The sequence below is a fragment of the Actinacidiphila sp. bgisy144 genome (assembly GCF_057708105.1).
In genome coordinates this window covers 171,410-229,080 of the sequence record NZ_JBYIRM010000008.1, presented here as the reverse complement: position 1 = coordinate 229,080, position 57,671 = coordinate 171,410, and the positions used below count along the sequence as shown (strand labels likewise).

The 57,671-nt window shown below is 72.9% G+C and carries 46 protein-coding genes (2 of these 46 running past the window's edge); 26 read left to right on the top strand and 20 right to left on the bottom strand.

What is annotated here, in order from left to right; genetic code table 11:
- On the top strand, positions 1-458 hold the end of the coding sequence (locus AC3EVP_RS12645) for a nucleotide sugar dehydrogenase (protein WP_435129294.1). The gene continues 793 nt to the left of window position 1, outside the view; the window shows 458 of its 1,251 coding nt (coding positions 794-1,251); its start codon lies off the left edge, out of view; the stop codon is at positions 456-458.
- 106 nt (positions 459-564) lie between these two features.
- Here AC3EVP_RS12645 and AC3EVP_RS12640 read toward each other — a convergent pair whose 3' ends face one another.
- Together AC3EVP_RS12640 and AC3EVP_RS12635 are read right to left on the bottom strand one after the other, a co-directional pair.
- Positions 565-1,740: a DegT/DnrJ/EryC1/StrS family aminotransferase gene (locus tag AC3EVP_RS12640; RefSeq protein ID WP_435129291.1), complete on the bottom strand. Its 1,176-nt coding sequence runs from the start codon at positions 1,738-1,740 to the stop codon at positions 565-567.
- Positions 1,737-3,017, bottom strand: a complete 1,281-nt coding sequence (locus AC3EVP_RS12635; RefSeq protein ID WP_435129288.1) for a DegT/DnrJ/EryC1/StrS family aminotransferase — start codon at positions 3,015-3,017, stop codon at positions 1,737-1,739. Before AC3EVP_RS12635 ends, AC3EVP_RS12640 begins: the two co-directional genes overlap by 4 nt.
- Before the next feature lie 326 nt (positions 3,018-3,343).
- On the opposite strand from AC3EVP_RS12635, the gene AC3EVP_RS12630 reads away from it, so the two are divergent.
- From AC3EVP_RS12630 to AC3EVP_RS12605, 6 genes are read left to right on the top strand one after another with little or no spacing between them, the layout of a single operon-like run.
- Positions 3,344-4,516 carry a Gfo/Idh/MocA family oxidoreductase gene (locus AC3EVP_RS12630; protein WP_435129285.1) on the top strand — a complete coding sequence of 391 codons (1,173 nt, stop codon included), beginning with the start codon at positions 3,344-3,346 and terminating at the stop codon, positions 4,514-4,516.
- Positions 4,506-5,522: a sugar phosphate isomerase/epimerase family protein gene (locus tag AC3EVP_RS12625; RefSeq protein WP_435129282.1), complete on the top strand. Its 1,017-nt coding sequence runs from the start codon at positions 4,506-4,508 to the stop codon at positions 5,520-5,522. Before AC3EVP_RS12630 ends, AC3EVP_RS12625 begins: the two co-directional genes overlap by 11 nt.
- The gene (locus AC3EVP_RS12620; RefSeq protein ID WP_435129279.1) at positions 5,519-8,179 is read left to right on the top strand and encodes an Ldh family oxidoreductase; all 2,661 of its coding nucleotides are present in this window, start codon (positions 5,519-5,521) and stop codon (positions 8,177-8,179) included. The genes AC3EVP_RS12625 and AC3EVP_RS12620 overlap by 4 nt, the downstream gene beginning before the upstream one ends.
- Positions 8,179-9,186: a Gfo/Idh/MocA family protein gene (locus AC3EVP_RS12615; protein ID WP_435129276.1), complete on the top strand. Its 1,008-nt coding sequence runs from the start codon at positions 8,179-8,181 to the stop codon at positions 9,184-9,186. Before AC3EVP_RS12620 ends, AC3EVP_RS12615 begins: the two co-directional genes overlap by 1 nt.
- Complete coding sequence (locus AC3EVP_RS12610) at positions 9,180-9,644, top strand: DUF6917 domain-containing protein (protein WP_435129273.1); 465 nt, start codon at positions 9,180-9,182, stop codon at positions 9,642-9,644. The genes AC3EVP_RS12615 and AC3EVP_RS12610 overlap by 7 nt, the downstream gene beginning before the upstream one ends.
- 25 nt (positions 9,645-9,669) lie before the next feature.
- Positions 9,670-10,101: a carboxymuconolactone decarboxylase family protein gene (locus tag AC3EVP_RS12605; protein ID WP_335974465.1), complete on the top strand. Its 432-nt coding sequence runs from the start codon at positions 9,670-9,672 to the stop codon at positions 10,099-10,101.
- A 28-nt stretch (positions 10,102-10,129) separates the two neighbouring features.
- Here AC3EVP_RS12605 and AC3EVP_RS12600 read toward each other — a convergent pair whose 3' ends face one another.
- A complete protein-coding gene (locus tag AC3EVP_RS12600; RefSeq protein ID WP_435129270.1) occupies positions 10,130-11,677 on the bottom strand; it encodes an FG-GAP and VCBS repeat-containing protein in 1,548 nt (515 codons plus the stop codon).
- A gap of 204 nt (positions 11,678-11,881) precedes the next feature.
- On the opposite strand from AC3EVP_RS12600, the gene AC3EVP_RS12595 reads away from it, so the two are divergent.
- Positions 11,882-13,276 carry a helix-turn-helix domain-containing protein gene (locus AC3EVP_RS12595; protein WP_435129267.1) on the top strand — a complete coding sequence of 465 codons (1,395 nt, stop codon included), beginning with the start codon at positions 11,882-11,884 and terminating at the stop codon, positions 13,274-13,276.
- A gap of 326 nt (positions 13,277-13,602) precedes the next feature.
- Positions 13,603-14,661 carry a glycoside hydrolase family 19 protein gene (locus tag AC3EVP_RS12590; RefSeq protein WP_435129436.1) on the top strand — a complete coding sequence of 353 codons (1,059 nt, stop codon included), beginning with the start codon at positions 13,603-13,605 and terminating at the stop codon, positions 14,659-14,661.
- A 108-nt stretch (positions 14,662-14,769) separates the two neighbouring features.
- Here AC3EVP_RS12590 and AC3EVP_RS12585 read toward each other — a convergent pair whose 3' ends face one another.
- The 3 genes from AC3EVP_RS12585 to AC3EVP_RS12575 form a co-directional block, all read right to left on the bottom strand.
- Positions 14,770-15,411: a hypothetical protein gene (locus AC3EVP_RS12585; protein WP_435129264.1), complete on the bottom strand. Its 642-nt coding sequence runs from the start codon at positions 15,409-15,411 to the stop codon at positions 14,770-14,772.
- 538 nt (positions 15,412-15,949) lie between these two features.
- Complete coding sequence (locus AC3EVP_RS12580) at positions 15,950-16,708, bottom strand: ABC transporter permease (protein WP_435129433.1); 759 nt, start codon at positions 16,706-16,708, stop codon at positions 15,950-15,952.
- 659 nt (positions 16,709-17,367) lie between these two features.
- Positions 17,368-18,225 (bottom strand): ABC transporter ATP-binding protein, encoded by an 858-nt coding sequence (locus tag AC3EVP_RS12575; protein WP_435129261.1) that lies wholly within the window; start codon positions 18,223-18,225, stop codon positions 17,368-17,370.
- 236 nt (positions 18,226-18,461) lie between these two features.
- On the opposite strand from AC3EVP_RS12575, the gene AC3EVP_RS12570 reads away from it, so the two are divergent.
- From AC3EVP_RS12570 to AC3EVP_RS12555, 4 genes are all read left to right on the top strand, one after another.
- Entirely contained in the window at positions 18,462-18,920 is a 459-nt protein-coding gene (locus AC3EVP_RS12570; RefSeq protein ID WP_435129258.1) for a lamin tail domain-containing protein, read from the top strand.
- Between the two features lie 361 nt (positions 18,921-19,281).
- A complete protein-coding gene (locus tag AC3EVP_RS12565; protein ID WP_435129255.1) occupies positions 19,282-20,271 on the top strand; it encodes a hypothetical protein in 990 nt (329 codons plus the stop codon).
- A gap of 55 nt (positions 20,272-20,326) precedes the next feature.
- Positions 20,327-21,865, top strand: coding sequence for an amino acid permease (locus AC3EVP_RS12560; RefSeq protein ID WP_435129252.1), 1,539 nt, complete (start codon positions 20,327-20,329; stop codon positions 21,863-21,865).
- Between the two features lie 71 nt (positions 21,866-21,936).
- Positions 21,937-22,791, top strand: a complete 855-nt coding sequence (locus AC3EVP_RS12555) for a GNAT family N-acetyltransferase (RefSeq protein WP_435129249.1) — start codon at positions 21,937-21,939, stop codon at positions 22,789-22,791.
- A 35-nt stretch (positions 22,792-22,826) separates the two neighbouring features.
- On the opposite strand, the gene AC3EVP_RS12550 is transcribed toward AC3EVP_RS12555, so the two are convergent.
- Both AC3EVP_RS12550 and map read right to left on the bottom strand, forming a co-directional pair.
- Positions 22,827-24,191: an MFS transporter gene (locus AC3EVP_RS12550; RefSeq protein WP_435129246.1), complete on the bottom strand. Its 1,365-nt coding sequence runs from the start codon at positions 24,189-24,191 to the stop codon at positions 22,827-22,829.
- A gap of 186 nt (positions 24,192-24,377) precedes the next feature.
- Positions 24,378-25,145, bottom strand: coding sequence for a type I methionyl aminopeptidase (gene map / locus AC3EVP_RS12545; protein ID WP_435129243.1), 768 nt, complete (start codon positions 25,143-25,145; stop codon positions 24,378-24,380).
- Between the two features lie 56 nt (positions 25,146-25,201).
- Between map and AC3EVP_RS12540 the strand changes: the two genes are divergently transcribed.
- Positions 25,202-25,468, top strand: coding sequence for a helix-turn-helix domain-containing protein (locus AC3EVP_RS12540; RefSeq protein WP_335974512.1), 267 nt, complete (start codon positions 25,202-25,204; stop codon positions 25,466-25,468).
- A 148-nt stretch (positions 25,469-25,616) separates the two neighbouring features.
- Here AC3EVP_RS12540 and AC3EVP_RS12535 read toward each other — a convergent pair whose 3' ends face one another.
- Complete coding sequence (locus AC3EVP_RS12535; RefSeq protein WP_335974515.1) at positions 25,617-27,041, bottom strand: MFS transporter; 1,425 nt, start codon at positions 27,039-27,041, stop codon at positions 25,617-25,619.
- Between the two features lie 172 nt (positions 27,042-27,213).
- Here AC3EVP_RS12535 and AC3EVP_RS12530 point away from each other — a divergent pair, with 172 nt between their 5' ends.
- Positions 27,214-27,936, top strand: a complete 723-nt coding sequence (locus tag AC3EVP_RS12530; RefSeq protein WP_435129239.1) for a TetR/AcrR family transcriptional regulator — start codon at positions 27,214-27,216, stop codon at positions 27,934-27,936.
- Positions 27,937-28,406: 470 nt separating this feature from the next.
- Entirely contained in the window at positions 28,407-30,815 is a 2,409-nt protein-coding gene (locus tag AC3EVP_RS12525) for an endonuclease/exonuclease/phosphatase family protein (RefSeq protein ID WP_435129430.1), read from the top strand.
- 94 nt (positions 30,816-30,909) lie between these two features.
- Here AC3EVP_RS12525 and AC3EVP_RS12520 read toward each other — a convergent pair whose 3' ends face one another.
- Positions 30,910-31,554: a TetR/AcrR family transcriptional regulator gene (locus tag AC3EVP_RS12520; RefSeq protein WP_335974522.1), complete on the bottom strand. Its 645-nt coding sequence runs from the start codon at positions 31,552-31,554 to the stop codon at positions 30,910-30,912.
- 62 nt (positions 31,555-31,616) lie between these two features.
- On the opposite strand from AC3EVP_RS12520, the gene AC3EVP_RS12515 reads away from it, so the two are divergent.
- From AC3EVP_RS12515 to AC3EVP_RS12505, 3 genes are read left to right on the top strand one after another with little or no spacing between them, the layout of a single operon-like run.
- A complete protein-coding gene (locus AC3EVP_RS12515) occupies positions 31,617-32,549 on the top strand; it encodes an SDR family NAD(P)-dependent oxidoreductase (protein ID WP_435129236.1) in 933 nt (310 codons plus the stop codon).
- 59 nt (positions 32,550-32,608) lie between these two features.
- Positions 32,609-33,091, top strand: coding sequence for a cytidine deaminase family protein (locus AC3EVP_RS12510; RefSeq protein ID WP_435129233.1), 483 nt, complete (start codon positions 32,609-32,611; stop codon positions 33,089-33,091).
- A 19-nt stretch (positions 33,092-33,110) separates the two neighbouring features.
- A complete protein-coding gene (locus AC3EVP_RS12505; protein WP_335974532.1) occupies positions 33,111-33,536 on the top strand; it encodes a hypothetical protein in 426 nt (141 codons plus the stop codon).
- Positions 33,537-33,606: 70 nt separating this feature from the next.
- Here AC3EVP_RS12505 and AC3EVP_RS12500 read toward each other — a convergent pair whose 3' ends face one another.
- Positions 33,607-34,017: an SRPBCC family protein gene (locus tag AC3EVP_RS12500; RefSeq protein WP_435129230.1), complete on the bottom strand. Its 411-nt coding sequence runs from the start codon at positions 34,015-34,017 to the stop codon at positions 33,607-33,609.
- A gap of 510 nt (positions 34,018-34,527) precedes the next feature.
- Here AC3EVP_RS12500 and AC3EVP_RS12495 point away from each other — a divergent pair.
- Positions 34,528-35,565 (top strand): glycoside hydrolase family 16 protein, encoded by a 1,038-nt coding sequence (locus tag AC3EVP_RS12495; RefSeq protein WP_435129227.1) that lies wholly within the window; start codon positions 34,528-34,530, stop codon positions 35,563-35,565.
- Positions 35,566-35,654: 89 nt separating this feature from the next.
- On the opposite strand, the gene AC3EVP_RS12490 is transcribed toward AC3EVP_RS12495, so the two are convergent.
- The 6 genes from AC3EVP_RS12490 to AC3EVP_RS12465 all read right to left on the bottom strand — a co-directional run bounded on the left by AC3EVP_RS12490 (position 35,655) and on the right by AC3EVP_RS12465 (position 42,094).
- A complete protein-coding gene (locus AC3EVP_RS12490; RefSeq protein ID WP_435129224.1) occupies positions 35,655-36,578 on the bottom strand; it encodes an NADP-dependent oxidoreductase in 924 nt (307 codons plus the stop codon).
- A gap of 196 nt (positions 36,579-36,774) precedes the next feature.
- Positions 36,775-37,425, bottom strand: a complete 651-nt coding sequence (locus AC3EVP_RS12485; protein WP_435129221.1) for a hypothetical protein — start codon at positions 37,423-37,425, stop codon at positions 36,775-36,777.
- A 443-nt stretch (positions 37,426-37,868) separates the two neighbouring features.
- A complete protein-coding gene (locus AC3EVP_RS12480) occupies positions 37,869-38,465 on the bottom strand; it encodes an ATP-binding protein (protein ID WP_335974556.1) in 597 nt (198 codons plus the stop codon).
- A 128-nt stretch (positions 38,466-38,593) separates the two neighbouring features.
- The gene (locus tag AC3EVP_RS12475) at positions 38,594-39,370 is read right to left on the bottom strand and encodes an enoyl-CoA hydratase/isomerase family protein (RefSeq protein WP_435129218.1); all 777 of its coding nucleotides are present in this window, start codon (positions 39,368-39,370) and stop codon (positions 38,594-38,596) included.
- Between the two features lie 186 nt (positions 39,371-39,556).
- Positions 39,557-40,819 carry a L,D-transpeptidase gene (locus tag AC3EVP_RS12470; protein WP_435129215.1) on the bottom strand — a complete coding sequence of 421 codons (1,263 nt, stop codon included), beginning with the start codon at positions 40,817-40,819 and terminating at the stop codon, positions 39,557-39,559.
- A gap of 258 nt (positions 40,820-41,077) precedes the next feature.
- Positions 41,078-42,094, bottom strand: a complete 1,017-nt coding sequence (locus AC3EVP_RS12465) for a L,D-transpeptidase (RefSeq protein WP_435129212.1) — start codon at positions 42,092-42,094, stop codon at positions 41,078-41,080.
- Between the two features lie 231 nt (positions 42,095-42,325).
- Here AC3EVP_RS12465 and glgX point away from each other — a divergent pair, with 231 nt between their 5' ends.
- The 3 genes from glgX to AC3EVP_RS12450 all read left to right on the top strand — a co-directional run bounded on the left by glgX (position 42,326) and on the right by AC3EVP_RS12450 (position 47,556).
- Positions 42,326-44,659 (top strand): glycogen debranching protein GlgX, encoded by a 2,334-nt coding sequence (glgX, locus tag AC3EVP_RS12460; protein ID WP_435129209.1) that lies wholly within the window; start codon positions 42,326-42,328, stop codon positions 44,657-44,659.
- 91 nt (positions 44,660-44,750) lie between these two features.
- Positions 44,751-46,010 (top strand): MFS transporter, encoded by a 1,260-nt coding sequence (locus tag AC3EVP_RS12455; RefSeq protein ID WP_435129206.1) that lies wholly within the window; start codon positions 44,751-44,753, stop codon positions 46,008-46,010.
- A 616-nt stretch (positions 46,011-46,626) separates the two neighbouring features.
- Positions 46,627-47,556: an SDR family oxidoreductase gene (locus AC3EVP_RS12450; RefSeq protein ID WP_435129203.1), complete on the top strand. Its 930-nt coding sequence runs from the start codon at positions 46,627-46,629 to the stop codon at positions 47,554-47,556.
- A gap of 27 nt (positions 47,557-47,583) precedes the next feature.
- On the opposite strand, the gene AC3EVP_RS12445 is transcribed toward AC3EVP_RS12450, so the two are convergent.
- Positions 47,584-49,401: an ABC transporter ATP-binding protein gene (locus tag AC3EVP_RS12445; RefSeq protein WP_335974577.1), complete on the bottom strand. Its 1,818-nt coding sequence runs from the start codon at positions 49,399-49,401 to the stop codon at positions 47,584-47,586.
- The gene (locus AC3EVP_RS12440; RefSeq protein WP_435129200.1) at positions 49,398-51,338 is read right to left on the bottom strand and encodes an ABC transporter ATP-binding protein; all 1,941 of its coding nucleotides are present in this window, start codon (positions 51,336-51,338) and stop codon (positions 49,398-49,400) included. The genes AC3EVP_RS12445 and AC3EVP_RS12440 overlap by 4 nt, the downstream gene beginning before the upstream one ends.
- Positions 51,339-51,527: 189 nt before the next feature.
- On the opposite strand from AC3EVP_RS12440, the gene AC3EVP_RS12435 reads away from it, so the two are divergent.
- A complete protein-coding gene (locus AC3EVP_RS12435; protein ID WP_335974580.1) occupies positions 51,528-51,743 on the top strand; it encodes a cold-shock protein in 216 nt (71 codons plus the stop codon).
- A gap of 79 nt (positions 51,744-51,822) precedes the next feature.
- Here AC3EVP_RS12435 and glgP read toward each other — a convergent pair whose 3' ends face one another.
- Positions 51,823-54,444, bottom strand: a complete 2,622-nt coding sequence (gene glgP / locus AC3EVP_RS12430) for an alpha-glucan family phosphorylase (RefSeq protein ID WP_435129197.1) — start codon at positions 54,442-54,444, stop codon at positions 51,823-51,825.
- A gap of 667 nt (positions 54,445-55,111) precedes the next feature.
- Between glgP and AC3EVP_RS12425 the strand changes: the two genes are divergently transcribed.
- Positions 55,112-57,097, top strand: coding sequence for an alpha-1,4-glucan--maltose-1-phosphate maltosyltransferase (locus AC3EVP_RS12425; protein WP_435129194.1), 1,986 nt, complete (start codon positions 55,112-55,114; stop codon positions 57,095-57,097).
- On the top strand, positions 57,094-57,671 hold the 5' end (the start) of the coding sequence (gene treS / locus AC3EVP_RS12420) for a maltose alpha-D-glucosyltransferase (RefSeq protein ID WP_335974589.1). Its footprint extends 1,123 nt past the window's final position; the window shows 578 of its 1,701 coding nt (coding positions 1-578); the start codon lies at positions 57,094-57,096; its stop codon lies off the right edge, out of view. The genes AC3EVP_RS12425 and treS overlap by 4 nt, the downstream gene beginning before the upstream one ends.

Sequence of the window (57,671 nt, the reverse complement as noted above, 5' to 3'; positions counted from 1 at the left end):
CGGTTTACCTCCTGCACGGCGCGCCCGCCGACGCCTTCCCGCTCGTCCGCGCCGCGCTGCACACCAACCGCGTCATGCCGGACCACGTGGTGGGGCGCGCGGCGCGCCTGCTGGCGGAGCACGGGGTGGCGCTGCCGGGCGCCCGGATCACGCTGCTGGGCGTGTCGTACAAGCCGGACACCGAGGACGTACGCGAGTCGCCCGCCCTCCACGTGGCGCGCGGGCTGGCGGACTTGGGCGCCGAGGTCGGCTGGCACGACCCGCACGTGGCGGACCTGCCGCTGCACGGCGTACGGCTGCGGCGCCAGGCCGACCCGTACGCCGCCGCGGCCGACGCCGACCTGGTCGTGCTGCTCCAGGCGCACTCCGCTTACGACGTCCGGGCGTTGGCGAAGGGGGCGCGGCTGCTCTTCGACACGACCGGCCGGGCGAGCGGAGAGGGCGTCGTACGACTCTGAGCGGCGATGCGGGTCGAGCAGGGGGTACGGGTCGGACCGGACGGATCGGGTCGGGCGGTACGGTCGGGTCGGTCGGGCGGCGCGGTTCTGATGCGGGGGCGGGCGCTCAGGTGCCGACGGCGAACTCCCGTACCGCGTCGGCGATGTACTCCACCTGGTCGTCGGTGAGTTGCGGGTAGATCGGCAGGGACAGGATGCGCTCCCCGGCCCGTAGGGCGGCCGGCCAGGAGTCGCCGGGCGCCGCGTACCGGGAGAAGGCCGGCTGGTGGGGCAGCGGCAGCGGGTAGTAGACGTGGCTGCCGATGCCGCGCTCGGCCAGGTGCGCCCGCAGCGCGTCGCGCCGGTCGGCCTGGAGCGTGTAGACGTAGAAGCAGCGTCCGTCGCGGCCGGGCGGCGGGGCGAGCACACCGCGCACGGCGAGGTCGGCGAAGCGCTCGGTGTAGCGGGCGGCGATGCGCGCGCGGCGTTCGAGGCGGTCGGCCAGCCCCGGCAGCCGGTGCAGCTGGAAGGCCGCCAGCACCTCGTCGAAGCGGCTGTTCCAGCCGATCCGGTGGTGCACGAAGCGGTGCACGCCGTCCTGCCCGTGGTTGCGCAACATCCTCACCGTGCGGCCGAGTTCGGGGTCACGGGTGACCACCGCCCCGCCCTCGCCGGCCGTGCCGAAGGTCTTCACCTGCACGAAGGAGTAGACGCCCGCCTCGCCCGACAGCCCGGCCGGCACCCCGCGCAGCACACCGCCCTGGGCGACGGCCGAGTCCTCCACCAGCCGCAGCCCGCGGTCCCGGGCGAGCGCGGCGAACCGCGGCATGTCGGCCATCACCGAGAACATGTGCGCGGGCATCAGCGCTTTGGTGCGCGGGGTGATCCGGCGCTCCACGTCGTCGGGGTCCACCACCATCGTCCAGGGGTCGATGTCCGCGAAGACCGGCGCCGCGCCGAGCGCCACGACCGAACTGGCCAGCGGCGCGCAGCCGAACGCGGGGACGACCACCTCGTCCCCCGCGCCGATCCCCATGGCCGCCAGCACCAGGGTCAGCGCGCTGGTGCCGCTGCCGCAGGCGACCACGTCCGCGGCGCCGAGCCGCTCGCGCAGCACGTGCTCGAAGCGGGCCGTCTGCTCGCCGAGGATGAACTTCTGGGCCGCTCCGGTGCCGGTCTCCCGCACCAGGCGCAGCAGGTGGGCGCTGTCGGCGCCGAACTGGTCCGGCGGGAAGAAGGGGAGGCGCGTGCCGTGCGCGGGCTGGGCCTGGGGCTGGGGCTGGGTGGTGGCGGTCGTCGTCACGGGCGGGCTCCGGCGTAGAAGTCCTGGATCACGTCGCAGACCCGGTCCACGGCGTCGGGCGGCAGGTCGGGGTAGAGGGGCAGCGCGAGGGTGCGCGTGCAGGCGGCCTCGGCCGCCGGGAAGTCGCCCGGGTGGTGGCCGAGTTCGGCGAAGCAGGGCTGGAGGTGCAGGGGGCTCGGGTAGTACGTCTCGGTCTGCACGCCGAAGTCGGCGAGGTGGCGGGCGAGTTCGTCGCGCCGCTCGAACTCGGCGACGTAGACGTAGAAGACCGGCTCGGCCCGCTCCCCGCGGTCCACCGCCGTCGGCAGCCGCAGCACTCCCGGCGTCCCCGCCAGCCGCCGGTCGTACGCCGCGGCCAATTCGGCGCGGCGGGCGATGTCCGCGTCCAGGCGGGTGAGCTTCGCCAGCAGCACGGCCGCCTGGATGTCGTCCATCTTGCTGTTGCACCCCGGCAGTGTGCTGCCGGTGTTGATCGTGGTGAAGTCCCCGAGGGTGCGCCCGAACCTGCCGTGGTGGCGCAGGGCGCCCGCCGTCTCCGCGATCCCGTCGTCGTCCGTGAGCACCGCCCCGGCGTCGCCGATCGCGCCGAGCGTCTTCGTCGGGAAGAACGACAGCACCCCGCCGGCGCCGAGCAGTCCGGCGTGGACTCCGCCCAGGCGCATCCCGATCGCCTCCGCGCTGTCCTCGACGACGGTGAGCCCGTGCCGCCCGGCCAGTTCGCCGAGCCGGGTCATGTCCGCCAGCTGGCAGAACAGGTGCACCGGCATCAGGAAGCGGCAGCGCGGGGTGAGCACGCGCTCCACCGACTCCGGGCACAGGGCGTACGTCACCGGGTCGACGTCCGCGAACACCGGCCGCCCGCCGGCCAGGACCACCGACGAGGCGGTGGCGACGAAGCTGAACGCGGGGACGACGACCTCGTCCCCGGGCCGCAGTCCGGCCGCACGCAGCAGCAGGACCAGCGCGTCCGTACCGCTGTTGACGCCGATGACGTGCCGGGCGCCGGTGTACTCGGCGAGGGCGCGCTCCAGCTCTCCGACCTTGGCGCCGTGGGAGAACTTGCCGTCGGCGAGCACTTCGCCGAGGTGCTGCTCGATGCGCGGCCAGAGGGAGGTGAAGGAGGCGGCCTGGGTGAAGAAGGGTACGGGGTCGGCGTGTTGGGGGTCGGCTTGTCGGTGTCCGGCTGCGGAGCGGGGCAGGCCCGCGGGCTGCTGCGGTGCTGGTTGCGGGGCCTGGTCCGGCGCCTGTCGCGGGTCCGCGGTCTGCTGGAGGTCCATCTCCGCCTTTCTGCCTTGTCGGCGCTGCCCCGGCACTTGGGCCGGGCGCACCGGGCGCACCGGGCGCATGCGGCAGGCGCTTGCGCCGGCGCGTGTTCGGCGCCCCGGACCTCGCGCCCCGGACGAACCGCTCCCGACGGTAGGGCAGCCGCTCCAACGAATCGCGGTGGACTGCGCGTTCGTTCGGGGTATTCACGCGAAAAGGGAGTGATCGGCGCGTTTCGTTGACTTCATCCGGTTCGTACGCGCAGGCTGACCGGCGTTGCCCCGCCCCCGCTTGATCCGTTTCCCGCACGAAACGTTCCCCCGCTGTCGACAGAAGGCTGATGCTGGAGATGCTGCGCACGTTGGTCGTCGGCCTTGGCCGGGCGGGGGCGGGTCTGCACCTGCCGGTCCTCGCCAAGGCCCGGGCGCGGCAGGATCGTTGCTTCGCCCCTGAGCCGGTGGTCGGCTACGACCAGGACCCCGCCGCGCGGGCCCGGCACGCCGGGGCGGGGCGGCACCTGGTGGCCTCGCTCGCGGCGGCACGGCGGGAGCTGGACCCGGAGCGGACCGTCGTCCACGTCTGCACGCCTCCGGTCGCGCGGGTCGAGGTCGTATCGGAGCTGCTCCGACTCGGCTTCCGCAAGCTGCTGCTGGAGAAGCCGCTCGCCGCGGGACCGGACGACCTGGCACGGCTGCTGGCGTCGCTGCGGCAGGAGGGCCTTCGGCCGGACCTGCGAACGGCCGTGGTGGCACCGTGGTTGGCGAGCACCCTGACCGACCGGCTGGCCGCGCTCGTGGCGGGCCGAGGTGCCGAGGAAACGCAAGGCCCCCGGTCTGCGGTGGGTGTCGCCGCGGGTGCGCTGGATACGCTGGGCGCGCTGCGACAGATCTCCGTCGTCCAGGACAAGCCGCGTTTCCAGCGCTCGCTGGCCACCTCGGGGCACCCGACGGCGTTCGACGTGGAGGTCCCGCACGCGCTGGGCGTCCTGCTCAGGCTGGCCGGCGACGCCGAGGTGGTCTCCGCCGGCTGTACCGACCTCCGGGTGGACGGGCGGTGCCTGCCCCGGCTCGGTGGCGCCACCCTCGCCCTCGCCCACCGCGGCGGCGTACGCAGCGTCGTACGCTCCGACCTCACCTCGCCGGTGCGCGAGCGGCGGATCACGCTGCTGTTCGAGCACGGCACCGCCGTCGGCCACTATCCGGCCGACTCCTACGACCGGTACGCCCAACTGCGGCTCACCGCCGCGGACTCGGCCACCGAGCGGCGGGAGGTGTTCCGCGACGAGGCTCTGACGGAGTTCATGCTGCGCGCCTACGCGTACTTCGGCGGCGACGGTCCCTGCCCCGCCACCGTCGAGCAGCAGGCACGGGTGGTCGAGTTGCTCGGCCGGGCGAAGGAGTTGGCCGCTGCCGCTGGCGCTGCCGCTTCCCCTTCCGCTGCCCCCTCCGTCGCCGCTGCCGCTGCCGCTGCGGAGATTCCGCTCCAGGGAAGGGAGTTGACCGGTGTCCACTGAGCCCGTACGCCCTGGGTCCGTGCCGCGCCCCGGGCCGCCCGTCGACATGTCCACCGCCACGTCCACTGCCGGGTCCGCTGCCATGTCCGGCGGCGTCGCGCTGACCGGGATCGGCGACGAGGCCGCGCTCGGCATCGAGGGCCAGATCGAGGCCGTCACCGCGCTCGGTTGGCGCTCGGTCGAGCTGCGGACCGTGGACGGGACACCGCTCGCCGACCTGTCCGCGGCCGCTTTCGACCGGGTCGCCGGGGCGCTCGTGGACGCCGGGCTGTCCGTCGTCGCGGTGGACGCCCGGATCGGCGGCTGGGCACGGCCGGTGACCGGCGACTTCGCCGCGGACCTGGCCGAACTCGACGTCCTGGCCCGGCGTTGCGCCCGCCTCGGCACCCGCTACGTGCGGGTGATGTCGTACCCGAACCCCGCCGACCCGTCCGACGGCGGCCTCGACGCCGCCGCGTGGGAACGCGAAGTGCTCTGTCGCGTACGGGAGTTGTCCGCCCGCGCGGCCGCCTCCGGGCTGACGCTGCTGCACGAGAACTGCGCCGGCTGGGCGGGCAGCGACCCGCACCGCATGGTCCGCCTGCTGGAGGAGGCCGGCCCGGGCCTCGCCCTGCTCTTCGACACCGGCAACGGCCCCGCCTACGGCTACGACGGCCACCGGCTGCTGACCGACCTGCTGCCGTACGCCGACCGGATTCACCACGTGCACATCAAGGACGCCGTCCTGTCCCCCGGCGGCGCCGTCCGCCACTGCGTGCCCGGCACCGGTGACCTGCGGGTCGCCGACAGCGTGCGGCTGCTGCTGGCCCACGGCTACCGGGGCGCGCTGTCGCTCGAACCGCACGTCGCGGTGCGGCCGCACGAGGACCACCGCGACCCGGCCGAGGAGTGCCGCGCCGCGTTCGTCCGGTGCGGCCTTGCGCTGCGGCGCCTGCTCGACGAGGCCCTCGCGCCCCCGACCGCCGCCGTGGCGAGGGATCTTGAGCGGCAGGAGTCCGCCCGGTGAACCTGCTCAGCCCCGCCGACCACACCTTGCTGCTCGACCTGCTCGCCCTGCCCACGGCAGGCCCGCTCGAGTGCGGCCCCGGCGCGCCCGCCCCTGAGCTGTGGGCCGCGGGACGGCGCTACGCCGAGGCCGCCGCCGCGCTCGGCTTCCACGTGCTCCACCACGCCGCGGCGCCGCCCGACTGCCTCACCCGCGACGACGTGCCGGTCCTCGTCCGCCGAACCGCCGCCGCGCAGCCGGAGTTCCTCGCCTGCCAGCCCAGCCTGGTGCTGGCGCTCGGCCCGGCGGACGCGCCGCACGAGCGCACCGTGATGTTCAACGTCCACCTCGACACCGTCGCCGGCGTCGAACCGGTCTCTTTCGACGGCGCGCGCTTCCACGGCCGCGGCGCCATCGACGCGAAGGGACCGGCCGTCGCGCTGCTGGCCGGACTGCGGCGCGCGCTCGGGGAGTTGCCCGGTCTCGCCCGGGACACCCGGGTGCTGATCCAGGCCGTCGCCGGCGAGGAGGGCGGCGCGCTCGGCACCTTCGGCACCCGCCCGCTGGTCGAAGCCGGGCACCACGGACGGCTGAACGTCTTCTGCGAACCCACCGGCGGCCGCGCCCTGACGCGCTGCACCGCCGCGATGACCGCGCTCCTCAGCGTCCACGGCGACGACGCGATCGACGACCGCCCCGCGGCCGGCCACAACGCCACCGTCCTGCTCGGCTTCCTCGCCCAGCACCTCGCCGCCGTACTCGACCCGGAACTGGCCCCGGCCGACGGCCAGTTGTGTGTCGCCGGCCTGCACACCGGCACTCTCCACAACCGTGTGCACGGGCGCGGGCAGCTGCTCCTCAACCTCTCCTACGGTGCGTCCGCCACCGCGCGGCGGCTGGAGCGGCTGGTGCGCGAGGCCGTCGACGACGGACTGCGCGCCTTCGCCGCCGTCTTCGGCCGGACCCGCCGGTTCGCCCGGACCGCCCGCGACGCGCCGGGCATCGTACGGCTGGAGTGGCTCAAGCGCGGCCTGCCCGTCCTCGGCGGCGACGCGTCCCCGTGGCTCCGGGCGCTCCTGGAGCGCGCCGCGATCCCGCCGTGGCCGGCCGAGGAGCCCGGGTGCACCTGCGACGCGATCTGGACGTCCGGTGTGGCGGGCGCGCACTGCGTCGTACTCGGCCCCGGGAGTCTCGACGCCAACCGGGCACACGCGGAAGGGGAGTTCGCGGACCTCGCGGAGCTGGAGGGGTTCGCGGCAACGGTGCCGCGGCTGCTCGGCGCCTTCCGTACGTCCGCGCCTCCCGCGCCGCCCGCTGCGTGCCCACCGCCGTCCGCCCCGTATGCCCCCTTCTCGTCCAGCCCGTCCAGCCCGTCCGCCCCGTCCAGCCTGTCAGGAGAAGACTTCCCGATGCCGTTGCCCAACCCACCGTTGTCCGGCTTCCCCGCGCAGGCACAAGCGCAGGCGCGGGCGCAGACGTCCGACGGCACGGTGCGCCTCGCGTACGACGACCTGCTGGCGTTCGTCACCGACGTGTTCGTACGCTGCGGCGTGCCCGCGTCGCGCGCCGCCACCGCCGCCGAGGCGCTGTGCTACGGCGACCTGTCGGGCATGGACTCCCACGGGCTGGCCAACCTCACCCGCCAGTACCTGCCGCTGTTCGAGCAGCGCCGGACCGATCCGGCGGCCGAACCGGAGCCCGTCACCGACCTCGGCGCCGCGCTGCGGGTGGACGCGCACCGGGCGCTCGGCCTGTGGGCGGCGGCGGAGGCGATGGACCTCGCCGTCGAGCGCGCCGAGCAGTTCGGCATCGGCCTGGTCAGCGTGTACGGCGCCACCCACTTCGGCTGCGCGGGCTATCACGCGGCGCGCGCGGCCCACCGCGGTCTGGTCGGCCTGGTGGCCTCCAACTGCGGCGGCCAGCGCATCGCCCGCCCGCCGGGCGGCCAGGTCACGATGCTCGGCACCAACCCGCTGGCCGTCGCCGCGCCCGCCGGGCCGCACCACCCGTTCGTCCTCGACATGAGCACCACCGTCGTGCCCACCGGCCGGGTCCGCGCCGCTGCCCGCGCCGGACGGCAGGTGCCGGAAGGCTGGCTGACCGGCGACGACGGCCTGCCCGTCACCGACCCCGCGGCCTTCGACCTCGGCCGCGCGCACCTCGGCTGGCTCGGCGGGACCGCGGAGACCGGCGTGTACAAGGGGTACGGGCTCGGGCTCGCGGTGGAGGTGCTGGCCGGGCTGGTGAGCGGTTCCGGCCTCGGTCCGGCGCCGGCGGCGCTGAACGGCGACGGCCGCCCGTCCGGCCGCGACGACGACATCGGCTACCTGGTCGCCGCGATCGCCCCCGCGCTGCTGCGCCCGCAGGAGGGGTTCGCGGCGGACGCGGGCGCGCTGTTCGGCAGCCTGCTGGACTGCCCGCCCCTCGATGCGGCTTCCCCCGTGCGCTACCCGGGGTGGCCCGAGGGCGAGCGGGCCCGCACCCGCCGCGCCACCGGGGTGCCGATCAGCTGCCGCCAGTACCGGGAACTCGCGGACGTGGCCGAGAAGTTCGGGCTGACCACACCGGTGCCGCTGAACCGTGCGGGTACGGGTGCGGGTACGGGTACGGACGAGCGCGCGGGCGCGGACGAGCGTGCCGGTGCGGACGGCGCCGCGCACCTGGACGGTGTGCGCTGATGGCCCGCCCCTCCGTCGCCGTGGTCGGCCTCGGCGTCATCTCCCGCTTCTACCTCGCCGCGCTCGACGCCTCCCCCGCCGTGCAGCTCACCGCCGTCTGCGACCGCGACCCGGCCGCATTGGCGCCCTGGACGGCAACGGGTCCGGGAACGCGTACGGCCGAGGACCCGTCCGGCCCGGTCCTCGGCTACCGGGACCACCACGAACTCCTCGCCGCACACCCTTCCCTCGACGGCGTCATCGTCACCGTCCCCAACGACGCCCACGCCCCGGTCTGCGCCGACTTCCTCCGCGCGGGCGTGTCCGTCTGCGTGGAGAAGCCCCTCGCCCTGACCAGCACCGCGGGCGCCGAACTCACCGCCCTCGCCGGGGAGTACGGCGCCACACTCCTCACCGCCTTCCACCGGCGCTACAACTCCGCCGTCGGCGCGCTCGTCGCCCGGCTGCCGCGGAACGTGCCCGTCGAGCAGGTCACGGTCCGCTACCTCGAGCGCATCGAGGAGCATGTCGGGCCCGACCGCTGGTATCTGGACCCGGCCCGGTGCGGCGGCGGATGCGTCGCCGACAACGGTCCCAACGCCTTCGACCTCGTCCGCCTCCTGCTGGGCGAGGTGACCGTAGAACGCTCCCGCATCCGCCGCGACGCCTCCGGACTGGACCGCCAGGCCACGATCGCGCTGCGCTCCCCCGACGGCACCGCCCGCGCAACCGTCGAGCTCGACTGGTCCTATCCCGGCGAACTCAAGGACATCCAGGTCACGTTGGCCGACGGTTCCGTCCACCACGCCGACATGCTCGCCGGCCACCACGGCTTCAAAGCCTCGCTCCACCACGAGTACGAGGCGATCGTCGCCGACTTCGCCCGCCGGCTCGACGCCCCGCCCCGCCCCGACCGCGGCGGCGCCGCCGCCCTGCACCTCGTCGAAGCCGCCTACGACCGCGCCGAACCCTGGCCCCCCGGGCCCGTACCCTCCCACCCCCGACCGGCAGAGGCACCCGCATGCTGACCCCAGCCCCCACCCCACCACCGATGCCGGCCACCGCGCCGACGGCCCTTCGCGAGAACGGCGCCAAGCGGACCGTCCACGGCAGCCTCGTCAAGATCCTCCTCCACCGCCGCGACGACCGCGGCATGACCCTGGAACCCCACGCCAGCCGCTGCGTCCGCGCGGGCGAGGTACACGAACTGGTCACCACCGACCACACGGACCCCGCGCCCGGTGCCCGGATCGACCGCGTCGGCTTCCTCGGCTTCGTCGAGCTGGAGCGCGGCGGCGTCATCGACCGCGGCGACACCGTACGCATCGGGGACCACACCGTCGGCACCGTCCTCGGCTTCGACGCCTGCCACTTCCCCAACCACTACAACATCCTCATCCGCACCGGCACCCCCGTGACCGGCCCCGACCTGGGGCTCTCCCCGGAGCAGCGGGTGAGCTTCGAACAAGCCGCCTCTGACCACTGACCCCCACCGTGGAAGGCCCACCCCCATGTCGAACCTCAACCCCACCGCCGCCGCCCCCGACGCCCTCCAGGCGCTGACCGACCTCAGCCGGATCGCCGGCGACGGCCTCGCCCCCGACCTCGCCGAACTCGTCAGCCTGCACGTCTCCCAACTCAACGGCTGCACCTACTGCACCGGCCTCCACCGCAAGGGCGCCCTCGCCGCCGGACAGTCCTCGGCCAAGCTCGCGGCGCTGGACGGGTGGGCCGACTCGGCCGAGTTCACTCCCGCCGAGCGCGCCGGGCTCGCCCTCGCCGAACACCTCACCCGGCCGGTCGGGGGCACCGTCCCCGCCGACGTCCACGCCGAGGCCGCCCGCCACCTCGGTGACACCGCGACCGTCCGCCTGACCTGGACGATCGCGGCCACCAACGCCTGGAACCGCATCGGCATCGCCGCCACGAGCCTCAACCAGTAGCCCTCCCCGCGGCCCGACCGACCTCCCGTCAGGCGCTCTGGTCCAGGTCCAGATCGCGCGGCGTGGTGCTCAGTTCGTCACCGAAGTAGGCGCCGACACCGCTTGTGCCCATGGTGACGGACCCGAAGTTGACGGTCCCGGTGCCGGTCAGCCCGGTACCGGTGCCGTGCAGCACCCACACCGCGCCGTTCCCGCCGTTCTCGTCCGGGTCGCCGATCACCACCTGGGCCGGGTCGGACGACTCCGCGGGTATCACCCCCGTCACCGCCCCGAACCGGTCCCCGCTCTCGGACACCCCGGGCACCCCGGCGGAGTTCTGGCTGAACACCTGCGAACCGGCCCCCGTCACCCCCTTCGCCGTCCCGCGCAGCAGGACGAACGAGCCGGCATCCGTCAACCCGTCGTAGTCCTCCCCCGGTATGCCCGCCACGATGTCGGCATACCCGTCCCCGTTCACATCCCCGACCGCAACGGACGCCCCCATCCGGTCCCCGGTCTCACTCACACCGGGCACCCCCGCGGTGTCCTGGTTGATCCACTGCGGCGCCAGCGTGCTGCTCTGCCCACCGGGCCCGCCGTACGCGACCGCCACCGCGCCGCCCTTCACCGGCAGGTCCTCGTCGCTGTCGTAGAAGTCGGTGCTGTGGCCGAAGACGATGTCGCCGTAGCCGTCCCCGTTCACATCACCGATCGCCACGCTCTGGCCGGGCAGCCGCTCCCCGCCCGCCTGCCTGGCATAGCCGGCTGACGTGAAGCCGTTCGCGCCGCCCAGCAGGATGTACCCACGATACGCGTCGGACTCGTCCGTGTCCGTCACCAGCGCCACCAGGTCGCTGATGCCGTCCCCGTTGACGTCCCCGGCCGCGATGCTGTGCAGGATCACCGTGATCCCGCTCGCCACTTTCCACAGGTCGAGGTCCGACACCGAGGCGACCTTGCCGTCCCTGCCGATCCCGGACAGCGTCCACAACGACTGGTCCCCGTGGGACGTGACCAGCTCCGGCCGGCCGTCGCCGTCGAAGTCCCCGGCCTGGAGGAACCCACCGACTCCCGCGCGGGCCGTGGCACCGGTGTCAACAGCGGTGGCGTCCCCCAGACCGGACGGACCGCCCCACAACACCGTCACCATGCCCGCGTCGACACCCGACGCACCACTGCCGACGTCCTCGCCCGACGCACCGACGACCAGATCCGTGTAGCCGTCCCCGTCGAGGTCCACCGGGACCACCGTGGACCCGAAACGGTCGCCCGTCTCCGACGCACCCGGTATCCCCGGGCTGTCCTGGCCGAACAGATAGTGCTTCGCCTGATCCACGCCCCCGGCCGCTCCATACACGACCGACACATAGCCCGCCGCTGCCTTCCCGCTCGCCGTACCGTTCGGCGAACCGACCGCCATGTCGGCGTGGCCGTCCCCGTTGAAGTCGACCACCGGCACCTTCCGCGCCGTCCCCGCCTCCACTCCCACCGCCCCGGCGGGAGCGGCCGCCGCGCCTGCCGCTCCCGCGGCAACAGCCATGACAACGGCGACCGCCGACGCGACCTTGCGTCTGCCACCGGAAATGCGTCGAGACATATGAGCTCCGTTCCACCGCCACCGGACCGACCGCCGCCCGTACTCCAGGCGAACTCCCGGCGAACACCGCACCGTACGACTCGCCACCCGCGCCAACAGTTGTATGGCCCGCCCCCGACGCACCCGCCCTCCCCCGCACCTGCTTTCGCCGTTCGGGTACCCGAGGTGCTTGGATGAAGGCAACGGCGTTAAGGGGAGGAAGCGTTGTCGGATGCAGCAGAGCCCGGGGAGACCAACGAGTTCGCAACACTGTTGCTCGAACTCAAGAACCGCTCCGGCCTGAGCTACGGAGCCCTCGCCAAGCGGCTGCACATGAGCACCTCCACCCTGCACCGCTACTGCAACGGGACCGCGATCCCCACCGAGTACGCCCCGGTGGAACGCCTCGCCCGCGCCTGCCGCGCCACCCCGCAGGAACTCGTCGAACTCCACCGCCGCTGGGTGCTGGCCGACGCCATCCGGCGGGCCAAAGCCGCGCAACCCGGCCCGCCCCCACCCCCGGCCCCAAGCGCCCCGATCCCGGCACCGGAGCACCCCGGCCCCGACAGCCCGGAAGGCTCGGAGACGCCGGACGACTCGGACCGCCCTACCACCGGCACGACCACCGCCCCACCGGACCAGCCGGGCGAACCGGCCCACCTCGCGGCACCGACCGCTCCGGACGAGCCCGTCGTCTCCAGCCTCCCGAGCAGCCCCACCTCCCCGCGCCGACGCCGCACCGCTCTGATCGCCTCCGCCGCAGCCGCCGTCATCCTCGCCACTGCCACGCTTGTCACCCACCCCTGGAGCGGCAACGACCGCGACTCCCGGGACCAACAGGCGGTCGGCGCCACGGCGAACAGCACCGCGAACGACGCCGCGCCACCCTCCCCCACCTCCTTCCCAACCAGCCCTCACCGCACCCCCACCTCCTCCCCGTCGACCAACGGCTCCGGCGCAACCGGCACTCCGCATCCCAACTCCACCCCCACGACAACCGCTCCTCCCGACACCCTCGGCAACGCCACTCCTGTCACGGTCGGCGTCCGCCCCTACGTCTACGACAGCCCCTGCAGCCAGCACTTCCTCGTCGACAGCGAGCCCGCCCAGGTCGGCCCGCCGGCGGGCGAACAGGACGCCACTCGCTGGGCCGCGGCCTACGGCGCCGTCTCCTCCGACGAGCAGCGCGTCGCCCTCACCGTCCAGGGCACAGGCTCGGAAACCGTCGTCCTGGAGGCCCTGCACGTCCGCGCCCTCACCAAGAGCGCACCGCTCGCCTGGAACGACTACTCCATGGGCGTCGGCTGCGGCGGCGGCGTCGACTCCAAGTCCTTCGACATCGACCTCGACAACGGCAGCCCCACCGTCACCGTCAAAAACGGCCAGCGCGACTTCCCCTACAAAGTCAGCGAGTCCGATCCCGAGGTCTTCTACGTCACCGCCCATACCAAGGCACACGATGTCCGCTGGGACCTCACCCTGGACTGGTCCAGTGGCAGCCACCACGGCACCGTCCACATCGACAACAACGGCTCCGCGTTCCGCACCAGCGCCGATGTCGACCGCCCCGGCTACGACTACCCGCTCGGCAGCAGCGACTGGATCACCCGCGACAGCTGACCAGCGCCGACCCGTACGCCCTCCGAGACGCCGGGGGGCAGCGCCGTGCCGCTCACGGCATCCGGCCACCCCGCTCATCTCCCGTTCGCTCCCCATCTCGCCCCTCCCTTCTGCCATTTCACACCCTCTCCGTAACCCCGGCACCACGGACAGCATCGGACACCACCGCGCGCACAACGGGCCCAGTCCCACCTCTCACACCTCCCGACCACCACCGAGGATTGGTCTGGACTATTGACAGGTTCAGACCATTTCCGTTTGAGTGCTGCTCCCGGTCCCACTTCGCACCCCCCACTAGGAGTGGTCACGTGTCCAGACAACGGTTCATCGCCTTCCTCACCGCACTCGCGGTAGCGGTCGGCCTGGCTGTCCTGGTCCCCTTCGCATCCACCGCCTCGGCCGCCGACTGCGCGGCCGCTTGGAGCTCCTCCTCCGTCTACACCGGCGGCCAGACCGCCTCCTACAACGGGCACAACTGGTCGGCGAAGTGGTGGACCCAGGGCGAGACGCCCGGTGCCGCCGACGTCTGGGCCGACCAAGGCGGCTGTGGCAGTTCCTCCGGCGGCTCGACCGGCGGCAACGGCAGCTGCAGCTACCCGGCCTGGGTCGCCGGCCAGAACTACGTCACCGGCGACATCGTGCAGTACAGCAACGGCAGCGACTACATCGCCACCCACGACAACCCGGGCTACGACCCCACCATCAGCACCTGGTACTGGAGCCCCTACACCTGCTCCGGCGGCGGCACCACGCCCCCCAGCAGCGGCGGATTCGTGGTCAGTGAGGCCCAGTTCAACACGATGTTCCCGAACCGGAACCCCTTCTACACCTACGCTGGGCTGACCGCCGCCCTCAGCGCCTACCCGGGCTTCGCCACCACCGGCAGCGCCACCGTGCAGAAGCAGGAGGCCGCGGCCTTCCTCGCCAACGTCAGCCACGAGACCGGCGGCCTCGTCTACATCGTGGAACAGAACACCTCCAACTACTCGCACTACTGCGACACCAGCCAGTCGTACGGGTGCCCTGCCGGCCAGTCCGCCTACTACGGACGCGGCCCCATCCAGCTGAGCTGGAACTTCAACTACAAGGCTGCCGGCGACGCGCTCGGCATCGACCTCCTCGACAACCCCAACCTGGTGCAGACCGACGCGGCCGTCGCCTGGAAGACCGGCCTCTGGTACTGGGACACCCAGACCGGGCCCGGCACCATGACCGCGCACAACGCCATGGTCAACGGCGCCGGCTTCGGCGAGACCATCCGCAGCATCAACGGCAGCGTCGAGTGCAACGGCGGCAACCCGGCCGAGGTCCAGGACCGCGTCAACGCCTACGAGAACTTCACTTCCATCCTCGGCGTCCCCGCCGGAAGCAACCTCTCCTGCTGACCTGAGCCCAGCTCCACCCGCGCCCTGCGCACAGACGCGTCCCGTCCCAAGCGGGGCGCGTCGGCGCGTGGCAACGACGATCCTCCAGAACGCACCGCCGCCGGAGCATCACCGGCCGCCGACCGCACTCGCCGCCAGAGCCGCCGCAGGAGCAGCACCAAACGTCGCGCCCGCGCCACCTGCCGCTATCTCCTGCGAGCCGGCGCCGCTCACCCGCTCACGAACTCCTTTCACGTAGAAGCGCGTGAACACCACCGGCAGCCCCAACCCCACTATCTGGGCGCCGACACACGACAACATCCCGGAGTCCACAGCCTCGCAGGCGAGGGTGGCGACCGCGCTGAGCGCGAAGCCGACCGCCCACACGCCGGTCAGCACCCCGCAGGTGCGGCGGAACACCGGAGACCCCCAAACTGCCTGCGGAGTACGGCGCTTGGCAATGCCCAGGACGAACGGCCGCCGAACGAGCAGCGTCACCGCCGCTATCAGCGCCAGCCACGCCGACGACAACCCACTCGCATAGTCGCGCACGGGCGCGTGCGGGTCGACGAAAGCCACCGCGGTCAGCACGCCGAAGTAACCCACCGCGCCGAACTCCAATATCTGCGCGTCAGCGGGCACGCCGGCTCGGCGGTCCTTCGCCAGGAACAGCGCACCCAGCGCGAGTGAGAGGAGCGCCGCCCACGACCAGACGAGCCCCGATACAGCGGAGAACACGATCCAGGGGAAGAAGCCCCGCAACTGGCTCACGACAGCCGTCCTTTCCGTTAATATGCGAATTCACGGTCTCGCGGAATTTCCCGCTGCTCGAAAATGTACGGGCGTGACCGCGCCGTGTCGTCCACCCCAGGGTTGATTCGCAGGTGGAGAAATTTGTCCACCCTCGCTCCACCCGTGGGTTGACGACATATCGCGCAGCGCGTCGTAGCGTTGACCAAAACGAAGGCGAATCGCGCTTGTTCACCACGGCCGTTCCCTCGTTTCCTTCCCACGGCTCGAACACGAGAATGTGAGGCTGCCATGTCCATGAATATCAACCAAATTCGCCGTCGGCTCCGAGGACGGCGCGAACTCCCCACGATCACGCCGGAACCGCCCGCGGACCGGCCTTCCCGGCCCCAGCCTCCGCCCCCGCCCCCGCGCGGACGATTCAACGAGCCGCGCGCACGCGCGATATAGCGGACAACCACGGGAGCCCACCACGCACCGCCGTCAGCGCGGTCAGCGCGGTCAGCGTCGCGCCCCACCGAGCTTCCACCGTTGCACGGCGCTGCCTCGCAGCGCTGCCTCAAGCGTCGTTGCGGCTCTTCCACCGGAAAGTGAACAGACACAGCAGCAGACCACCGACGCACCATGCGCCGAGAACGAGGGCGGTCCGGCCGAACTCCCAGGCGCCGGCCGGTTCGAGGGCGGCCGCGGCCTGCGGGAGGAAGACGCCGCGCAGACCCTGGCAGAGCCATTTGAGTGGAAAGAACGAACCGACCGTGAGCATCCAGTGCGGAATCGTGTCAATCAAGATGTAGACGCCGGAGATGAACTGGAGCACCAGGAAGGGGAGAACGACCACTGAGGTGGCACTGCGACCGGACCTCGGGACGCTGCTGATCGCGATGCCGAGAAGCGCACAGCCGGTGATGCCGAGGACGAACACCCAGCCGAAGGTCAGCCACTTGACGGGCGTGGAGGGCAGATCCACACCGTACACAGTGGTGCCGAAGACAAGAAGGATGGCCGTTTCGAGGATACCCGTGGTCAAGACCAGCCAGATCTTTCCGAGGAAGTACGCAGCCGGCGGCATGGGGGTGCCGCGCAGCCGCCGCAGGACTTTCTCGTCCCGCTCGATGGCGATCGAGATGCCCAACGACTGAAAGCTGGTCGACATGATGCCGGAGGCGATCATGGATGTGACGTAGTACTGGGAAGCGCTGGTGCCGGTGTTCTTCATGTTGTCGCTGAAGATCGAAGCGAAGAGGAAGAGGAAGATGATGGGGAAGGCGAAAGTGAAAACAACCTGCTCGCGCTGGCGGAAGAAGAGTTTGATCTCCATCGCGCCTCGCAGCAGGCCGAGTTGCCAGGCCCCGGGCAATCGCACACCGCCAGCGGCGCGGCCGGGCCCCGCGCCAGCACCGGCCTGCGGCCCAGGGCCGCCGACATCCGCCGGCCCGGCAACGGAAGTGGGCACGGTCTCGGACCCGGGAGCCGGCGCAGGACCAACGCCGGGCATGGGCACCGCCCCGGGGGCGGCCACGGACAACGGATCAGCGACGGACACAGAGTCGGACTCGAACGTGGGAGCGAGCCCGACGCGGAACCCGGACCCGGCAGCGGGCGCGGCTGCGCCCACCGGCTCAGGGCCACCCTCGGACGCGGGGCCCGCGCCAGCCCCAGGGGGACCCTCGAACGTAGGGCCCGCGCCGACCACGGCACCGCCCTCGGAACCGCCCACGGAAGCAGGGCCACCCGACGCCCCTGGTTCAGCTGCGCCCCCTGGCTCGGCCCCGGCCTCGGCCCCCGGTTCAGGACAGTGCTCGGGACCACCCTCGGGATCACGCCCGGGACCACCCTCGGGACGACGTTCGGGATCACCGTCGGGGCGACCCTCGGGATCGTGCCCAGGACCACCCTCGGGGCAGCCCGCGGGACGACGTTCGGGATCACCGTCGGGGCGACCCTCGGGATCACGCTCGGGAGAAGGAACGGGAGCAGTCATCGCGGGGGCTCCTGTCCGATGAGGCGCAGGTAGACATCCTCGAGGGTCGGTTGGGTGACCCGTAGCCCGGGGATCTCGCCGTCGAAGCGCCGGGCGAGTTCGGTGATGGTCCGGGTCGGGGTGTCGGTCTCTTCGGCGCGCGGGGTGCCGTCGGGTCCGGTCCAGTGCACGGTGGCGCGTGCGTCGGCTCGGCCGGCGAGGGTGCTGGGGGTGCCCACGGCGACGACGCGGCCCGCGGTGACCACGGCGAGCCGGTCGGCGAGGGCTTCGGCTTCTTCCAGGTAGTGGGTGGTGAGGATGATGGTGGTGCCCTCGTCGGCGAGGGAGCGGATGAGGTCCCAGAACTGGCGCCGGGCGGCGGGGTCGAAGCCGGTGGTGGGTTCGTCGAGGAGGAGGAGCCGGGGGTTGCCGATGACGCCGAGGGCGACGTCGAGGCGGCGGCGTTGGCCACCGGAAAGGGCCTTGACTCGGCTGGCGGTCTTGGGTTCGAGGCCGACCAGCGCGATCACCTCGGCCGGGTCGCGGGGGTGCGGGTAGTAGCGGGCGAAGTGCCGTACGGTCTCGCCGACGGTCAGTTCGCTGACTGCGGACTCGTCCTGCCAGACGATGCCGACCTGCGCTTTCCATGTGCGATCGGCGGTGGCGGGGTCGGCGCCGAGGACGTTGACCTCGCCGGCGTCGCGGGAGCGGTGGCCCTGGAGGATCTCCACGGTGGTGCTTTTGCCGGCACCGTTGGGCCCGAGGATGCCGAACACCTCGCCGGTGCTGATGTCCAGGTCGAGCCCGTCGACGGCGAGTACGTCGCCGTAGCGCTTGCGGAGCCCCCGTACGTGTACTGCGTCCCCCTTTGACATGTGAACAGTGTGCCGCGCGGCGGGAGTCCGTTGAACGGGATCGACGGAATGGCGTGAGGGCCGGCGTACGGGGGTGGCTGGTGGGGGTGGGCGGGTGGTTGAGGAGGGGGGTGGGTCGGCGATGTGTCCCGGTTGGGTAACGGGCGGACGGTGCGCGGGGTTCGTCCTTACTCTGACTGTCCTACCGGGTTCGCCAGGGGGGCTCCCGGGTTCGATCTGGGGACGTCAGGGACATCATGAAGCGATTTCGTATGCTCGCCGCAGGGGCCGTGGCCGGGGCTGCTGTGGCCGGGGCGGTGCTGGTGCCGACGCCGGCGAGTGCGTCGGCCGGGTCCGTGCACCTGTACAAGATCTACTACAACAGCCCGGGGGTGGATCAGCGGACGAACGCCAGCTTGAACGCGGAGTATGTGCAGATAGCGAACACCACGAGCAAGGCGGCGAATCTGAAGGGGTGGACGCTGACGGATGCGTCGAAGCACAAGTACAGCTTCACGAATTACACACTTGGCGCACACAAGACCGTGACCATTCACACCGGTAAGGGGCGGAACACGGCGGCGAACCGGTATCAGGGGCGCTCGGCGTACGTCTGGAACAACGACAAGGACACGGCGACGCTGAGGTCGGCGAAGGGCGCCAAGGTCGACAGTTGCTCGTACAACTCGACGCGGGTGGCCTACAAAATGTGCTGACGCCGGTCGGGCGGGAGGGCGGTCGGCCAGAGGGACAGTTGGCCGCACTCCCACCGTTTTCGGGCGGGACCTTTGGTGGCCTTTGGCGGTCATGCCGCACCAATGCCCCATCAATGCCGCAAAGGCGAGCCGCACGCGGGAGCACCTTGGCAGGTATTTGACACACCGTTAAATCCACTCGTAGAGTCATCCCCCGTCAACTCGGAGTAATTCCCCATGCCATGGGCGGCGCAGAGCGGAATTTCCGTTGTGGCGCGTCCCAAGAGCCGTGACCACCCCCGCTCCGTGCGGGGAGACGGCTTGCCCCTGAGCCACGGGGATACGCGCCGACGATGGAGATCGAGGACGGGGATGCACGGTGATGGGCCGGCGCCAGCGCGAGCCACGAAAGAGATTACGGACCCCGTCCTTCGAGGGGCGGTACATCTGGCACTCCGCGGCCGACGACCGCCAGTTGGCCGACGCGTGCGTGGATGTGCAGGCCGGCCGCTATCTGAGCACGTCGGAGGTCCTGCGGGCGGCTAAGGACGACTTCGGGTTGCGCGCGCACCGCTCGCTGGTGCTCGCCGCCGAGGCATGGGACTCGGACCTGACGGAGCGTTGGGTCGCCGAGGAGCCGAACGCCGAGTCCGCGCTGTTATGGGCCCGGGTCGCGGTCCTGCGTGCGGTGCGCGCCGCGGACACCAAGGATGACCGCGCCACCGCGCTGTACCGGATCGCCCACACCGCCTGCCAGCAGGCGGCGGAGCACGCGCCGGACGACCCGACACCGTGGGTGGCCCAGTTGTCACTGGCCCGCTTCCACCGGTCATTCGACCCGGCCCCGCAGGGACTGTTGACCGCACCGCCCGGCCCCTGGCGGCTGCTGCACCACATCCTGCGGCTCGACCCCTGGAACCGCGAAGCCCACCACCGCTTCCTGTCCATCTACTTCCCCCGCAACGGCGGCAAGGCGTCCGAGGTCTGGGACGTGGCGGCCTTCCTCAGCCAGCGCGCCCCCAGCGGCTCGGCGCTGTCCCTGCTCCCGCTGGTGGCCCTGGTCGAGAACTACAACCCCTCGGCGCCGCTCGCCTACAAGCTGTGGGAGCAACCGCCCTGGAGCACAGCGGCTTTGGGCATCTACCACAAGTGGCTCCCCCACGTGCCCGAGTACCGCTTCACCCCGGTGGTGGACCTGTCCTACCTCGCACACGCGCTGGTGATGGCGCGCAAGGAGTTCGAGGCGCGGGCGGCCTTCATGCTGATGGGCCCGTACGCCTCACGCATGCCCTGGAGCGCGTTCGGCGCCCCGGAGGAACAGCTCACGAAGGCCCGCGAGGCGTGCGGCCTCACCGTGCCCGGCAGTCCGTGAGCCCGACCTGTACCGACCGATCGACCGAGACCCCCCACCAGAACGGATAGTTCGCATGTCCGACCCCGCACTGCACACCCGCTCCGGCAGGACAGACCAGGCGCCGCCGGCCGCCCTCGACGACGACGCCACGCTCCACGCGATGGGCTATCCGCGGAAACTGACCCGCCGATTCCGGGCATTCGACAATTTCGCCATCTCATTCACCATCATCAACATCATATCCGGCATCTTCTCCGCGTTCGGCATGGGTATGGCCGGCGGCGGGCCACGCATCCTCGTCTTCGGCTGGATCGGCGTGTCGGTCATGGTGCTCTTCGTCGGCGCCGCCATGGGCGAGATCGCCTCGGCCTACCCGACCAGCGGCGCCCTCTACTTCTCCGCCGGCAAGCTGGCCAAGCGGCACAGCGGCGCCTGGTCCTGGTACACCGGCTGGCTCAACTTCATCGGCCAGGTCGCCGGCACCGCCGCCACCGACTACGCCGCCGCGACGTTCATCCAGTCCTACCTGGCCATGCAGTGGGGCTACACCCCCACCCTGCACAGGACCGTCCTGATCACCGCGGTCATCCTGCTGGTGCACGCCCTGCTCAACACCTACACGGTGCGGTTGGTCGCCCTCATCAACCGGATCTCCGTGTGGTGGCTGATCGCCGGCCTGCTGATGATCGTGATCTCGCTGGTCACGGTGCCCTCCCACCACCAGCACCCGGGCTACGCGTTCCACTACGCCAACACCACCGGCTTCCACAGCGCGCTCTACGCCGGACTGCTCGGCCTGCTGGTCACCAGCTGGACGTTCACCGGGTTCGACGGCAGCTTCCACATGTCCGAGGAGACCGTCCAGGCCACCGTCAACGCGCCCAAGGGCATCGTGCGCGCCATCGGCTACTCGGCCCTCACCGGCCTGGTGCTCATGCTCGCCCTGGTCTACTCGATCCACGACTACGCCGGCGAGGTCTCGTCCTCCGCCCCGCCGGTGCAGATCCTGCTCGATGCCCTCGGCCAGGGCCTGTCCAAGGCGATCCTGGTCGTCATCATCGGCGCGATGCTCTTCTGCGGTCTGGCCAACATGACCTCCAACACCCGGATGATCTTCGCCTTCTCACGGGACGGTGCCATGCCCGGCTCGCAGCTGTGGCACTCGGTCTCCCCGCGCACCCGCACCCCCGTCAAGGCGGTCTGGCTCGCCGCGGCCTCGTCGCTGGTGCTGGTCCTGCCGGGCTGGTGGTCGCACACCGCGTTCAGCGCCGTGGTCAGCGTCAACGTGGTGGGCCTGTTCCTCTCCTACGGCATCCCGATCTTCCTGCGGCTGCGGCTGAAGGACCAGTTCGAGGCCGGGCCGTGGCACCTGGGACGCTGGAGCACACCGGTCGGCATCGTCGCCGTGGTGTGGATCATCACCAGCAACGTGCTGTTCATGCTGCCGCAGGCCACGCCGATCACGGCGACCACGTTCAACTACGCGCCGATCGCCCTCGCGGTGGTCCTGGTCATCGCGACGCTGTGGTGGTTCGCCACCGCCCGCAAGTCCTTCCACGGGCCGGTCAGTTACGGCGGCCCCGACGAAGTCGCCGCGATGGACCTGGTCTGAACGAGCCCACCCGGCACCCAGCAGCCCGACGCAGGGCCGGCCGGCACCCGCCGGCGGAAGGAGCAGCACGCATGCCGACCGACCTCATCGTCACCCAGGCGACCCCCGCCGAGTGGGACGAGATCGTGGCGTGGACCGCCGCCGAGGGCTGGAACCCCGGCCACGGCGACGCGGCCCACTTCCTGCCCAGCGATCCGGCCGGCTTCTTCATCGGGCGGCTGGACGGACGCGTCGTGTCGGCCGTCTCCGTCGTCGTGTACTCCCCGCAGTACGCCTTCCTCGGCTACTACCTGGTCCACCCCGAACTCCGCGGCACCGGCCTGGGCCTCGCCACCTGGAACGCCGCCCTCCCCCATGCCGCCGGCCGGGTGATCGGACTCGACGGGGTCCCGGCCCAGCAGGCCACGTACGCGCGTGCCGGGTTCGTCCCCGCCTACCGCAACGTGCGCCACACCGGCCGCCCCCGTACGTCCGGTGCGGCGCCGGACCCCGCCGCCCGCGCGGTGGCGCCGCACCACCACCCGGCGATCGCGGCGTACGACCGCGGCTGCTTCCCCGCCGCCCGGCCCGGCTTCGTCTCACGCTGGCTGGACGGACCCGGGCACACCGCCCGGGTGCTGCTCGGCGCCGACGGCCGCGTCCGCGGGTACGGCGTGATCCGCCCGGCGCACCAAGGCCACCGCATCGGCCCGCTGTTCGCCGACAGCCCGGAAGACGCCGCGGTCCTCTTCGACGCGCTCGTCGCCACCCTGCCGCCCGGCGCCGAGGTGGCCATCGACGTGCCCGACCGCTATCCGGCCGCCGCCGAGCTCGCCACCGACCGCGGCCTGACCGCCACTTCGGAGTGCCTGCGGATGTACACCGGTCCGGCCCCGGCCAGCCGGGTCGAAGCGGTCTACGGCACCACGACCCTCGAACTGGGCTGACCCCAGGGCCGAACGGTGCCCCCGGACCCCGGCGGCTACGGGACGGCGCCGCGTGAGCGCACCACCACGAAGGCCACCGCCGAGGCGGCCACCACCGCGGCGGACGCGAGGAAGACCGAACCGGTGCCCGCGAGCCCGGCCAGCGCGCCCAGCGCCGCGGCATCCACCGCCTGGGACAGGTCCATCGCCATGAAGAACGTCGAGTTCGCCAGCCCGCGCCGCGACTTGTCGGCGGCCAGCACCGCCAGCGCGCTCATCCCGGGCTGCGCGGTGCCCATGCCCCAGCCGTAGAAGGCGCCGCCGGCCATCAGCACGGCCAGGTCCGGCGACCAGTAGACGAGCAGCAGTCCGGCCACCACCGCCAGGATGCCCGCGGCGATGGTCCGCGTCACACCGAACCGCCGTTGCAGCCGGCCCCCGCCGATCCGGGCCACCGCGAGCATCACACCGCTGGCGGTGAAGAACAGGCCGGAGTTGGCGATGCCGCGCCCGGTCGTATAGGCGGCCATGAACGTGTTGATCGCGGCCACGCCCGACATGATGAAGAACATGAAGGCCGCCGGGCGGGCCGCGTCCCGGTCCACCAGCCGGCTCCACCACGGTGGCCGGGCGGCGTCGGCACCGGCACCGGATTCCCCACCGGTAACGGGCACCTTGCCGGCAGCCCCGCCCGCACTGGCACCGGCACCGGCACCGGCACCCGAACGCGCGCCCCCGCCCGTACCCGAGCCGGTATCCGCGTCCGCCGCCGCACCCGAGCCCCCCGCCTCCCGCTCCCGCCGGTGCTGCGCGGCCACCCTCCCCAGCGGCAACCGCCCCAGCAGGTTCACCCCCGCCAGCACGAACACCACCACGAACGCGGCCCGGTAGCCGTACGCGTCCACCAGCGTCAGCGCCAGCCACGGCGCGAAGATCTGCGCCACGGTCTGCTCGATGCCGAGGTACCCGATCCCCTCCGACATCCGGCTCTCGGGGATCAGGTCGGTGGCGAGCGTCATCACGGCGGTGCCGTTGAAGCTGAACCCCAGCCCCTGCAACGCGCGTACGGCCAGCAGCAGCCACACCGGCAGCGCCAGGACGTAGAGGCCGGTCGCGACGAAGTAGAGCACCGAGCCGACGAGCATGACGGCGAACCGGCCGCGCGCGTCCACCAGTTGCCCGGACAGCGGCCGGACCACGACCGCGGCGGCCATGTAGAACGTGGTGGTGAGCCCCGCCTCGGTCAGCGACACCCCGTTGTGCAGGGCATACAGCGGGACGACCGTGATCAGCATGTACGTGCAGATCCGCAGCAGCCCGTTGGCCGTCATCAGGCTCACGAACGGCAGAGTGAAGATCGGTTCCTGCCCCCGCCCGGCCACCGCGACGGCGGTGGCCGGCTCCGCGCTCGCGTCACTCACGCGTCTCGCTGCCTCTCCTCGGTCTCCCCGCCCGCGGAAACGCGACTGCGCGGATTTTCTTACCGTCGGCAATTACCTTAGGTCATTAGTTTGACTAAGGACAGCCCGGACGGAGGTACGGCGGCGGAGACCGGTGGACCTACGGCGACGGTGGCCGCCGGCGACGGAGCCGGCGGCGAGCCCACTTCACGGCAGGGTCAGCACCCGCGGCCCCTCCTCCGTCACGGCGACGGTGTGCTCGATGTGCGCGGCGCGGCTGCCGTCGACGGTCCGCAGGGTCCACCCGTCGGGGTCGGTGACGTACGCATCCCTCCCACCGGACATCAGCATCGGCTCGATCGCCAGCGCGAGGCCGTGCCGCAGCCGGTAGCCGCGGCCCGGGCGCCCGCGGCCCGGCACGGACGGGTCCTCGTGCATCTGCCGCCCGATGCCGTGGCCGCCGAAGTCCGCGGGCATGCCGCAGCCGACCGCGCGTGCCACCTCGCCGGTCGCGTGGCCGATGTCGCCGATACGGTTGCCGACGACGGCGGCGGCGATGCCCGCGTCGAGCGCGCGCCGGGTGGCGTCGATCAGCTCGACGTCCTCGGGGCGGGGGGTGCCGACGATGAAGCTGATGGCGGCGTCACCGGTCCAGCCGTCGAGTCGGGCGCCGCAGTCGATGCTCACCAGGTCGCCGTCGCGCAGCCGGTAGCCGTCCGGGATGCCGTGCACGATGGCGTCGTTGACCGAGGCGCAGATCACCGCGGGGAACGGGGTGGGCGCGAAGGACGGCCGGTAGCCGAGGAAGGGCGACGTCGCGCCCGCCTCGGCCAGGACCGCGCGGGCGGCCTCGTCCAGTTCGGTGAGTGACACGCCGACCGCGGCGGCCGACCGCGTGGCGCCCAGCGCGTTGGCGACCACCCGCCCCGCCTCGCGCATCGCGTCCAGCGCCTCGTCCGTCTTGATCTCGACCATGGGCCGTTCTCCCCATTCTCATACCGGATAAGTATCCCGGTATTAGTATCACGTCCATGGTGCGAACTCCCCTCACCCCCGAAGAGCGGGCCCGCGGCGAGCGCCTCGGCGCCCTGCTGCGCGCAGCCCGCGGCGACCGCAGCATGACCGCCGTCGCGGCGGCCGCCGGCATCTCCGCGGAGACGCTGCGCAAGATCGAGACCGGCCGCGCCCCGACCCCGGCGTTCTTCACGATCACCGCGCTCGCCGGCGCCCTCGGCCTGTCCGCCGACCGCCTCGCCGCGGAGTGCGCGGCGCCCGAACACGAGCCCCTGAGCGCGTAAGGCCGCGGCACCCCGCCCACCACGGCAACCGCCCGCCCGCACCGCCCGGCCGAAGCCGGACGACACGAGCGGGCGGTGCGCCGTGCCGCGCCCCCCTCACGCAGCGGCGCCCCTCACGGCGGCGCGCCCCTCACGCCGCCGCACCCCCTCACGCCGCCGCGGCCGCCTCCGCGATCTGCTCCGCGCTCGGTGCCAACCGCGGCGACAGCGCGGTGACCGCGATCGCCACCACCATGAACGCCGCCGCCACCAGCAGGCCCCGGTGGAACCCGGCCACCAGCGCGTCGCTCTGCGCACTGCCGTGCGCCAGGTCGGAGGTGGTCTTGGAGGTGGACAGCGTGGTGACGACGGCGAGCCCGAGCGCACCGCCGACCTGGTTGAAGGCGGTGACCACACCGGAGGCGGCACCGGCCTCGTGGGCGGAGACGTCGGCGACCGCGGCGATCTGCGCCGGCACCGCCACCGACGTGATCCCCGCGCCGAACAGCAGCAGTCCGGGCAGGAGCTGGCCCGCGTACGGCCCGTCGGCGCCGGCCGTGGTGAGCAGCAGCAGCCCCGCGGTGCTCAGCAGCGCGCCGCCGATCTGCACCGGTCGGGTGCCGAACCGGGTGACCAGCGGGGTGGCCGCGACCGCGCCGAAGATCGCGGTGCCGCCCATCGGCAGGAACTCCACCCCGGCGTGCAGCGCGCTGCCGTGCCGGACCTGCTGGAGGAAGATCGCGGTGAGGAAGAACATCGACAGGAAGCCGGCGCCGTTGAGCGCCAGCGCGCCCCCGGCCGTGCTCAGCGCACGCGAGCGCAGCAGCCGCAGCGGGACCAGCGGCGCCACGGCGCGCGACTCGACCACGACGAAGCCCGCCAGCATGGCGGCCCCGGCGACCAGGCAGCCGATCACCTCGGGCGAGGACCAGCCGACCGGCTCGGCGCGCACCACGCCGTAGACGACCGCGAGCAGGCCGCCGGTGCCGAGCAGCGCGCCCGGCAGGTCGAACGACCGGGTGCCGGTGCGCGGCGGGAAGTGCCGGACGAACATCGGCGCGGCGACCACCAGGCCGATGACGATCGGCACGTTGACGATGAACACCCAGCGCCAGCTGAACGAGTCGACCAGCACGCCGCCCGCGACCACACCGAGGGTGCCGCCGAGGCCGGCGAGACCGCCCCAGATGCCCATCGCGATGTTGCGGCGCCGGCCGTGCTCGAAGGTGACGGTGAGGATGGACAGCGCGGCCGGGGAGAGCAGCGCGCCGCCGAGCCCCTGCACCGCGCGGGCGGCGATCAGCAGTCCGGGCGAGCCGGCCAGGCCCCCGGCGAGCGACGTCAGGCCGAACAGCACGAGCCCGGCGACGAAGATCCGGCGTGCCCCGAGCAGGTCGGCCGCGCGCCCGCCGAGGAGCAGGAAACCGCCGAAGAGCAGGGTGTAGGCGCTGATCACCCATTGCAGGCCGTCGGTGCTGAACCCGAGGTCGGAACGGATGTCGGGGAGCGCGACGTTCACGATCGTCACGTCGAGCACCACGATGAACTGGGCGAGGGCCAGCACGGTGAGCGTGGCCCAGGGACTGCGTCGCATGGCGTCTCCGCAGGTAACTGGTGTGAGCAGATCCGGACAGCCCGGACCGGGCGGGCACCCGTCGATGTGTACGACGTATGCTTACGGAGTCACCATACATGGAATGTGTACGCCGTAAACCATGGGCCCGACGCAACGGCCCCGAAGCACCGGAAACGACGGGGGAAGGCGGATGCCGGCGCTGCGTACGATGTACACCTACGAGTTGATCGGAAGGCGAGAGATGGCCGCGCACAAGCGACTCAACCGCGACGAGCTGATCGCGACGGCGCTGGCCGTGACCGATGCCGACGGACTGGACGCCGTCACGATCCGGCGGGTCGCGCAGCAGCACGACGTGACGCCGATGGCGCTCTACCGGCACTTCCCCGACAAGGACGGCCTGCTCGACGCGGTCGCCGAGAGCCTGCTCGCCTCGGTCGAGCTGCCCGAGCCGGACGACCGGCCGTGGTACGAGCAGTTGGAGGACACGCTGGCCGCCGTGCTCACGGCACTGGTGCCGCATCCGAACGCCGCCGTGCTGCTGCTCACCCGGATCACCGGGAGTGAGCCGGGCCTCGACCTCACCGAGCACGTGCTCGCGCAGCTCGACGCCGGGGGAATGAACGTCCAGCAGTCCGCCGACAGCGCCTGCCACGTGCTCACGGCACTGATCACGCTGGTGGTCGGCGAGCCCGGGAAGACCTCCGGCGACGCGGAGGACCAGGAGGCCGCGGTGCGCGCCGACCGGGCCCGGCTCAGCTCCCTGTCGCCGCGCCGCTATCCGCACATCGTCGCCGCCGCCGAGCCGCTGTCGGCGTGCGTGAGCGCCGAGTCGTACTACCGGCGCGGCGTCGAACTGATCGTCACTGGCCTGCGCGGCCTGACCGGCGCCACACGGCCGTCGGCAGGGTGACCACGGCACGCCCCGGCCCCGACTCCCCACCCCGGCCCGCCCGTTCCGCCCGTTCCGCCTGCTCCACCCGCTCCACCCCTTCCGGCCCGGTCCGCACCCCGGCGGACGGCGGTGCTCGCGCCTGCTGACGCGCCCCGCCCGCACCGCCCGTCCCGAACGCCCGCTCCGCACCAGGGACATGCGGCGCGACCCCGCCGGCAGCGGCGGGTACCGAGAATTAACTCCGAATACCTTCTGCGGTCAGATCTACGCGCGTATCTTGAGCGCGTTCGCGCGTGTCTCCTCCTCCCTCCCCGGGGGCGGTGCGCCCGCGGCACCGTAAATCGCCCACCGCACAAAGGAGATCCACTCCGGTGTCGCACTCCCCTGAGGGCGCCTCGCGCCCCGCGAGACCCGGTACGACCGGCCCGGCCGAACCGGCCGCGTCCGCCACGCCCACGCCGCGCCCGGCCCTGCTGCGCAAGCGGGTCCTGCCGTTCGGCATAGCCGGCGCGGTGGTCCTGGCGGGGATCGGAGTCCACTCCGCCTTCGCCACGCCGTCCGCCGACGCGGTCGTCGCCGAGGTGTACGGCGGCGGCGGCAACTCCGGCGCCACGTACACCAACGACTTCGTCGAGCTGGCCAACTCCGGTGCCTCCCCGCTGGACCTGAGCGACTACAGCATCCAGTACCTGTCCGGCTCGCCGACCGCGACCTCCAAGTGGCAGACCACCGCGCTGACCGGCTCGCTGGCCGCAGGCGGCCGCTACCTGGTCGGCGAGGCCGCGGGCACCGGCGGCACCACCGCGCTGCCGACGCCGGACGCCACCGGCACCATCGCGATGTCCGGCACCTCCGGCACCATCGCCCTGGTGCAGGGCACCGACGCGCTGACCTGCGTGACGGCCGCCGACTGCGCCGCGGACTCCCGGGTGAAGGACCTCGTCGGCTACGGCACGGCCGTGGTCCACGAGGGCAGCGGCCCGGCCGCCGGCGCGAGCAACACCGCGTCGGTCGCGCGCGGCGCCGGCCTGGCCGACACCGACGACAACGCCGCCGACTTCACCGCGGGCGACCCAACCCCGCAGAACTCCGCGGGCACCGGCGGCAGCGACCCGACGTCGCCGCCCACCACACCGCCCACCACGCCGCCGACCTCCCCGCCGGCCACGGTGAAGATCCACGACATCCAGGGCGACACCCGGGTGTCGCCGTACGAGGGCAAGGCGGTCAGCGGCGTGACCGGCATCGTCACCGGTGTCCGCGCCTACGGCTCGTCGCAGGGCTTCTGGTTCCAGGACCCGAACCCGGACAGCGACCCGCGCACCAGCGAGGGCATCTTCGTCTACACCAGCTCCACTCCCACGGTCTCGGTCGGCGACAGCGTCACCGTCGCCGGAACGGTCTCCGACTACTACCCCGGCGGCTCCACCGCCGGCGGCCAGGCCGTCACGGAGATCACCAAGCCCACGGTGGCCACGGTCTCCAGCAACAACCCGGTGCCCGCCCCGGTCGTGCTGGACGACAAGGAGGTGCCCGACTCCTTCGCACCCAGCGCGGGCGGCGGTTCCATCGAGAGCCTCCCCCTGCGCCCGTCCGAATACGCGCTCGATTTGTACGCTTCCCTCGAAGGGATGAACGTCCAGATCGGCAGCAGCCGGGTGGTCGGCGCCACCGACCCGTACTCCGAGCTGTGGGTCACGGTAAAGCCGAAGCAGAACCCGACCAAGCGCGGCGGCACCCTCTACACCGGCTACGACGCCCCCAACTCCGGCCGCCTGATGGTGCAGTCGCTCATCCCGACCTCCACCTCCGCGTTCCCGACCGCCAATGTCGGCGACACGCTGAAGGGCACCACCACCGGCCCGCTGGACTACAACCAGTTCGGCGGCACGTACGCGCTCCAGGCCCGCACCCTCGGCACCGTCAAGAGCGGCGGGATCACCCCCGAGGTCACCGCGAAGGCGTCGTCGGACCAGGCGACCATCGCGACGTACAACGTGGAGAACCTCGCGCCGGACAACGACCAGTCGAAGTTCGACGCCCTGGCCAAGGGCCTGGTCACCAACCTGCGTTCGCCCGACGTGGTGGCGCTGGAGGAGATCCAGGACAACGACGGCGCCAAGGACGACGGCGTGGTCGCCGCCGACCAGACGCTGACGAAGCTCACCGCCGCGATCAAGGCGGCCGGCGGCCCGAGCTACCAGTGGCGTGAGATCGACCCGGTCAACGACAAGGACGGCGGCGAGCCCGGCGGCAACATCCGCTCGGTGTTCCTCTTCAACCCGGACCGGGTGAGCTTCGTCGACCGCGCCGGCGGCGACGCGACCACCGCGGTCGGCATCACCGGCACGGGCGACAAGACCGAACTCACCGCCTCCCCCGGCCGGATCGCGCCGAACGACTCCGCGTGGGACAGCAGCCGCAAGCCGCTGGCGGGCGAGTTCACCTTCCGCGGCAAGAAGCTGTTCGTGATCGCCAACCACTTCGACAGCAAGGGCGGCGACCAGGGCATCGACAGCCGCTTCCAGCCGCCGGTGCGCAGCTCCGAGGTGCAGCGGGTGCGCCAGGCCATCCTGGAGCACGACTTCGTGGCGCAGTTGGAGGCCGCCGACCCGAAGGCCGACGTCGTCGTCCTCGGCGACCTCAACGACTACCAGTTCTCGCCCGCGGTGACCTCCCTCACCGACAACGGCAAGGCGCTCACCGACCTGGTCAACACCCTTCCGGCCGCGGAGCGCTACTCCTACGTCTACGAGGGCAACTCCCAGGTGCTCGACCACATCCTGGTCAGCCCCGGCCTCGGCAAGCACGCGGACTACGACGTGGTCCACATCAACTCCGAGTTCGCGAACCAGACGAGCGACCACGACCCGCAGATCGTCCGGCTGAAGCCGTAACTCCCCACCGCACAGCGGTTCCCGGACGGCCGGCGGCGGCAACGGAAGTTGCCCCGCCGGCCGTTCGCCGTCCGGCGATCCAGCGATCCGGCGATCAGCCGCCGCGGACGAAGAGCGCGACCGCGTCGGCGATGATCGCGTCGACCTGGTCGGCCGGCATGCGGCGCGAGGTCACCAGCGCGGCGATGCCCTGGAAGGTGGCCAGGACGATCAGCAGCAGGCGCTCGGGGTCGCCGGGCCGCAGCCCGCCGGACGCGTGGCCGCGGCGGACCAGCTCGTCGATCAGGACGTACGGGCGCTCGTACGTCTTCGTGTCCGGCCCCTCGTCCTGCTTGACCGACATCATCAGGCCGAGCAGCGCGGCGTGCTCGGTGGCGAAGCGGACGTAGCTCGTCGCCACCGCGCGGAGCTGCGCCCCGAAATCCTCTCCCGCGCCGTCCGCCCCGTCCCCCGCGTCCCCGGCCTCCGCCCCGCGCACCTTCCCGCGCGCCTTTCCGCGTACCTCGTCGACCGCCGCGGCGATGTCCGCGCCGAGCCGGGCGAAGCCGACCTCCGCGAGCGCGTCGAGCAGCGCCTGGCGGTCGCGGAAGTGGCGGCTGGGGGCGCCGTGGCTGACCCCCACCTGGCGCGCGAGGTCGCGGAGCGCGATCTGCTCGGCCCCGCTCTCACGAAGGGTGCGCTCGGCGGCCGCGAGCAGGGCGGCGCGCAGGTGTCCATGGTGGTACGGGCGGTCCGGCATGCTGCCAGCATACGACGATGTTGTCATTGACATCATTGTAGGCAGCGCCTACTTTGGAGGGCATGACGACATTCACCTCCTCGGACCTGCCGGACCTCGCCGGCCGTACGGCGATCGTGACCGGCGCGAACAGCGGCGTGGGCCGCGCCACCGCCCACGCGCTCGCCGGAGCCGGCGCCCGCGTCGTCCTCGCCGTGCGCGACGTCGCGAAGGGCCGCGACGCGGCCGCCCGCATCCCGGGGACGACCGAGGTCCGCGAACTGGACCTCGCCGACCTCGCCTCCGTACGGGACTTCGCCGCGCGCTGGGAGGACCCGGTCGACCTCCTGGTCAACAACGCCGCCGCACCGCCGCCGTCCGGGCTCCGGCACACCGCCGACGGGTTCGAGCTGCAGTTCGGCACCGGCCACCTCGGCCACTTCGCCCTGACCAACCTGCTGCTCCCCCACGTCACCGGCCGCGTGATCACGCTCGCCTCCCAGGCGGAACGGTTCGCGCACCTCGACCTCGCCGGACTCGACGCCCTGGCCGCGATGAACCGCGGCCCGGCGCAAGGGAGTCCGGCATCCGCCCCGTACAAGCCCTCGCGCGTCTACGGCCAGGTGAAACTGGCCAACCTCCTGTTCACCGCCGAGTTGCAGCGGCGCCTGACAGCCGCCGGGTCCGGCGTACTCGCGCACGCGGCGCACCCCGGCTACGTCGACACCGCCATCTACCGCGAGAACGGGCGCGTGTCCAAGGTCATGCTGCGCCTGCTCGCGCAGAGCCCCGAACAGGGCGCCCTCCCCGTCCTGTACGCGGCCGTCGCCGACCTGCCCGGGAACAGCTTCACCGGCCCCCGCCACCTGGCCCACATGCGCGGGTCCGCCGAGCTGATCCGCCGCTCCGAGGCGGCGCAGGACGCCGAACTCGCCGGCCGGCTGTGGACCCTTTCGGAGCAACTGACCGGCGTCGGCTGGCCGCTGGGGTCCGACCGGGCCGGCTCCTCCGTGTGAACCGCCGGGCAGGGCAAGCTGGGGACCGACCGACCAGACCCCACCCGAAGGCGCGAACGATGACCCCACCGAGCCCGAGCCCCAACTCCAGCCCCGACCCCAACCCGGCTGCGTCCACGGCCGCACCGCACCCGGTCGACCACGAACTGGTCCGCGCGGCCACGGCCCTCGCCGCCACCGCCTGCCGGGGCGACAACCACACCGTCGCGGCGGCGGGCCGCGCCCGGGACGGCCGCATCGTCACCGCCGTGAACGTCTACCACTTCACCGGCGGCCCCTGCGCCGAGCTGGTGGCGATCGGCGCCGCCGCGACCCAGGGCATCGACGACCTCGTGGCGATGGTCGCCGTGGGCGACCGCGACCGCGGGGTGATCCCGCCGTGCGGCCGCTGCCGCCAGGTGCTGCTCGACTACTTCCCCGCGCTCCACGTCGTCGTCGGCCCCGCGGACCGGCTGCGGTCCGTCCCGGTCGCCGAGTTGCTGCCCGAGAGCTACGTGTGGGCCGACCACCAACTCGACGCGTCCCAAGACGCGCCCGAATAAAGGGAGTTACGATCGAAAGGTGGCGCGCAGCAGCTCCCGGCCCCGCCGGCTCACCGTCGGTGACACGACGTTCCTGTGGTCCGTCCGGCACCGGCACGACGGCGAGCCCGGGCGCTGGACCGACTGCCGCGAAGTGCTCTGCGTGCGCCGGCTCGACACGCGCGGCGGGCTGCGGATCGTCTTCCGCGGCGGCCCCGGCCGGCTCGTCCCCGACGGCTACGCCCCCTCCGGCGCCGTCGGCACCGCGGACGGCCCCTGGCTCAACCTCCACGAACCGGGCACCGTAAGGGCGTTCCTCGACGAGGCCACCGCACGCGGCTGGGACCCCGCCGCCCCGGCGCCCCAACAAGTCGACGGCTGGCCCCTGTTCAGCGCCGCGGCCGCGCGCAGACGAAGCACGGCACCTGGTGCGGCCTCGGGTGCGCCGCCGCACCGATCCCCCTGAGGCCCGGCGCCGGGCGCGCCAGCCCCTACGCCGCGCCCGCCCCACGCGAGTTCATGACCGGGGTCGGGCCCTACGCGGACTCCACCAGGTCGCGCAGCCGCTCCAGGTCGGCGGTGACCATCGCGGCGTCGCGCGCGAAGTCGGCGTCGCTCGTGCCCGGTTGGCGGCGCAGCGTGAAGACCACCACGCTGCCCACGCCGTCGGCGATCACCCGGACCGGGTTGTGGACGGTCTCCCCCGACGGCAGTGTCACGTCGTGGTCGAGCACCCCCAACTCGTTGTGCGGGGCGAAGGCCACCACGACCCGGCCCATCGGCGAGTCCGCCGCGACCCACTCGCCCCCGACCTGCTCGATCGACCCGCCCAGCCCGCGGGCCCAGGCGGGCAGGTTCGCCGGGTCGGACGCGTACGCGTAGACCTCGCCGACCGCGCGGTCGATGTACACCCCGATATTCCGTGACCCCGCACCGTCGTTCGCCATACGCCCGATCCTAGGGCGGCCCGCCCTCCGCCGTCGCAGGCCGCGCGAAACGCGCCGCCGGCCGCCGCACTCGGCGGGCGTGCCTCCCCCCGGGCACCCGGGCATCCCCGGCACCCCGGCCCCGCAGGAGCCCGGCACCCCGGATGCGCGGGGCGGGAGTTGCGCAGGGTTTGTGTGGGACGCGCCTGGCGTCGGGGACACGGGTTGACGGGGCGAAACCGGGGCACTAGACCTTCTGTCTGACCAGAAGAGAGCGCTCTCACAGAGCGGTGCGGCCTGTACACGGTCCCCCACCCGGACAGGAGCAACTCATGGCAGCAGTATGCCCGCGGCAGGCGCGGGAGCCGGGTCGCAAACGGTTCCGGCCGCCCCCGGCCCGCCGCGAACCGCCCGCGTGGCCGGCCGCGCGCACCGGGCCGCGGCGCGCCCCGTGAACCGCGCACGCCTTCCGGTCACTTCGGCGCCGACGGGCGCTACCCCCCACATTTTCCGATCGGGACAGGAGACCACATGTCCAGCGGACCACTGCCAGAGCAGGAGATGACGCAGGGCGCCCCGCCGCTGACCGGCCTGGCCGCGCGGCGGCGCCGCAGGTCGCGGGCGCGGCTGGCGCTGACCGCGGTGGCCGTCGCCGCGCTGAGCCTCGCCGGGATGACCGCGGCGACGGGCACCGGCAGCGCGGCAGCCCCGGCCTCGCACGCCGCCGTCGCCGTCGCGCCCAGCGACGTGCCCGCGCCCCCGGCCGGCTTCACCACCACCTGGAGCGACGACTTCAACGGCGCCTCCGGCACCGGCGTGCCCTCCTCGGACTGGAAGTACGACACCGGCCCGGGCAGCAACTTCGGCACCGGTGAGATCGAGACGATGACCGACAGCACGTCGAACGTGTACGAGGACGGCAACGGCCACCTCGTGCTGAAGGCGCTGCACGACGGTTCGGACCCGGCCTCCGGCTGGACGTCGGGCCGGATCGAGACGCAGAGCGACAGCTTCGGCGCGCCCGCCGGCGGCGTGGTGATGATGCAGTCCTCGATCCAGCAGCCGGACCTGACCACGGCCAACGGGGCCGGCTACTGGCCGGCGTTCTGGATGCTCGGCTCGACGCTGCGCGACGGCGTGACCTGGCCGACCTCCGGCGAGGTGGACATCCTGGAGGACATCAACGCCCGCAGTTCGGTCTTCGGCACCCTGCACTGCGGCACCAACCCGGGCGGCCCGTGCAACGAGTCGACCGGCATCGGCTCCGGCGAGCACGCCTGCTCCGGCTGCCAGACCGGCTACCACACGTACGCGGTGCAGATCGACCGCTCGACCTCGCCCGAGCAGATCCGCTGGTACCTCGACGGGCAGAACTACTTCACCGTCAACTCCACCCAGGTCGACGCCACCACGTGGGCGAACGCGGTGGACCACCCGTTCTTCATCATCTACGACCTGGCGATGGGCGGCGGCTTCCCCGACGCGTTCGGCGGCGGCCCCAACGCCTCGACCGTCTCCGGCGGCCAGATGAACGTCGACTACGTGGCGGTCTACAACAAGGCCCCGTAAGGCCACCGGTCGCAAGCGCCACCGCACGGGACGCGGGTGGGCCGTATCCGCCGTACGGCCGACGGTCACACGGTCACACGGTCACACGGTCACACGGTCAGGACAATCTTCCCGGTCGCGTGCCCGGCCTCGCTCTCGCGCTGTGCGTCGGCCGCCTGCGCGAGCGGGTACGTGCGGTGCACGGCGAGCCGAAGTTTCCCGGTCGCGAGCAGTTCCAGGGCCTCGGCGACCGCGGGCCGGCTGCGGTCGGCGTCACCGCCGCCGGTGAAGGCGACCCCGGACTCCTTCGCGGTCGCGGCGTTCGCCACGGTGATGACGCGCGCGGTGCCCCCGGTCAGCTCGACCGAGTCGGCGAGCGCCTGCGGCCGGCCCGCGAGGTCGAACGCGGCGTCCACCCCGTCCGGCGCGACCTCCCGCACCCGCGCCACCAGCCCGTCGCCGTACACGACCGGTACGGCGCCCAGCGACCGCAGCCGGGCGTGGTTGGCCTCGCTCGCGGTGCCGATCACCTTCAGGCCGCGGCCGACCGCGAACTGGACGGCGACCGAGCCGACCCCGCCGGCCGCGCCGTGGATGAGCAGGGTCTCGCCGGGGTGCAGGTCGAGGCGTTCCAGGGCGCGGTAGGTGGTCTCGGCGGCGACCAGCAGGGAGGCCGCCTCGGCCCAGTCCAGGCCGGCGGGCTTGGGCAGGAGGGCGTCGGCGGACGCGAGCGCCTGCTCGGCGTAGGCGCCGGTGGCCACCCGGCCGAACACCTCGGTGCCGACGGCGAGATGGGTGACGTCGGGGCCGACCGCCTCGATCACGCCGGACGCCTCGACACCGGGGACGTAGGGGAAGGTCACCGGGAAGACCTCCTGCATGGCGCCCGACCTGATCTTGCTGTCGATCGGGTTGACGCCCGCGGCGCGTACGGCGAGGCGCACCTGTCCGGGCCCGGGCTCCGGCAGTTCGATGTCGGTGGCGTGCAGCACGTCCGCGCTGCCGAACTCGGTGAGGGCGATGGCCTTGGTCATGGCGGGTCCGTTCCTGGGTGGGCCGACTGCTCGACGGCGTGCGGGGTACGGCGTTGCTGGTCGCGGTCGCGGTGATCGCGTACCACCTTCCAGCATCCCTCACCGGCCCGGCCGACCCGTCCTGCTCCCGGGCGGATTCCGCGCGGGCGAAAGCCGGTTCGCCCGGCCGGCCGACCCGTGCCCGCCCGGTGGCGCGCTACGTCGCCAGCGCCCTCGGCGCGCTGGGCGCGGGTTCGCGCGGGCAGGCGGTGGCGGCGGCCCACAGCACGGGGCCCGCCCCGGGCGCCGTGGCGGCGAGGGCGGCCGCGATCCGGGCGGCCCGCACCCCCCGCGCGGCGGGCCGGCCCGATCCGACCCGGACTCGGCCCCGGATGCGGGTACGGACCCGGATACGGGCCCAGGTGCGCGCTCCGGCTCCGGTCCCGGTCCGGGTCCGGGCGAAGACGTACCGCAGCAGCAGGAAGCGTGCGATGCCGGCGGCGCCGGAGGCGGCGAGGTAGACGCCCTGCCGCAGCAGGGCGCCGCCGCCGGTGTGCAGGGCGTCGTAGCCGAGCAGCGCGCCGGTGGTGAAGAGGTACGACAGCAGGACGGTCAGCCCGCTCGCGCAGTGGTCGCTCCAGCCGGCCCGGCCGCGCCGGAAGGTGAAGCGGGTGTGGAGTTCGGTGGCGAGCAGGGTGGTGGCGACGGTGACGACGGCGTTGGCGGCGGCGACCGGCGCCCGGTCGCCGACCAGCAGCAGCGCGGCGCTGCCGAGCAGGGTGACGCCGCCGCCGAAGACCACGAACCGCACGAACGCCGGCAGCGCGCGCACCGCCGCCGGGGCGGTACGCTCTTGCGCTGCTGCCATGCTGCCTGCCACGGGCTCTCCTCGTGTTGCCGACCGACCACCCGACCTTCTCGTGGCGGCGCGGCCCGGCCCATCCGGCGCATCCCCGGACTTCCTCGGGGGCTTACCCCACCACCAGGTCAGGGACCGCCCCCTACAGGGTCTCACCAGTCACATAAGCATTCTCTATATGAAAAGGTCATGAGAGAGTTTAGCCATCATTTACAAGGTGGTGGCACATGTCACCCTTTCATCCCCAAGTAATATGCCCGGTTTGTGGCGAGTGACACGCTTGCCAAACTTGCTCTTGCACCCCGACCCGTGCCACAGTCGTAGACAACGGCCGCCACCGACCCGGGCTCGGCCGTTCCAGGACCGCCGCGGAACACCCCCCCTGCTTCGCGGCGATGTAGAAGAGGCCCCCCGCAGTCATCCCCCCCGACGCGCGGAGGGCCTCTTCCCTTTCAGATCCGGTCCATGACCCGCAGCTCGAACCATGTGGTCTTGCCGCGCGCATGGAGATCGACGCCCCACCGGTCGGAGAGCTTGTCGACCAGGAACAGTCCGCGCCCGCTGGTGTCCATCTCGCGCACCGGCAGCCGGCAGGGCAGCGCCCGCGACGGGTCCCGCACCTCCACCCGCACCCGCCCGCGCCGCCGGTGCATCCGCAGCCCGCAGGTGCGGGCACCGGTGTGCCGTACCGCGTTGCCGACCAGCTCCGAGACGAGGAGCTCCACCGTGTCCGCGAGGTGCGGCAGCCCCCAGCCGCGCACCACCGACAGCGCCAGCCGGCGGGCGAGGGCGGCCGACTCCGGCCGCGAGGTGAGGTGCACCTCCTTGACCGAGGGGTCGCCGAGCCGCTCCAGCGCCCGCGCGGCCGCGGCCGCCACGTCGTCGGGGTCGTCGTCCACCTCCGCGCGTCCGTCCGCGGCGCCGCAGGCCGGGCGGTCGCCGGCAGCGTCGGCCGCGGGGCGGGCCGGGGTCACCATGGCCGCCAGAGGTGCCGTGGCAACCTCCTGAGCCGCCTGCCGTGACTGCTCCGCTCCACCCCGTCCCGCCATGCCCTCATGATGGCCGTAACGGGACGGCTTCGCCCGGTAACCCGGCTAATTCATCTGAACCGGCGTCACCTCCGCCACCTGCGCCCCGCGCGGCGGCGGCCCGGCGGCCCGGGCGGACCGCCGCGGGATCAGGCGAACTCCGCCTTGCCCGGGCCGTTCTCGATGAAGCTGCGCATACCGGTCTCGCGGTCCTCGGTGGCGAACAGCGCGGCGAACAGGGTGCGTTCGAGGGTGAGCCCGCTGGACAGGTCGGTGTCGAGCCCGCCGTCCACGGCCTCCTTCGCGGCCCGCAGCGCGTACGCCGGGCCGCGCGCCAGCCGCCGCGCCCACTCCAGCGCCTGCGGGTACACCTGGTCGGCCGGCACCACCCGGTCGACCAGGCCGATCGCCAGCGCGTCGGCCGCGGTGACCATCCGGCCGGTGAAGATCAGGTCCTTCGCACGCGAGGGGCCCACCAGCCGGGCCAGCCGCTGGGTGCCCCCGGCGCCCGGGATCAGCCCGAGCAGGATCTCCGGCTGGCCCAGCTTGGCGTCCTCCGCGGCGATCCGGATGTCCGCGCACAGCGCCAGCTCGCAACCGCCGCCCAGCGCGTAGCCGTTGACGGCCGCGACCACCGGCTTGGGGATGCGGGCGACCGCGGTGAAGGCGTCCTGGAGGCCGCGCGAGCGGTCCACCATGTCCTGGTACGACATCGCCCGCATCTCCTTGATGTCCGCGCCCGCCGCGAACACCTCCGGGCCGCCCCACACCACCACCGACCGCACGTCCGCCCGCGCGGCCGCCTGCTCGGCCAGCTCCTTGAGCAGGTCCTGCATCGCCGCGTCCAGCGCGTTCATCGGCGGCCGGACCAGCCGGATGGTGCCGACGCCGTCTTCGACCTCAAGGGTCACCGGGGTATCAGTCATGCCCGGAGCGTACGACGACGGCCCGCCCCCGCGAAGGGACGGGCCGTACCTACCTCACCACGGTGAGCGAGCCAAAGGGCGCGCCGGTGTCGAAAGGGAGATCACGCGGAGGCCCCGACGAAGGAGGGGCTGAGCATGATCGACCGTCGACACCGGGTCGAAGCGCCCGGAGGCGAGCGAACACAATCAAGAAGTCCACTCGCTCCAGGGCATGTTCCAGCCGTTGAGGCCGTTGTACCACTGGACGGTCTTGTCCTTGGAGTTGATCACCTGGACGACGTCCCCGATGATCGAGTTGTTGTAGAACCAGGCGGCCGGGGTGTCGGGGTCGCCCGCGCCGCGCACGTCGTGCAGGCCGACGCAGCCGTGGCTGGTGTTGCTGTGGCCGAAGACGGAGGTCGCGGCCCAGTAGTTGCCGTGGATGAAGGTGCCGGAGTTGGTCAGCCGCATCGCGTGCGGCACGTCCGGGATGTCGTACTCCCCGCCGAAGCCGACCGTGTCGCCGTTCATCCGGGTCTTGATGTACTTCTCCGAGATCACCATCTTGCCGTTGTAGGTGGTGTGGTCCGGAGCGCCCGAGGAGATCGGGATGGTCTTGAGCACCTTGTTGTCGCGGTAGACGGTCATCGTGTGCTTCGCGGCGTCCACCACGCTGACCTGGCGGCGGGCCACCGTGAAGTGCACCGACTTGTTCTGCTTGCCGTACACCCCTGGCGCGCCCTCGACCCCGTCGAGGTCCAGCTTGAGGGTGACCTTGGTGCCGGCCGCCCAGTAGTCCTGCGGGCGGAAGAACAGCTGGGTGTCGCCGTTCCAGTGGCCGGCGATCGGCACGGACGGCGAGGCGGTCACGCTCAGCCCGGCCTCGACGGCCTTCTTGTTGGTGATCGGCCGGTTGAAGTTGAGGTACACCTCCATGCCGACCCCCACCGTGGAGTTGTCCTCGGGGGTGAAGAACCCGACGAAGGTGTCCTTCGGCACGACCGTGGTGAAGGTCGCGTGCTTGTCGGACTCGCGGCCCGAGGAGTCCTTCGCGGCGGCGTCCACCGTGTACTCGGTGGAGGTGTTCAGATGGCCGCTCGGCGCCCACGACAGGCCGTCGGCGGCGATGCTGCCGTCGACCGCGTTGCCCTTGTCGTCCTTCACGGTCACCGACGACAGCTTGCCGTTGGACGCCGACACCTTGAGCGCGCCGGTGGTCGCGACGTTGCTCGCACCGTCCTTGGGCGCGATGTCGACCACCGCCTTCGAGACGGTCGTGTCGGTGGCGCTGGTCGACGCGCCACCGCCCTTGCCGTCATCGCTGCCGGAGCTCGCCTTGCTGCCGCCGTTCGGACCGCACGCGGTCACCACCAGCATCAGCGCGCCGAGCACCACAGCCGCGGCCGCGTGCCGTCTGGCACGCCGGGCCCCACCTATCGGCTTCACAGTTCCTGTTCCCCTATTCCCCATACCGCGACACACCCGAACTCCCCCTGCCAGCGCAAGAAAACCATACGAAGTAGGAGCACGCCGCCACGGGAATGTCACCGTTTCGTCCCAACTGCCATCAGGGCGTCTACCCCGGGGACATGGGCAGTCAACACGCGGTTCACCCGCACGGTTCCGTACGGCGCGGCACAGGGCCGCGGCACGGGGGCACGGCATGGCGCTGCGGATCAGGGTCACGGCACAGGGTCACGGCACAGGGTCACGGCATGGCGCCGCGGCTCAGAGCGCGGACCCGGCCGTCCACTCCGGCCAGCTCAGGTTCCAGCCGCTCATCCCGTTGTCCGGGGCGACCACGGCGTCCGGCGAGTTCACCACCTCCACGGTGTCACCGACCAGGGACTGCCCGTAGAACCACCCGGCGGGGGTGTCCGCGCCGCCGCCCTTGACGTCCCGCAGGCCCACGCAGCCGTGGCTGACGTTCGCCGTGCCGAACACGCTCGGCGGCGACCAGTAGTTGCCGTGCACGAAGGTGCCGGAGGCGGTCAGCCGCATCGCGTGCGGCACGTCCGGGATGTCGTACTCCCCGCCGAAGCCGACCGTGCTGCCGTTCATCCGGGTCACCGCGTACTTCTCGGAGATCATCATGATGCCGTTGTACGTGGTGTGCGCGTCGCTGCCCGCGGAGATCGGCAGCACCCGCAGCGGGCGGCCGTCGCGGACGACGGTCATGGTGTGGGCGAGCACGTCCACGGTGCTGTGCTGGTCGCGGCCGATGGCGAAGGACATGTCCTTGGACTGGGTGCCGCGCACACCCGGGGCGCCCTGCACACCGCGCAGCCGCAGGTGCAGGGTGACGCGGGTGCCCGCGCGCCAGAAGCGGGCCGGGCGCAGGTCCAGCCGCCGGTCGCCGAACCAGTGGCCGGTGACCTCGACCGGCGGCACGCTGGTGACGCTGACGCCGCGCTCGACCGCGGCCCGGTCGGTGATGTCCCGGGTGAAGTCCAGGGAGATGATCATCCCGGTGCCGACGGTGGTGCCCTGCTCCGGGGAGTAGATGCCCACGAACGTCGGCGGTTTCGTCGTCGGGTGCGGGCGGGCCGAGCCGTGCGGCTTGCCGTCGGAGCCGCCGCCCGAGCCGCAGCCGGCCACCAGCACGGCCAGCGCGGCCACCGAGGCGGCGAGCACCGCGAGCGGTCCCCGTGCCGTACGGCGGGCGCGCGGCACCCCGTACGGGACCGTGCCGGCTGTCCCGCGCGCCGTCCCGGCCCTCCCGCCGCCGGCTCCCGCGCCCGTCATGTCCCCCGCAGCATCACCCGTCACATCACGTGTCACGCAAGGTCAACGATGTCGTGCCGCGTTGGTGACTGCACAGCGGCGTCAGGGTGACGGCCCGGCCACCGGGGAACAATCCCTGCGAGGAGCGCGACGCGTGCGGGGACCGCGAAGGGTGCGCGGACTGCTCAGGGACGGTCGGCCGCCGGGCACGGGACGCCCCGCGGCACCGGGGAGCCGCTGGAGGGCTGAGACATGTCCGAGACCCGTGAGTTCGACGCCGAACGGGCCGAGCCGTTCCCCGAGCCGGGCCCGGGCGCCGGCCCCGCAACCCGCCCGCCGGGCATACCCGGGGCCCCGGCCGCACCGCCGGGGCCGCGCACCGGCCGCCGTACGCCCCCGCCCGCCGGCCGCACACCGCCGTCCGCCACCACCACTGTCTGGCCCGGCTCCCCGCAGCCGCTCGGCGCCCGCTTCCACCCCGGCCCGGACGGCACGCCCGGCACCAACTTCGCGCTGTGGGCCGGCGGCGCGGAGTGGGTGGAGGTGTGCCTGTTCGCCGACGACGGCACCGAGACCCGCGCCCCGCTGACCGAGCTGACCCACGAGGTGTGGCACGGCTTCGTCCCCGGGGTGCGGCCCGGGCAGCGCTACGGCCTGCGGGTGGGCGGCCGCTGGGACCCGTGGACCGGCGCCCGCTGGAACCCGGCGAAGCTGCTGCTCGACCCGTACGCGCGGGCGGTCGACGGCAGCTTCCGCACCGCGGCCCCCGAGGTGTACGGCCATGTGCGCGACTGGCCGGAGGCGGGCCTCGCCGACACCGTGCGCGACGACCGGGACTCCGCGCCGTACGTCCCCAAGGGCGTGGTGGTCGAGGACGACGACGACTGGCGGGACGACCGCCGCCCCAAGACCCCCTGGTCGGACACGGTCATCTACGAACTGCACGTGCGCGGCTTCACCCGGCGGCACCCCGGCATCCCGCCGGAGCTGCGCGGCACCTACGCCGGGCTGGCCCACCCGGCCGCGATCGCGCACCTGACCCGGCTGGGCGTCACCGCGGTGGAGCTGCTGCCGGTGCACCAGTCCGCCGACGAGGAGCACCTGCTGCGCCGCGGGCTGAGCAACTACTGGGGCTACAACTCGATCGGCTACTTCGCCCCGCACGCCGCCTACAGCGCCAGCGGCAGCCGGGGCGGCCAGGTCGGGGAGTTCAAGCGGATGGTGCGCGCGCTGCACGCGGCGGGCATCGAGGTGCTGCTCGACGTGGTCTACAACCACACCGCCGAGGGCGGCCAGGGCGGCCCGACGCTGTCGCTGCGCGGCATCGACAACCGCGGCTACTACCGGCTGGGCGCCGACGGCCGCGGCTACACGGACTACACCGGCTGCGGCAACACCCTGGACGTGGTGCGGCCGCACGTGCTGCGGCTGATCACCGACAGCCTGCGCTACTGGGTCACCGAGATGGGCGTGGACGGCTTCCGCTTCGACCTCGCCGCCGCGCTCGCCCGCTCGCTGCACGACGTGGACATGCTCTCGCCGTTCCTCGCGGTGATCGCCCAGGACCCGGTGCTGCGCCGGGTGAAGCTGATCGCCGAGCCGTGGGACGTCGGCGCCGGCGGCTACCAGGTGGGCGCGTTCCCGCCGCTGTGGACCGAGTGGAACGACCGGTTCCGCGACACCGTACGGGACTTCTGGCGCGGCGCGACCACCGACGTGCGCGACCTCGGCTACCGCCTGTCGGGGTCGAGCGACCTCTACGACTGGGGCGGCCGCCGGCCGTACGCCTCCGTCAACTACGTCACCGCGCACGACGGTTTCACCCTGCGCGACCTGGTCAGCCACGACCGCAAGCACAACGCGGCCAACGGCGAGGACGGCCGGGACGGCAGCGATGACAACCGCTCCTGGAACTGCGGCGCGGAGGGCGACACCGAGGACCCGGCCGTCCTGGCGCTGCGCCACCGCCAGCTGCGCAACCTGCTCGCCACCCTGCTGCTGTCCACCGGGGTGCCGATGCTGGTGGCCGGCGACGAGATGGGCCGCACCCAGCAGGGCAACAACAACGCCTACTGCCAGGACAACCCGACCGGCTGGGTCGACTGGTCGCTGTGCGAGGACCCGTCCTACGCGGCGCTGCTCGACCTGACCGCCCGCCTGATCGCGCTGCGCCGCGCGCACCCGGTGCTGCGCCGCGGCGGCTTCTTCTCCGGGCTGTCGCTGACGCCGGACGGGCTGCCGGACGTCACCTGGTTCGGGCCGGACGGGCGGGAGCTGGCCGAACGGGACTGGTTCGCGCCGTCCGCGACCCTGGGGATGCTGCTGTCCGGACGGGACATCCCGCAGCGGGACGCGCGCGGGGAGCCGGTGGTCGACGACAGCTTCCTGCTGATCGTGCACGCCGGTGCGCGGGAGCTGGAGTTCACGCTGCCCGGGGTGCCGTGGGCGGCGGGGTACGAGGCGGTGCTCGACACCGCGGCGGAGGGCGACGGGAGCGGCGGCGGTCAACTCCTGTCGGACGGCGGGACGTTGACGGTCGCGGCCCGGTCGGTGCGGCTGCTGCGGGTACGGCCGGCCGCGCAGTGAGCCGGTCGGCCCGGGCGGGCTCGCGGAACCGGGCATCTCGCAGGTCAGAACCCTGTGGAAATCACCGAGTGGTCCAGTCCATATTGGCACCGTGAGCACTCCGCAACCCGGACCCGAAGTCACTGCCGCCGCTTCGGGGTTCACGGTACGCCCGGCCGCCGGCCCGCTGTGGTCGGCGAACTTCCGCGCCTTCTTCACCGCCCGCACGGTGGCGATGCTCGGCGACACCATGCTGCCCGTCGCGCTGTCGGCCGGTCTGCTGGGCTACGGCTACTCCGCCGGCGACATCGGGCTGGTGATGGCCGCGTCCACCGCGTGCTTCGCGGGGTTCGTGGTCTTCGGCGGGGTGTTCGCCGACCGGTTCGACGCCCGCGCGATGATGGTCGGCGCGGACCTGGTGCGGGTCTGCACGCAGTCCACCGCGGCGGTGCTCTTCGCCGTCCACCAGGTGCGGCTGTGGGAGGTGGCGCTGATCGCGGTGGTCAACGGCATCTGCGCGGCGATGTTCCAGCCGGGGGTGGCCAGCACGATCGTGCGCGTCGCGGACGACGTGCAGGGCGCCAACGCCGTCATCCGCACCGCCGAGTCCGTCGCCGGGCTGGTCGGGCCGGGGTTGGCGGGGGTGCTCGTCGGGTTCACCTCCACCGGTGTGGTGTTCGCCGCGCACGCCGGTACGTACCTCGCCAGCGCGCTGTGCCTGCTCTCGCTCCGGCTGCCGCCCCCGCCGCCGCGGCTCGCCGCCGCCGTCTCGTCCTTCCGGGCCGATCTGGTCGAGGGCTGGCAGGAGTTCCGGGCCCGCACGTGGATGTGGTCGGTGATCCTCGTGTGGATGGTGTACATGGTGTGCACGGTCGGGCCGTACACGCCGCTCGCCGCCGCGCAGATCATCCCCGCGCACGGGGCGGGCGCGTACGGGCTGGTCAACTCCGCGCTCGGCGGGGGTACGGCGCTCGGGGCGCTGTGCGCGATGCGGCTGCGGTCCGCGCGGCCGCTGCGGGCGGGGTCGCTCGCGCTGTTCGGGGTGGCGCTGATGCCGACGTCCGTCGGTCTCGGCCTGCCGGTCTGGGCGATCGCCTGCTGCGTGCTGGTGGCAGGGGCGTGTTCGGCGTACTGGGGTGTCAACTGGGCGACCAGTGTGCAGACCCATGTGCCCGGGGACATCCTCAACCGCATCCACGCGTACGAAGTGGCCGGGTCCATTGCGATGGTGCCTGTCGGGCAGGCGCTGGCGGGGCCCGCGTCCGCGGTGTTCGGTGCGCGGGATGTTCTTCTTGTCGGCGGGGTGGTGCCGTTGGTCGTCGCCGCGACGCTTCTCGGGATTCGGTCCGTGCGGAGCCTCCCCGGCAGGTAGCTCCGCGGGTTCAGCCGCGCCCCCCGTTCGCGGGGTGCCCCCGCCGCCCGGGTCCGCGCCCCCGGTGGGCCCGCGCCATGCGCCGCTGCGGTGCACGAGCTTGCCCGGGCACGCCCGGTGGGGGTGCGGCCAGCCGCCGCTGCGGTGCCCCTTCTCGCCCGGGTGCGCGCCGGTGGGTGGCTGGGCGCGCAGTTCCCCGCGCCCCTACGCCGCCCCCGGCAGCACCGTCCCTGAACCCCGGTGGGCCCGCGGCCATGCGCCGCTGCGGTGCACGAGCTTGCCCGGGTGCGCCCGGTGGGGCTGCGGCCAGCCGCCGCTGCGGTGCCCCTTCTCGCCCGGGTGCGCGCCGGTGGGTGGCTGGGCGCGCAGTTCCCCGCGCCCCTGCGCCGCCTCCGGCGGCACGGTTCCTGGGCCTCGGTGGGCCCGCGGCCATGCGCCGCTGCGGTGCACGAGCTTGCCCGGGCGCGCCCGGTGGGGGTGCGGCCAGCCGTTGCTGTGGGGCCGGCCGTTGGTGGGGGGTGATGGCAGGGGGTGTCATGGGGTGTTAGGGTTGATGACAGTGGCTGACATCGGGGTGGCCGGATGGCTGGTCGCCCGTGTGCGAGGAGGTTGGGTCATGCGTGTGTTCGTTACGGGTGCGTCGGGTTGGATCGGGTCGGCGGTGGTGCCGGAGCTGCTGGGGGCGGGGCACCAGGTCGTGGGGCTGGCGCGGTCGGACGCGTCGGCGGAGGCACTGGTGAAGGCGGGGGCCGAGGTGGTGCGGGGCACCCTCGACGACGTGGAGACGCTGAGGGAGGCGGCCGAGGGGGCGGACGGGGTCATCCACTTGGCGTTCAAGCACGACATCGCGTTCAGCGGCGGGTTCGAGGCGGCCGCGGACGCGGACCGGCTGGCCATCGACACGTTCGGCGACGTGCTCGCCGGGACGGGCAAGCCGCTGGTGATCGCGGGGGGCGTGCTCGGGCTGACCCCGGGCCGGGTGCTGACCGAGGAGGACGGGCTGACGGGCCTGGCGGACGACCACGGGGCGGGCCCGTCGAAGCGGATGGACAACGCCCGGGCCACCGTCGCCCTCGCCGACCGCGGGGTCCGCTCCTCCGTGGTGCGCCTGCCTCCGACCGTGCACGGCGACGGCGACCAGGGCTTCGTGCCCACCATCATCAGCGCCGCCCGCACCAACGGCCGCTCCGCCTACGTCGGCGACGGCACCAACCGCTGGCCGGCGGTCCACCGCTCCGACGCGGCGACCCTCTTCCGGCTGGCCGTGGAGTCCGCCCCCGCGGGGTCCGTGCTGCACGCGGTCGGCGAGGAGGGCGTGGCCCTGCGCGACGTGGCCGAGGTGATCGGCCGCCACCTGGACGTGCCCGTGGCGTCGATCTCCCCGGAGGACGCGCCCGCGCACTTCACCTGGATGGCGACCTTCGTCGGCCTGGACAGCCCCGCCGCCAGCACCCGCACCCGCGAACTGCTGGACTGGCGGCCGGCCGGCCCCGGCCTGCTCGAAGACCTCGACCAGGGCCACTACTTCACCGGCCCGGCCGCCTGAGACCCGGCTGCCCAAGGCCCCGCCGGGCTACACCAGGCTGTCCGCCCACGCCTGGTGCAGTCCGGCGAAGTCACCGTCGGCGGCGATGAGTTCGGCGGGGGCGCCGTCCTCGACGACGCGCCCGGCCCGCATCACCAGCACCCGGTCGGCGATCTCCACCGTGGACAGCCGGTGCGCGATGATCACCGCGGTGCGGCCGCGCAGCACCGTGTCCATGGCGTGCTGCACCGCCTGCTCGCCGGGGACGTCGAGCGAGGAGGTCGCCTCGTCGAGGATGAGGACGGCCGGGTCGGCGAGCAGCGCCCGGGCGAAGGCGACGAGTTGGCGCTGCCCCGCGGAGATCCGGCCGCCGCGCTTGCGGACGTCCGTGTCGTAGCCGTCGGGCAGCGCCGCGATGAAGTCGTGCGCGCCGATCGCCTTGGCCGCGGCCTCGACCTCCTCGCGGGTGGCGTCCGGCCGCCCGATGGTGATGTTCTCCGCCACGGTGCCGGAGAAGAGGAACGCCTCCTGGGTGACCATGATCACCCCGCGGTGCAGGTCCTCCCGGCCGAGGTCGCGCAGCGGCACCCCGTCGAGCAGCACCCGGCCGTCGGTCGGGTCGTAGAAGCGGGCCAGCAGCTTGGCGAGCGTGGACTTGCCGGCGCCGGTCGCGCCGACCACGGCGACGGTCTGCCCGGCCGGAATGCGCAGGTCGAAGGCGGGCAGCACCTCCCCGCCGGTCCGGTAGGCGAACCGCACGCCGTCGAAGACGACCTCCCGCCCGGGCAGCGCGCCCGCCGCGCGGGACGGCAGCGGCACCGGCTGCGCCGGCTCGGGCACCGTGGGCGCCTGCGCGAGCAGCCCGGCGATCTTCTCCAGCGACGCGGCCGCGGACTGGTAGGAGTTGAGGAACATCCCGAGCCGGTCGATCGGGTCGTACAGCCGCCGCAGGTAGAGCACGAAGGCGGCGAGGACGCCCAGCGCCATGCTGCCGCCGGCCACCCGGTAGGCGCCCCACAGCACCATCCCGGCGATCGTGACGTTGGCGATCAGCCGGGAGCGGACGACGTAGCGCGCCATCTCCAGGATCGCGTCGCCGTTGGCCCGGTAGTGCCGCTCGTTGAGCTCGGCGAACGCCGTGTCGTTGGGCTGCTCGCGGCGGAACGCCTTGACCGGGCGGATGCCGTTCATCGTCTCGGTGAACTTCACGATCACCGCCGCGATCGCGGTGGAGCGCCTGCGGTACGCCTCGACCGCGCGCCGCTGGTAGCTGCGGATGGCCAGGTACAGCGGCCCGTACGACACCAGGGTCAGCAGGCCGAGCTTCCAGTCCAGGAAGAGCAGCAGGGCGGTGATGTACACCGCGGACAGCACGACCTCCACGAGTTCGTCGAGGCCGTCGTTGAGCAGTTCGCGGATCGACTCGACGTCGGAGGTGGCGCGGGCGATCAGCCGGCCGGAGGTGTACCGCTCGTGGAAGTCGAGGCTGAGGGTCTGGGCGTGCCGGAAGATCCGCCCGCGCAGGTCGACCAGGACGTCCTGGCTGACCCGGGCGGCGGTCCTGATGAAGACCCGTTGCAGCACGCCGGCCGCGACGCCGCAGCCGATGTAGCCGCAGGCCACCGCGACCAGCGGGCCGTGCCGCCCGTCGCGGACCGCGGGGATGGCGTGGTCGATGGCGTAGGCGACGAGCAGCGGGCCGACCTGGACGGCGGCCTGCTGCACCAGCAGGTAGATCGCGGCGGCCCACACCCGGGCGGAGTGCGGGCGCAGCAGCGAGCGCAGCAGGGTGAGCTGGGCGTTGCGCGGTGCCGGGAGGACGTCCCGGTCGAACGGGTCGGCGGTGTCGACGAGTTCGGCGGTCATCGGGCGTCGCTCCCTTCGAGGGCGGCGAGTCCGCCGGGCCGGTGCGCGGCGCCGGGGCCCGCGGGTGTTCCACGTGGTGGCCGGCCGGGTGCGGCGGCGCCGTCGGCCGGCGCGCCGGACATCAGGTAGCGGTACTCGGCGCTGTCGCGCAGCAGTTCCGCGTGGGTGCCGACCGCGGTGATCCGGCCGTCGGCGAGCAGGGCCACGCGGTCGGCGAGCATGACGGTGGAGGGCCGGTGGGCGACCACCAGCGCGGTGGTCGCCCGCAGTACGTCGCGCAGTGCGGCCTCGACCAGGGCCTCGGTGTGCACGTCGAGCGCGGAGAGCGGGTCGTCCAGTACGAGGAACTGCGGGCGGCCGACCACCGCCCGGGCCAGCGCGAGGCGCTGCCGCTGGCCGCCGGACAGGCTCAGCCCCTGCTCGCCGACCTGGGTGTCCAGGCCCTGCGGCAGGGCGTCGACGAAGTCGCACTGGGCGACGGCCAGTGCCCGCCGGACGTCCTCCTCGTCGGCGCCCTGCGGCCCGGCGCCCATCTCCACGTTCTCCCGGACGGTGGCGGAGAAGAGGGTGGGTTCCTCGAAGGCGACGGCGACGAGTTCGCGCAGCCGGCCGGGGGCCAGGTCCGCGGTGTCGACGCCGTCCAGGGTGATCCGGCCGCCGGTGGCGCGGTGCAGCCGGGGCAGCAGCGCGGTGAGGGTGGTCTTGCCGCAGCCGGTGGCGCCGACCAGGGCCATGGTCTCGCCGGGGCGGATGTGCAGGTCGATGCCGCGCAGCAGTTCGGGGCTGTCCGGCGGCGCGTCGGGGTAGCGGAAGCGGACGCCGGCCAGCCGGATGCCGTCGGGGCGATCCCCGCGGTCGGCGGTGGCTGCGGCTGCTGCGTCGGCGGTACCGGGGGCGTCGGCGGCATCGGGGGTGTCGGCGGCATCGGCGGTCCGCGGGGTGTCGCGGACCTCGAAGTAGCGGTCGGCGGCGGTGGCCGACTCGTTGCTCATCGCGAGCAGGAAGCCGATCGACTCCACCGGCCAGCGCAGGGTGAGCGCGGTGGACAGGAACGCCACCAGGGTGCCGGCCGACAGCCGGTCGTCGGCGACCCGCAGCGCCCCGACCACGAGGGCGGCGCCGAGGGCGATCTCCGGGAGCGTCATGATGACCGCCCAGATGTTGGAGAGCAGCCGCGCCTTGTCGATCTCGGTGTCCCACAGCGCGCGGGTCTGGCGGCGGAAGGACGCGGCCTGGCTGCGGTGCCGGCCGAACGCCTTGATGATGCGGATGCCGAGCACGGACTCCTCGACGAGGGTCGCGAGGTCGCCGGCCTGGTCCTGGGCCCGGCGGGCGGCGAGCGCGTAGCGGGTCTCGAAGTAGGAGCACAGGATCATCAGCGGCACGGCCGGGGCGAGCAGCAGCAGTCCCAGCAGCCACGACTGGGCGAAGAGGATCGCGAAGCCGATCAGCACCGTGGCGCCGTTGACCACCAGGAACACCAGCGGGAAGGCGAGGAACATCCGCAGGATCTGGAGGTCCATGGTGGCCCGGGAGAGCAGTTGGCCCGACGCCCAGCGGTCGTGGAAGTCGACCGGGAGCCGCTGCAGGTGCTCGTAGAGGTCCTTGCGCATGGCGGCCTCGACGCCGGCCAGCGGGCGGGCCACCAGCCAGCGGCGGACGCCGAACAGGCCCGCCTCCAGCAGCCCGAGCAGCAGGACGATGCCGCCGCCGAGCCACACCCCGCCCGGGTCCCGGTCCTGCACCGGGCCGTCGACCATCCACTTGAGCACCAGCGGGATGAACAGCGACATGCAGGACGCCACCACCGCCACGACCGCCGACAGGGCCAGTCTCGCCCGTACCGGTCTGACGTACGGCCACAGCCGGCGCAGGGAGCGGACGGTGGATCGGTGGCGGTGGTCGGGCGCGGTCGTGTCGCTGGTGGCAGAGGTCACTTGTCGACACTAGGCCCACCGTGTGACAGCGCTCATCCGGTTTTCCGGCCGGGGCCGGGGCGTGGACCGGCCTGCGCTCGGCCGGACTGGTTTTTGCCGTTTTCCACCGGTGTGGGGTGATCGGCACCCGGGGTCCGATTCCGTACAGTGCGGTGTTGGAAACCCGCAATACCCCGTAGGAGATGGATTATGGCAACCGGAACCGTGAAGTGGTTCAACTCGGAAAAGGGCTTCGGCTTCATCGAGCAGGACGGCGGCGGCTCCGACGTCTTCGCCCACTACTCCAACATCCAGGCCACCGGCTACCGTGAGCTGCTGGAGGGCCAGAAGGTGGAGTTCGACGTCACGCAGGGCAACAAGGGACCGCAGGCGGAGAACATCCGCATGCTCAACGGCGCGGTCTGAGGACGGCCGCCGGCTCCGGCCCCCGTGGCTGAGCTCAGGCCCGCACCGACCAGCTCGGTGCGGGCCTTCCCCGTCTCCCCTAGCGCAGCACTCCCGCGGTCATGCCCTCGGTCTCCGGCGGCACCGCGACCAGGCCCGGTTCGGCCGGGTCGGCGAGCAGCGGATGCGCCGGCAGCACCCGCGCGGTGTAGCCGAACGCGCCGGTACGGTCCAAGGTGAGCGACCCCTCGAAGGTGCAGCGGCCCGCCACGTCGGGCCGCGCCACCGGTTTGAGGGACTGCGCGACGGGCGCGGTCAGCCGGTCGCCGGCGTCCACCGGCCCGGACAGCAGCTGCACGTCCACGTCCGACGGGTCGAGCCCGCCCAGCGCGACCTGCACCCGCAGGGTGAGGGTGGCGCCCAGCTCCGCGTCCTCACCCACCGCGCCGGCCGCCGCCACGGCCTCCACCTCGTCGACCGCGACCCGCGGCCACTCCTGGCGCACCCGGCGCTTCCATCCGGCCAGTTCGGCGGCGGCCGGGCCCTGGACCGCGCGGTGCGAGCGGGCCGCCGGGGCGTAGAGCTGTTCGACGTAGTCCCGGACCATCCGCCCGGCGAGCACCTTCGGGCCCAGCACGGTCAGGGTGTGCCGGACCATCTCGATCCAGCGGCTCGGCAGGCCGTCGCGGCCCTGGTCGTAGAAGCGCGGGGCGACCTGGTGCTCCAGCAGGTCGTAGAGCCCGGCCGCCTCCAGCGCGTCGCGCCGGTCCTCGTCGGCGACGCCGTCGGCGGTGGGGATCGCCCAGCCGTTCTCGCCGTCGTACCACTCGTCCCACCAGCCGTCGCGGACCGACAGGTTGAGGCAGCCGTTGAGGGCGGCCTTCATCCCGGAGGTCCCGCACGCCTCCAGCGGGCGCAGCGGGTTGTTGAGCCAGACGTCGCAGCCGGGGTAGAGGGTGCGGGCCATCCGCATGTCGTAGTCGGGCAGGAAGACGATGCGGTGCCGCACCCGCGGGTCGTCGGTGAACCGCACCAGCTCCTGCACCAGCCGCTTGCCGCCCTCGTCGGCGGGGTGCGCCTTGCCGGCCACCACGATCTGGATCGGCCGCTCCGGGTGCAGCAGCAGCGCCGCCAGCCGCTCCTTGTCGCGCAGCATCAAGGTCAGCCGCTTGTAGGACGGCACCCGGCGGGCGAAGCCGATGGTCAGCACGTCCGGGTCGAGGACCTGGCCGGTCCAGCCCAGCTCGGCGTCGTCGGCGCCGCGCTGCCGCCAGGACGCGCGCAGCCGGTCCCGTACGTCCGCCACCAGGCGTTCGCGCAGGGTGCGGCGCAGCTCCCACACGGCGGCGTCCGGCACGCCGGCGACCGCCTCCCAGCGCTCGGCGCCGCCGACGGTCAGGGCGTCCTCGGCGCGGGAGGCGCCGAACTGGCGGCTGCCGAGCCGCAGCACCTCCGGCGCCACCCAGGTCGGGGCGTGCACGCCGTTGGTGATGGAGGTGATCGGCACGTCCTGCGGGTCGAAGCCGGGCCACAGCCCGGCGAACATCTCCCGGCTGACCGCGCCGTGCAGGGTGGACACGCCGTTGGCGCGCTGGGCCAGCCGCAGGCCCATCACGGCCATGTTGAACAGGTCCGGGTCGCCGCCGGGGTAGGTCTCCCGGCCCAGTTCCAGGACGCGGGCGACGTCCACGCCGGGCAGTTCGCCGCCGTCGCCGAGGTGGCGGGCGACCAGGTCGCGGGTGAAGCGGTCGATGCCGGCCGGGACCGGGGTGTGGGTGGTGAACACGGTGCCGGCCCGTACGGTCTCCAGGGCCGCGTCGAAGTCGAGGCCGTCCAGGGAGAGTTCCCTGATGCGCTCCAGGCCGAGGAAGCCGGCGTGGCCTTCGTTGGTGTGGAAGACCTCCGGCTGCGGGTGGCCGGTGATCCGGCAGTAGGCGCGGACCGCGCGGACCCCGCCGATGCCCAGCAGTATCTCCTGGAGCAGCCGGTGCTCGCTGCCGCCGCCGTAGAGCCGGTCGGTGACGTCGCGTTCGGCCGGCTGGTTGGGTTCGGTGTCGGAGTCGAGCAGCAGCAGCGGCACCCGGCCGACCCGCACCAGCCAGATCCGGGCGGCCAGGGTGCGGCCGCCGGGCAGCGCCAGGGTGATGCGGGCGGTGCTGCCGTCGGCCTCCCGCAGCGGACTGATCGGCAGCGAGTCCCGGTCCGGCACCGGGTAGTGCTCCTGCTGCCATCCGTCGCGGGACAGGCTCTGCCGGAAGTAGCCGTGCCGGTAGAGCAGGCCGACCCCGACCAGCGGTACGCCCAGGTCGCTGGCGGCCTTGAGGTGGTCGCCGGCGAGGATGCCCAGGCCGCCGCTGTACTGCGGCAGCGCCGAGGTGATGCCGAACTCGGGTGAGAAGTAGGCGACGGCGGCGGGCAGGTCGGTCTGCTCCTGGTACCAGCGGGGGGCGGTGGTGTAGTCCGCGAGCTCCTCGGCGGCGGCGGACAGCCGGCGCAGGAAGCGGCGGTCGGCGGCGAGGGCGGCCAGCCGCTGTTCGGAGACGGCGGCGAGCAGCCGGACGGGGTCGCCCTGGGCGGTCTGCCAGCCGGCGGGGTCGATGCTGCGGAACAGCTCCCTGGTCTCCTCGTGCCAGGACCAGCGTAGGTTCGAGGCCAGTTCCCCCAGCGGGCGCAGAGGTTCCGGCAGGACGGTGCGCACGGTGAATCGACGGATTGCCTTCACGTCTTCGACCGTAGCCCGGGTGCCGGGGGGCCGGGGGGGTTGTCCACGATCTCCTGGGCCAAACGCCCGAACGGCGGCTCACCGGGGCGAAGCGGCCCCGGGGCCGGGCGCGGGCGCGCCCGGGTGGGCCCGCCCGCCGTCCGGGTGCGGCCGCCGCCGGGGCGGCGGGCGGCCCGGGGGCACGGCGGTGCCCGGGCGGTGCGGCGCCGCCGGCCGGGCACGACGGCGTGCGAGCGGTGCTCCGGCGGCGTGCTGCCCCGGCAGGCGTACGCGGGGGCGCGCCGCGGGGCGCAGACCCCCGGTGACGAGCGCGGGTAAGGGGCGCGGCCGCTCGGCGGATCGGTCACCGCGAACGCGCGCACTTCGCGCCGCGCTACCGAAACGCCGTCAGGTGGTGCGTTCAGGCCGGGAAGCGTGGGCAGGCTCGCACATGTGACGTCCCGCACCGGCGGCCACCCGGGTGAACCCCTCCTGGAGCGACCTCGCGGGCGAGCCGGTTCGGCCAAGAGCAGTTAAAAAGTAGCGAGGCTCCCTACCGGGCGGCCCCGCCGTCCCGTCCCCCGCAGCCGACCCCAGAACGTCCCGGCAGATCCGGTCAGCCGGCCCCGCCGGCCCCGCCGTCCGCACGTCAGTCGAGCAGTCCCGTCCCGAGCTGTCAGGTGAGGAAATGATCGGTCGTATCCCCGTCGTCGACGTCGAGCCGAGTGTGGACTGCGGCCGCAGGCCCGCCAAGGCGGTGGTCGGCGAACGGTTCCAGGTGACCGCCACCGTCTTCCGCGAGGGCCATGACGCGGTGGCGGCGAACGTGGTGCTGCGCGACAGCTCGGGCCGCTCGGGGCCGTGGACGCCGATGCGGGAGCTGGCGCCGGGCACCGACCGGTGGGGGGCGCACATCACCCCGACGGCCGAAGGGCGCTGGACGTACACGGTCGAGGCGTGGTCGGACCCGGTGGCGACCTGGCGGCACACCGCGGGCATCAAGATCCCGGCCGGGATGGACACCGACCTGGTGCTGGCCGAGGGCGCGCGGCTGCACGAGCGGGCCGCGGCCGGAGTGCCCAAGGGCGACGGGCGGCCCGCGGTCCTGGCGGCGGTGGACGCGCTGCGCGACGCCTCCCTGGCGCCGGCCGCCCGGCACGCCGCGGCGCTGGCCCCGGAGGTGGTCGCGGCGCTGGACCGCTTCCCGCTGCGGGAGCTGGTCAGCGCCTCCCGGCCGATGCCGCTGCACGTCGAGCGCGAGCGGGCGCTGTTCGGGTCCTGGTACGAGCTGTTCCCGCGCTCGGAGGGCGCGAGCGCCGGGCCGGACGGGCGGCTGCGCTCGGGCACCTTCCGCACCGCCGCCGAACGGCTGCCCGCGGTGGCCGCGATGGGCTTCGACGTGGTGTACCTGCCGCCGATCCACCCGATCGGCACCTCCTTCCGCAAGGGCCGGGACAACAGCCTGACCGCCGGGCCGGACGACGTCGGCTCGCCGTGGGCGATCGGCTCGCCCGAGGGCGGCCACGACGCGGTCCACCCGGACCTGGGCACCCTCGCCGACTTCGACCACTTCGTGGCGCGCGCCCGCGACCTGCGCATGGAGGTCGCGCTCGACTTCGCCCTCCAGTGCTCGCCGGACCACCCCTGGGTCAAGGAGCACCCGGAGTGGTTCACGCACCGCCCCGACGGCAGCATCGCCTACGCGGAGAACCCGCCGAAGAAGTACCAGGACATCTACCCGATCGCCTTCGACCGGGACTTCGCGGGCATCGTGCGGGAGACGCTGCGGGTGCTGCGGCACTGGATGGCGCACGGGGTGCGGATCTTCCGGGTGGACAACCCGCACACCAAGCCGGTGGTGTTCTGGGAGAAGGTGATCGCCGACATCAACCGGACCGACCCCGACGTGATCTTTCTCGCCGAGGCGTTCACCCGCCCGGCGATGATGGCCACCCTCGGCAAGATCGGCTTCCAGCAGTCCTACACCTACTTCACCTGGCGCAACACCCGCGACGAACTCACCTCGTACGCGACCGAGTTGAGCGGCGACAGCGCCGCCTACATGCGGCCGAACCTGTTCGTGAACACCCCCGACATCCTGCACGCCTACCTCCAGCACGGCGGCCGGCCGGCCTTCGCCGCCCGCGCGGTGCTCGCCGCCACCCTCTCCCCGACCTGGGGGGTCTACGCCGGCTACGAGCTGTGCGAGGGCGAGCCGGCGCACCCCGGCAGCGAGGAGTACGCCCACTCCGAGAAGTACGAGCTGCGGCCGCGCGACTGGGCCCGGGCGGAGGCCGAGGGCCGCTCGCTGGCGCCGCTGCTCACCACGCTCAACCGGCTGCGCCGCCGGCACCCGGCGCTGCGGCAGCTGCGGGACATCACGTTCCACCCGGTGGACAACGAGGCCCTGCTCGCCTACTCCAAGCGGCACGGCGACGACGTGGTCCTGACGGTCGTCAACCTCGACCCCTTCCACACCCAGGAGGCGACCGTGTCGTTGAACATGGCGGCGCTCGGCCTCTCCTGGCACGAGTCGTTCCCGGTACGCGACGAGCTGACCGGCCAGACCTACCACTGGGGCAGGGACAACTATGTGCGGCTCGATCCGGGCCACGCGCCCGCGCACGTGCTGTCGCTGCGACCGTCTCCATCGATCGGAGGGTCACTCAGTTGATCGTCAACGAACCCGTTCCTGACACCTTCGAGGACACCCCTGCCAAGGACCGTGATCCCGAGTGGTTCAAACGGGCGGTGTTCTACGAAGTCCTCGTCCGCTCCTTCCAGGACAGCAACGGCGACGGCGTCGGCGACCTCAAGGGGATCACCGCCAAACTCGACTACCTGCAATGGCTGGGCGTGGACTGCCTGTGGCTGCCGCCGTTCTTCGCCTCCCCACTGCGGGACGGCGGGTACGACGTCGCGGACTACACCGCGGTGCTCCCGGAGTTCGGCGACCTCGCCGACTTCGTGGAGTTCGTGGACGCCACCCACCAGCGCGGCATGCGCGTCATCATCGACTTCGTCATGAACCACACCAGCGACCAGCACCCGTGGTTCCAGGCCTCCCGCAGCGACCCGGACGGGCCGTACGGCGACTACTACACCTGGGCCGACGACGACAAGCAGTTCTCCGACGCCCGGATCATCTTCGTGGACACCGAGACGTCGAACTGGACCTTCGATCCGGTCCGCAAGCAGTACTACTGGCACCGCTTCTTCTCCCACCAGCCGGATCTGAACTACGAGAA

Excerpts from the sequence above, each read along its gene's own strand:
- AC3EVP_RS12635 (WP_435129288.1), bottom strand. The coding sequence starts at position 3,017 with ATGGACCTCCAGCAGACCGCGGACCCGCGACAGGCGCCGGACCAGGCC.
- AC3EVP_RS12630 (WP_435129285.1), top strand. The coding sequence starts at position 3,344 with ATGCTGGAGATGCTGCGCACGTTGGTCGTCGGCCTTGGCCGGGCGGGG.
- AC3EVP_RS12615 (WP_435129276.1), top strand. The coding sequence starts at position 8,179 with ATGGCCCGCCCCTCCGTCGCCGTGGTCGGCCTCGGCGTCATCTCCCGC.
- AC3EVP_RS12610 (WP_435129273.1), top strand. The coding sequence starts at position 9,180 with ATGCTGACCCCAGCCCCCACCCCACCACCGATGCCGGCCACCGCGCCG.
- AC3EVP_RS12605 (WP_335974465.1), top strand. The coding sequence starts at position 9,670 with ATGTCGAACCTCAACCCCACCGCCGCCGCCCCCGACGCCCTCCAGGCG.
- AC3EVP_RS12600 (WP_435129270.1), bottom strand. The coding sequence starts at position 11,677 with ATGTCTCGACGCATTTCCGGTGGCAGACGCAAGGTCGCGTCGGCGGTC.
- AC3EVP_RS12580 (WP_435129433.1), bottom strand. The coding sequence starts at position 16,708 with ATGGAGATCAAACTCTTCTTCCGCCAGCGCGAGCAGGTTGTTTTCACT.
- AC3EVP_RS12575 (WP_435129261.1), bottom strand. The coding sequence starts at position 18,225 with ATGTCAAAGGGGGACGCAGTACACGTACGGGGGCTCCGCAAGCGCTAC.
- AC3EVP_RS12570 (WP_435129258.1), top strand. The coding sequence starts at position 18,462 with ATGAAGCGATTTCGTATGCTCGCCGCAGGGGCCGTGGCCGGGGCTGCT.
- AC3EVP_RS12565 (WP_435129255.1), top strand. The coding sequence starts at position 19,282 with ATGGGCCGGCGCCAGCGCGAGCCACGAAAGAGATTACGGACCCCGTCC.
- AC3EVP_RS12560 (WP_435129252.1), top strand. The coding sequence starts at position 20,327 with ATGTCCGACCCCGCACTGCACACCCGCTCCGGCAGGACAGACCAGGCG.
- AC3EVP_RS12555 (WP_435129249.1), top strand. The coding sequence starts at position 21,937 with ATGCCGACCGACCTCATCGTCACCCAGGCGACCCCCGCCGAGTGGGAC.
- map (WP_435129243.1), bottom strand. The coding sequence starts at position 25,145 with ATGGTCGAGATCAAGACGGACGAGGCGCTGGACGCGATGCGCGAGGCG.
- AC3EVP_RS12540 (WP_335974512.1), top strand. The coding sequence starts at position 25,202 with ATGGTGCGAACTCCCCTCACCCCCGAAGAGCGGGCCCGCGGCGAGCGC.
- AC3EVP_RS12535 (WP_335974515.1), bottom strand. The coding sequence starts at position 27,041 with ATGCGACGCAGTCCCTGGGCCACGCTCACCGTGCTGGCCCTCGCCCAG.
- AC3EVP_RS12530 (WP_435129239.1), top strand. The coding sequence starts at position 27,214 with ATGCCGGCGCTGCGTACGATGTACACCTACGAGTTGATCGGAAGGCGA.
- AC3EVP_RS12520 (WP_335974522.1), bottom strand. The coding sequence starts at position 31,554 with ATGCCGGACCGCCCGTACCACCATGGACACCTGCGCGCCGCCCTGCTC.
- AC3EVP_RS12515 (WP_435129236.1), top strand. The coding sequence starts at position 31,617 with ATGACGACATTCACCTCCTCGGACCTGCCGGACCTCGCCGGCCGTACG.
- AC3EVP_RS12510 (WP_435129233.1), top strand. The coding sequence starts at position 32,609 with ATGACCCCACCGAGCCCGAGCCCCAACTCCAGCCCCGACCCCAACCCG.
- AC3EVP_RS12500 (WP_435129230.1), bottom strand. The coding sequence starts at position 34,017 with ATGGCGAACGACGGTGCGGGGTCACGGAATATCGGGGTGTACATCGAC.
- AC3EVP_RS12495 (WP_435129227.1), top strand. The coding sequence starts at position 34,528 with ATGTCCAGCGGACCACTGCCAGAGCAGGAGATGACGCAGGGCGCCCCG.
- AC3EVP_RS12490 (WP_435129224.1), bottom strand. The coding sequence starts at position 36,578 with ATGACCAAGGCCATCGCCCTCACCGAGTTCGGCAGCGCGGACGTGCTG.
- AC3EVP_RS12485 (WP_435129221.1), bottom strand. The coding sequence starts at position 37,425 with ATGGCAGCAGCGCAAGAGCGTACCGCCCCGGCGGCGGTGCGCGCGCTG.
- AC3EVP_RS12480 (WP_335974556.1), bottom strand. The coding sequence starts at position 38,465 with ATGGCGGGACGGGGTGGAGCGGAGCAGTCACGGCAGGCGGCTCAGGAG.
- AC3EVP_RS12475 (WP_435129218.1), bottom strand. The coding sequence starts at position 39,370 with ATGACTGATACCCCGGTGACCCTTGAGGTCGAAGACGGCGTCGGCACC.
- AC3EVP_RS12470 (WP_435129215.1), bottom strand. The coding sequence starts at position 40,819 with ATGGGGAATAGGGGAACAGGAACTGTGAAGCCGATAGGTGGGGCCCGG.
- AC3EVP_RS12465 (WP_435129212.1), bottom strand. The coding sequence starts at position 42,094 with ATGACGGGCGCGGGAGCCGGCGGCGGGAGGGCCGGGACGGCGCGCGGG.
- glgX (WP_435129209.1), top strand. The coding sequence starts at position 42,326 with ATGTCCGAGACCCGTGAGTTCGACGCCGAACGGGCCGAGCCGTTCCCC.
- AC3EVP_RS12450 (WP_435129203.1), top strand. The coding sequence starts at position 46,627 with ATGCGTGTGTTCGTTACGGGTGCGTCGGGTTGGATCGGGTCGGCGGTG.
- AC3EVP_RS12445 (WP_335974577.1), bottom strand. The coding sequence starts at position 49,401 with ATGACCGCCGAACTCGTCGACACCGCCGACCCGTTCGACCGGGACGTC.
- AC3EVP_RS12435 (WP_335974580.1), top strand. The coding sequence starts at position 51,528 with ATGGCAACCGGAACCGTGAAGTGGTTCAACTCGGAAAAGGGCTTCGGC.
- AC3EVP_RS12425 (WP_435129194.1), top strand. The coding sequence starts at position 55,112 with ATGATCGGTCGTATCCCCGTCGTCGACGTCGAGCCGAGTGTGGACTGC.